The sequence below is a fragment of the Burkholderia sp. A9 genome (genome assembly GCF_000801975.1).
Map to the genome: position 1 here is coordinate 1 of NZ_JSZN01000027.1, position 54,947 is coordinate 54,947.

The window sequence follows — 54,947 nt, forward strand, 5'->3', positions numbered from 1 at the left end:
AGGCACCAAGGCACCAAGGCGCGATAGAACCAGCTTCCTCCAAGGCACCACCGCTGAGTAGAATGCCCGCATGAGCCCTTGGATCGCCGGACTGCCGATGTACAACGTGACGCCGCGCCACGCCGCACTGTGGCGCGCGTTGCTGCGTGACGCGCTCGATGCGTTCGCGCGCACCGGCGGGCCTGCCGGCGTCGCGCTGCTCGACGAGCCGTTCGGCGATCTGCACGCGCTGTGGCGGCGCGACGACCTGCTGCTGTCACAAACTTGCGGCTATCCGTACCGCATGCTCGGCTTGCGCGATACCGTGCAATTGATCGCGACGCCGGCCTTCGATGCGTCCGGTTGCGACGGTGCGCACTACCGCAGCGTGCTAGTCGTATCGGCACGCGTCCATGCGGGCGGTGCGACGACGCTGGCCGCCTGTCGCGGGCTGCGCGCCGCGTTCAACAGCAGCGATTCGCACAGCGGGATGAACGCGTTCCGGCATGCGGCCGCGCCGCATGCGCATGACGGACGATTCTTCGGTTCGGTCGTGCCGTTCGGCTCGCACCTGAACGTGCTGCGGGCGCTCGCGGCCGGCGACGCCGATTGCGCGGCAATCGACTGCGTGACGTTCGCGTACGTGCGCGATGCGCTACCCGAGCTGTTGAACGACATCCGGACCATCGGCATGACGGCGTCGGCGCCGGGGTTGCCGTTGATTGCGTCGAAGGCGCTCGACAGCAGGCTGGTGGGCGCGTTGCAGGATGCGCTCGAGCACGCGCTGGCAGCCGATGCGCAACGGGCGAACGCACTGCGGCTGAAGGGGTTCGAGCGGCTGCCGCCGGGCGCGTACGACACGATCGCCCGCTTCGCGCGAGACGCGGCCGCACACGGGTATCCCGAACTGGCGTGAGCGCACCGTTGCGCTAGAACGGCAACGTGCCGGGCGGCGCATTGCGCACCACGGCGAGCGTCGCGCCGATATGGTCCTCGAGTGCGAGCGCGGCGCGCGCATCGGCGCGGCGCATCGCGGCCTCGAACAGGCACGTGTGTTCCGCATGCACGTCGCGCTTCGAATCGCTGAGCCCGATGCACACGCGCCGGTAGCGTTCGCTTTGCTGCGACAGCATGCGCAGGATCAGATAAGTCCACGGCGTCGCGGCGGCCGAGATCAGTGCTTCGTGAAAGCGCCGGTTGCACGCTTCCCACGCGGCCCGGTTCTCGATGGACACCGGCCGCTCCCAGGCCGACAACTGGTCGAAGCTCTGGCGCACGCGCTGCGCCCACGCGTCGTCGCCGCGCCGCACGGACTCGCGCAGCGCATCGACCTCGATATGGATGCGCAGCCGCGTGATCGCTTCCAGATCGTCGACCGACATCGGCGTGACGCGGAACCCGCGCTGCCCTTCGGCCACGACCAGCGCGTCGCTGACGAGCCGCGTGAGCGCCTCGCGCAACGTACCCGCGCCGACGCCGTACACGTCCTTCAGGTGCTCGACGCGCAGCTTCGCGCCGGGCGGGTAATGCCCCTCGATGATGTGTTGCCTGAGCTGGTGATACGCGTGCTCGCTGAGCGTGCGGGCATGCGGTTCGGCCGCATCGTCGGCGGCCGGCTCGTGCGCCGGCAGCGGGTCGTCGAACGGATGCGCGGGCAGGATGGTGTTCATGTCACGCGTCCTCCTGATCCTGTTTGCGGTTGAGGCGATAGCTGAGTTGCGCGCGCGTCAGGCCGAGCAGGCGCGCGGCGGCCGACAGGTTGCCGTTCGCGCGGTCGACGGCTTCGTGCAGCAGCGCACGCTCGAGGCCGTCGAGCCCGCCGCCGCCCTGCAGCTGGTCGAGGAGGGTCCCGCAGTCGATCGACATCGCGGCCGCCGGCCGGATCAGTCCGGCCCGGTCGACCGTTGCGCCGCCGGGCGAGCCGACACCGGGGAACAGATCCTTCGCGTCGACCGGACGGTTCGGGCGCGACAGGATCACCGCGCGCTCGATCAGGTTCTCGAGCTCGCGCACGTTGCCGGGCCAGCGGTAGCAGCGCAGCGCGTCGTAGGCGTAGTCGGTGAGCGTCGGCGCCGGCTTGCCGTGCAGCGCCGCGAAGCGTTCGAGCATCGCGTCGGCGAGCGGCGCGATATCGTCCTGCCGGTCGCGCAGCGGCGGAATCAGCACCGGGTAGACGTTGATCCGGTAATAGAGGTCTGCGCGAAACGTGCCGTCGCGCACGGCCTGTTCGAGATCGCGGTTGGTCGCCGCGACGACCCGGACGTCCACCTTCCGGCCGTCGGTCGCGCCGAGCCGCTCGACCTCGCCCTCCTGCAGCACGCGCAGCAGCTTCGCCTGGACGTCGAGCGGTAACTCGCCGATCTCGTCGAGAAACAGCGTGCCGCCGTCTGCGCGCTCGAAGCGCCCGGCGCGCGCGGCCTGCGAGCCCGTGAACGCGCCTTTCTCCGCACCGAACAGTTCGGACTCGATCAACGCATGCGGAATGGCCGCGCAGTTGATCGCGACGAACGGCTTCGCCGCGCGCGGGCTGAGGCTATGCAGCGCACGTGCGAAGCGTTCCTTGCCGACCCCCGTTTCTCCGGTGAGCAGGACCGCGACCTTGGTCGGTGCGGCCGTCTCCAGCAACGCATAGGCCGTGCGAAACGCATCGGAGCGTCCGACGAGCCGGGTTCGGCCGTCGTCGGGCGTCATCTCGAAGCGCAGCGATTCGACTTCGGTCTGCAGATCGCGGATCGTGTTGATCAGCGAGTCGGCCTTGAACCACGACGAGATTTCTTCCGCGTCGGGCCATTCGTCCGCCGGCTTGCCGACGATCGTGCAGTGCGCGTCGTGCATGCCCGCGCAGGCCGTTTCCTTGAACAGGATCGTCCGGCCGATGAAGGCGCTGGTGTAGCCGGTCGCATAACCGATCAGCATCCAGCACACGGGTTCGGGCTGCGGCCCGAACGTGCGGTGGTGCACGTCGGCTTCCCATGAATGTTCCCAGCGGTATTCGCAGTAGAACGCGCCGGTCGCGGGATCGGCTTCGAAACGCAACGGGATGACCTGCGCGGCGCCTTCGAGCATGTGCAGTTGCGGGCCGACATGAAACATGTCGAACAGCGATGCGCCGCTGCGGATCTCGCGGGCCAGCGCCGCGTCTCGTTCGCCGGCGGCGAAGCCGACCCGCGTGAAGAAACGCCGCGTCTGCGCCGGTCCGACGCTTTCCATCAACTCCTGGCGCAGCGTCGCCAGCGCGCCGGCATGCAGCAGCACCATCCGCTGTCCGGCCAGCCAGATGCGACCGTCGCGCGCCGAAAAATGGATCAGCTTGCGCAGGTCGGTGTCCGGCGGCAAAGGGGGCAGGCTGGGCCGCGTCATGTCTCCTCCATCGAGATTTCTCGTGATTTTCAAATTTTTCGCCGTCGGGGTGCCGGCGGGCCGAGCGGTTTGCTCATTTCATCAAATGCGCTCGAGTAGGTTGCTCAAATGATGAAAAGGTCCGCCGGTTCTAGGGTTTGGCGTGATCGCCGGCGTACGTTTTCCGTTCTGGTTAACCGCCATTGTGGATCGCGAATTTGAACTTCGCGTCAGGGCTTTCCCTGAATTATCGAGATTTTTTGCATGCCCAGCCGAACGTGGCACGGATGCTGCATTGAAGGTCGGCATGGAGGCGACACCGATCATGAATCAGCACCCGACCGATCTTCCCCCGCTCGACCCCGGCCGCAAGTGCGTCCGCGTGACCGGCACGAACGTGCGCGGCTTCGTCGAATTCGAGTTCTCGCTCGGCGGCGCGCCGGACCTGTTCGTCGAGCTGACGTTGTCTCCTGCCGCCTTCGATGCGTTCTGCCGCGAACAGCAGGTCACGCGGCTGGACGTCGAAGCGAACCCATGACCTTGAGGAGCAAGAAGTGACCATCGAGCTGAAGACAGTCGACATCAAGCCGCTCCGGCACACCTTTGCGCATGTCGCGCAGAACATCGGCGGCGACAAGACGGCGACGCGCTACCAGGAAGGCATGATGGGCGCGCAGCCCCAGGCGAACTTCCATTACCGCCCGACCTGGGATCCGGACCACGAGATCTTCGATCCGTCGCGCTCGGCGATCCGGATGGCGAACTGGTACGCATTGAAGGATCCGCGCCAGTTCTACTACGCGTCGTGGGCGACGACGCGGGCGCGCCAGCAGGATGCGATGGAGTCGAACTTCGAGTTCGTCGAATCGCGCCGGATGATCGGCCTGATGCGCGACGACGTGGTCGCGCAGGCGCTCGACGTGCTGGTGCCGCTGCGCCATGTCGCGTGGGGCGCGAACATGAACAACGCGCAGATCTGCGCGCTCGGCTACGGCACCGCGTTCACGGCGCCCGCGATGTTCCATGCGATGGACAACCTCGGCGTCGCGCAGTACCTGACGCGTCTCGCGCTCGCGATGGCCGAGCCCGACGTGCTCGACGCCGCCAAGGCGAGCTGGACCGGCGACGCCGCATGGCAGCCGCTGCGCCGCTACGTCGAAGACACGCTGGTCGTGACCGACCCGGTCGAGCTGTTCGTCGCGCAGAACCTCGCGCTCGACGGCTTGCTGTATCCGCTCGTCTACGACCGCTTCGTCGACGAACGGATCGCGCTCGCGGGCGGCTCGGCGGTCGCGATGCTGACCGCGTTCATGCCGGAATGGCACGCCGAATCGAACCGCTGGATCGACGCGGTGGTGAAGACCATGGCCGCCGAATCCGACGACAACCGCGCGCTGCTCGCACGCTGGACTCGCGACTGGTCCGCGCGGGCCGACGCGGCGCTCGCACCGGTCGCGGCGCACGCGCTGCAGGACGCGGGCCGGGCGGCGCTCGACGAAGTGCGCGAGCAGTTCCATGCGCGCGTCGTCAAGCTCGGCATCGCACTCTGACGACGGGCAGTCACCTCCCAACCCAAGGAAAGCCAGCAATGTCCAACGTATTCATCGCCTTTCAGGCCAATGAGGAGTCCAGACCGATCGTCGACGCGATCGTCGCTGACAACCCGCGCGCGGTGGTGGTCGAATCGCCCGGGATGGTCAAGATCGACGCGCCCGACCGGCTGACGATCCGCCGCGAAACGATCGAGGAACTGACCGGCACGCGCTTCGACCTGCAGCAGCTTCAGGTGAACCTGATCACGCTGTCCGGCCGCATCGACGAGGACGACGACCAGTTCACGCTGAGCTGGTCGCACTGAACGCCGCGCAACGCGCACCGACAACACCGGAGACACGCATGGACACGCCAACGCTCAAGAAAAAGCTCGGCCTGAAGGATCGCTACGCAGCAATGACGCGCGGCCTCGGCTGGGAGACGACCTACCAGCCGATGGACAAGGTCTTCCCGTACGACCGCTACGAGGGCATCAAGATCCACGACTGGGACAAGTGGGTCGACCCGTTTCGCCTGACGATGGATGCGTACTGGAAATACCAGGGCGAGAAGGAAAAGAAGCTGTACGCGGTGATCGACGCGTTCACGCAGAACAACGCATTCCTCGGCGTGACCGACGCTCGCTACATCAACGCGCTGAAGCTGTTCATCCAGGGCGTGACGCCGCTCGAATATCTCGCGCATCGCGGCTTCGCGCACGTCGGCCGGCACTTCACCGGCGAGGGCGCGCGCATCGCGTGCCAGATGCAGTCGATCGACGAGCTGCGGCACTACCAGACCGAAACGCACGCGATGTCGACGTACAACAAGTTCTTCAACGGGTTCCATCACTCGAACCACTGGTTCGACCGCGTCTGGTACCTGTCGGTGCCGAAGTCGTTCTTTGAGGATGCGTATTCGTCGGGGCCGTTCGAGTTCCTGACCGCGGTCAGCTTCTCGTTCGAATACGTGCTGACGAACCTGCTGTTCGTGCCGTTCATGTCGGGCGCCGCCTACAACGGCGACATGTCGACCGTCACGTTCGGGTTCTCCGCGCAGTCGGACGAATCGCGCCACATGACGCTCGGCATCGAGTGCATCAAGTTCCTGCTCGAACAGGATCCGGACAACGTGCCGATCGTGCAGCGCTGGATCGACAAGTGGTTCTGGCGCGGCTACCGGCTGCTCACGCTGGTCGCGATGATGATGGACTACATGCAGCCGAAGCGCGTGATGAGCTGGCGCGAATCGTGGGAGATGTACGCGGAGCAGAACGGCGGCGCGCTGTTCAAGGACCTCGCGCGCTACGGCATTCGCGAGCCGAAGGGCTGGCAGGACGCGTGCGAAGGCAAGGACCACATCAGCCACCAGGCCTGGTCGACGTTCTACGGCTTCAACGCGGCTTCGGCGTTCCACACGTGGGTGCCGACCGAAGACGAGCTGGCGTGGCTGTCCGCGAAGTATCCCGATTCGTTCGACCGCCACTACCGTCCGCGCTTCGACTACTGGGGCGAGCAGGCGAAAGCCGGCAACCGCTTCTACATGAAGACGCTGCCGATGCTGTGCCAGACCTGCCAGATCCCGATGCTGTTCACCGAGCCCGGCAACCCGAAGAAGATCGGCGCGCGCGAGTCGAACTACCTCGGCAACAAGTTCCATTTCTGCAGCGATCACTGCAAGGAAATCTTCGATCACGAGCCGCAGAAATACGTGCAGGCGTGGCTGCCGGTGCACCAGATCCATCAGGGCAACTGTTTCCCGCCCGATGCGGACCCGAGCGCGGAAGGCTTCGATCCGCTTGCCGCGGTGCTCGACTACTACGAAGTGCAGATGGGCCGCGACAACCTCGATTTCGACGGCTCGGAAGACCAGAAGAACTTCGCGGCCTGGCGCGGCCAGGCCACCAGCAACTGACCAGCAATCGATACGCAACCTTGAACAGGACCCGCGCGCGCTACGGCGCGAACGCGGGCCGACAGGAGACAAACATGGCCGTCATCGCGCTCAAATCCTACGACTTCCCGATGAAGGATGCCGTCGAGAAGTTTCCGGCGCCGCTGCTCTACGTGTGTTGGGAAGACCACCTGATGTTCCCGGCGCCGTTCTGCCTGCCGCTGCCGCCCGATATGCCGTTCGGCGCGCTGGCCGACACGGTGCTGCCGCCCATCTATGGCTATCACCCCGACTTCGCGAAGATCGACTGGGGTCGCGTCGAGTGGTTTCGCTCCGGCGAACCGTGGACGCCCGATGCAGCGAAGAGCCTGGCCGACAACGGCCTCGGGCACAAGGACCTGATCAGCTTCCGCACGCCGGGCCTCGACGGCCTCGGCGGAGCGAGCTTCTGACCGCCACGCGGACGAGCGAACCATCATGAGCCACCAACTTACCATCGAACCGCTGGGCGTCACGATCGAGGTCGAGGAAGGACAGACGATGCTCGACGCCGCGCTGCGCCAGGGCATCTACATTCCGCACGCGTGCTGTCACGGGCTGTGCGGCACCTGCAAGGTCGCGGTGCTCGACGGCGAGACCGACCTCGGCGACGCGAACCCGTTCGCGCTGATGGATTTCGAGCGCGAGGAAGGCAAGGCGCTCGCGTGCTGCGCGACGCTGCAGGCCGACGCCGTGATCGAGGCCGACGTCGACGAGGAGCCGGACGCGGAGATCATCCCGGTCAGGGACTTCGCGGCCGACGTGACGCGCATCGAGCAGCTCACGCCGACCATCAAGTCGATCCGCCTGAAGCTGTCGCAGCCGATCCATTTCCAGGCCGGCCAGTACGTGCAGCTCGAGATCCCCGGCCTCGGGCAGAGCCGCGCGTTCTCGATCGCGAATGCGCCGGCCGACGTCGCCGCCACCGGTGAGATCGAGCTGAACGTGCGGCAGGTGCCGGGCGGGCTCGGCACCGGCTACCTGCACGAGCAGCTCGCGACGGGTGACCGCGTGCGGCTGTCGGGCCCGTACGGACGCTTCTTCGTGCGCCGCTCGGCCGCGCGGCCGATGATCTTCATGGCCGGCGGATCGGGGCTGTCGAGCCCGCGTTCGATGATCGCGGACCTGCTCGCCAGCGGCGTCACCGCGCCGATCACGCTGGTCTACGGCCAGCGCAGCGCGAAGGAACTGTATTACCACGACGAATTCCGCGCACTCGCCGAACGCCATCCGAACTTCACGTATGTGCCGGCGCTGTCCGAAGGCGGGCCGGACGGGACCGGCGGCGTCGCGCAAGGCTTCGTGCACGACGTCGCGAAGGCGCATTTCGATGGCGACTTCTCGGGGCACCAGGCGTACCTGTGCGGACCGCCCGCGATGATCGACGCCTGCATCACCACGCTGATGCAGGGCCGCCTGTTCGAACGCGACATCTATCACGAGAAGTTCATCTCGGCGGCCGACGCGCAACAGACGCGCAGCCCGCTGTTCCGGCGGGTGTGACATGGACGCGGGCCGCGTATGCGGGACGGTCAGGATCGCGCAGACCGACGAGCGCTATGCGTGCAGGTCCGGCGAGTCGTTGCTGGCCGGCATGGCGAAGCTCGGCCGGCGCGGCATTCCGGTCGGCTGCCTGAACGGCGGATGCGGCGTGTGCAAGGTGCGCGTGCTGCGTGGCGCGGTGCGCAAGCTCGGGCCGGTCAGCCGCGCACACGTCAGCGCGGAGGAAGAGAACGACGGCTATGCGCTCGCGTGCCGCGTCGTGCCGGACGGCGACGTCGAACTCGAAGTGGCCGGCCGGCTGAGAAAGCCGTTCTTCTGCGGCGCGGCCTGTGCGGGCGCGCCGGCGATCAACAAGTAACCAGGAGGAGACTCACCATGGGTGTGATGCGTATTGGTCATGTCAGTCTGAAGGTGATGGACATGGAAGCGGCGCTGCGTCATTACATACGCGTGCTCGGCATGCAGGAAACGATGCGCGACGCGGCAGGCAACGTCTACCTGAAATGCTGGGACGAATGGGACAGGTATTCGCTGATCCTGTCGCCGTCCGACCAGGCGGGGCTCAAGCATGCCGCGTACAAGGTCGAGCACGACGCCGATCTGGATACGCTGCAGCGGCGCATCGAAGCGTACGGGATCGCGACCGAGATGCTGCCCGAAGGCGCGCTGCCGGCAGTCGGCCGTCAATTGCGGTTCCTGCTGCCGAGCGGGCACGAGCTGCGACTGTTCGCGAAGAAGGAACTGGTGGGCACCGCGGTCGGCTCGCTGAACCCCGATCCGTGGCCCGACGACATTCCGGGCTCGGCCGTGCACTGGCTCGACCACTGCCTGCTGATGTGCGAACTGAACCCGGAGGCCGGCGTGAACCGCGTCGAGGAGAACACGCGCTTCATGGCCGAGTGTCTCGACTTCCATCTGGCGGAACAGGTGATGGTCGGCCCGGGCAACACGATCCAGGCCGCGACCTGGATGTTCCGCAGCACCACGCCGCACGACATCGCGTTCGTCGGCGGCCCGCGCAACGGCCTGCATCACATCGCGTTCTTCCTCGACGACTGGGCCGACGTGCTGAAGTCGGCCGACGTGATGGCGAAGAACAAGGTGAAGATCGACGTCGCGCCGACGCGGCACGGGATCACGCGCGGCACCACGATCTACTTCTTCGATCCGAGCGGCAACCGCAACGAGACGTTCGCGGGGCTCGGCTATCTCGCGCAACCTGATCGCCCGGTCACCACGTGGACCGAGGAGGAACTCGGACGCGGGATCTTCTTCCACTCCGGCGAGTTGAACGAAGCGTTCACGACCGTCTACACCTGATCCGGGAAGGAGCCCAGCGCCATGGACCGAAACGATACGAACCGGAGCATCGACCTGCGCACGATCGACTGGCCTGCCGCGTCGCGCGCCGCGCAGGCGGCGGCCGAGGCCGCCGAGCGGCTCGGCGTGCGCGTGAACGTCGCGGTCGTCGATGCGGCCGGGCTGCTCGCGGCCTTCGTGCGCATGCCCGGCGCACCGCTGCATTCGATCGACATCGCGATCGACAAGGCGTACACGGCCGCGAGCTTCGGCTTGCCGACCGGCGCGTGGCACGACGCGCTGGCGTCGCACTCGGACGCGGTGCGGCAGGGCCTCGTGCTGCGGCCGCGCTTCGTCGCCTTCGGCGGCGGGCTGCCGATCGTCGACGACGGCGCGTTGATCGGCGGCATCGGCGTGTCGGGCGGCAGCGAGGCGCAGGACGCGCAATGCGCGCAGGCGGGGCTCGACGCGGCCGGCTTTGGCGGGTCGTGACGCGCGGGACACGACACGGCAAGACAAGGCAAGACACGGCAAGACACGGCAAGGCACGGCAAGGCACGGCAAGACACGGCAAGACACGGCAAGACACGGCAAGACATCGCACGCGAACGCGCTTCACGAACCCACGGATCACGGATTCACGACTATCGGCACACACATCATGTACGACACCGAACCCATTGCCGCGACACGCGGCCCCGCCGGCGGGCAGCCGGACCTGCGGCTCGTCCGCAACTTTATCGACGGCGATTATCGCGCGGGCGAATGCTGGTTCGAAAAGCATTCGCCGCTCGACAACGCGCTGATCGCCCGGGTGGCCGAAGCGAGCCGCGCCGATGTCGACGCGGCGGTGCAGGCCGCCCGCGCGGCGCTGGCCGGCCCGTGGGGCAGCCTGACGGTCGCGCAGCGCGTCGAGCTGCTGTATGCGGTGGCCGACGGCATCACGCGCCGCTTCGACGATTTCCTCGAAGCGGAAGTGGCCGACACCGGCAAGCCGGTGAGCCTCGCGAGCCATATCGACATTCCGCGCGGCGCCGCGAACTTCAAGGTGTTCGCCGACGTCGTGAAGAACGTGCCCGGCGAAACCTTCGAGATGGCGACGCCGGACGGCGCCGGCGCGCTCAACTACGCGATCCGCCGGCCGGTCGGCGTGGTCGGCGTGATCTGCCCGTGGAACCTGCCGCTGCTGCTGATGACGTGGAAGGTCGGGCCCGCGCTCGCATGCGGCAACACGGTGGTCGTGAAGCCGTCGGAGGAGACGCCGCAGACGGCCGCGCTGCTCGGCGAAGTGATGAACGCGGCGGGCGTGCCGCGCGGCGTCTACAACGTCGTTCACGGCTTCGGGCCGGGTTCGGCCGGCGAATTCCTGACGACCCATCCGGGCGTGAACGCGATCACGTTCACCGGCGAGACGCGCACCGGCGCGGCCATCATGAAGGCCGCGGCCGACGGTGCGCGCCCCGTCAGTCTCGAGATGGGCGGCAAGAACGCGGCGATCGTGTTCGCCGACTGCGACTTCGACGCGGCCGTCGAAGGCACGTTGCGCTCGTGCTTCGCGAACGCGGGGCAGGTTTGCCTCGGCACCGAGCGCGTGTATGTCGAGCGTCCGCTGTTCGAGCGCTTCGTCGCGGCGCTGAAGGCCGGCGCCGAGCAATTGCAACCCGGCCGCCCGGAAGCGGCGTCGACCGGCCTCGGCCCGCTGATCAGCCAGGCGCACCGCGACAAGGTGCTGTCGTATTACCGCAAGGCGGCCGAACTCGGCGCGACGATCGTGACGGGCGGCGGCGTGCCCGACATGCCGGACGACCTGCGCGGCGGCGCGTGGGTGCAGCCGACGATCTGGACCGGCCTCGGCGACGATTCGCCGATCGCGCGCGACGAGATCTTCGGTCCCTGCGCGCTCGTGATGCCGTTCGATTCGGAGGCCGAAGTGATCGGCCGCGCGAACGCGAATGCGTACGGGCTGTCGACCGCGATCTGGACGACCAACCTGTCGCGCGCGCATCGCGTCGCGGCGTCGATCGACGTCGGCATCGCGTGGGTCAATTCGTGGTTCCTGCGCGACTTGCGCACTGCGTTCGGCGGCGCGAAGCAATCGGGCATCGGCCGCGAGGGCGGCGTGCATTCGCTCGAGTTCTACACGGAGCTGCGCAACGTCTGCGTGAAGCTCTGACCCAACCGTTACTGACCGGAACACTCTTATGGACTCCACGTTGATTACCACGCTGGGCGACCGGCTGTACGACGCGATGACATCGCGCGTGCCCGTCGCGCCGCTGACGTCGCAGCACGAGGACCTGTCGGTCGACGACGCGTACCGGATCCAGCAGCGCTTCGTGCAGCGCCGCCTGGACGCCGGCGAGACCGTCATCGGCAAGAAGATCGGCGTCACGTCGAAGGCGGTGATGGACATGCTCGGCGTCTACCAGCCCGACTTCGGCTACCTGCTGTCCGGCATGGTGCATGGCGAGGGCGCGTGCATCGCGCTCGACACGCTGATCCAGCCGAAGGCCGAAGGCGAGATCGCGTTCGTGCTGAAGCGCGACCTGCTCGGCCCGGGCGTGACGAACGCGATGGTGCTGGCGGCGACCGAATGCGTGATGCCGTGCTTCGAGATCGTCGATTCGCGCATTCGCGACTGGAAGATCCGGATCGGCGACACGGTGGCCGACAACGCGTCGTGCGGCGTGTTCGTGCTCGGCGACCGCGCGGTGAGCACGCGCAGCGTCGATCTGTCGACCTGCGGGATGGTGCTCGAGAAAAACGGCGACGTGATCGGCACCGGTGCCGGCGCGGCCGCGCTCGGCTCGCCGGTGAACGCGGTCGCGTGGCTCGCCAATACGCTCGGCCGTCTCGGCATTCCGCTGAAGGCCGGCGAAGTGATCCTGTCCGGCGCGCTTGCCGCGATGGCGCCGGTCGGACCCGGCGACAACTTCCGCGTGTCGATCGGCGGGATCGGCGCGTGTTCGGTGCGGTTCGCGTGAGCGCCGTCCGTTCCCATTTCCACGCAAACGAGGAATACCCCATGACCCGAAAGATCCGTTGCGCGCTGATCGGCCCCGGCAACATCGGTACCGACCTGCTCGCCAAGCTGATGCGCAGCCCCGTGCTCGAACCCGTGTGGATGGTCGGCATCGATCCCGATTCCGACGGCCTGAAGCGCGCCCGGGAACTCGGCCTCAAGACCACCGCCGACGGCGTCGACGGCCTGCTGCCGCACGTGCAGGCCGACGGCGTGCAGATTGCGTTCGACGCGACGAGCGCGTATGTCCACGCGGAGAACAGCCGCAAGCTCAACGCGCTCGGCGTGCTGATGATCGACCTGACGCCGGCCGCGATCGGCCCGTACTGCGTGCCGCCCGTCAATCTGAAGGACCACATCGGCTCCGGCGAGATGAACGTGAACATGGTCACGTGCGGCGGCCAGGCGACGATTCCGATGGTACGCGCGATTTCCCGCGTGCAGCCGGTCGCATACGGCGAGATCGTCGCGACCGTGTCGTCGCGCTCGGTCGGCCCCGGCACCCGCAAGAACATCGACGAATTCACGCGCACGACGGCCGCGGCCGTTGCGCAGGTCGGCGGCGCGAAAGAGGGCAAGGCGATCATCGTGATCAACCCTGCCGATCCGCCGCTGATCATGCGCGACACCGTGCATTGCCTGACGGAGAGCACGCCCGACGAAGCGCGCATCGTCGAATCGGTGCACGCGATGATCACCGACGTGCAGCGCTACGTGCCGGGCTACCGGCTCGTCAACGGGCCGGTGTTCGACGGCAACCGCGTGTCGGTCTATCTCGAGGTCGAGGGCCTCGGCGACTACCTGCCGAAATATGCCGGCAACCTCGACATCATGACGGCCGCCGCCGCGCGCACGGCCGAGATGTTCGCCGAGGAACTGCTGGCCGGCCGCCTCACGCTGGCGTCGGCCGCGCAGGCAGCAGCCTGATGCCCGTCGACGCGACCTCCACGACCGCACGAAAAGGAATGGCAATGAATCTCAAAGGCAAACGAATCACCGTCCACGACATGACGCTGCGTGACGGCATGCACCCGAAGCGTCACCAGATGACGCTCGACCAGATGCGCTCGATCGCGAGCGGGCTCGACGCGGCCGGCGTGCCGCTGATCGAAGTCACGCACGGGGACGGCCTCGGCGGCTCGTCGGTGAACTACGGCTTTCCCGCGCATACCGACGCGGAATACATCGGCGCGGTGATCCCGCTGCTGAAGCGCGCGAAGGTGTCGGCGCTGCTGCTGCCGGGCATCGGCACCGTCGACCACCTGAAGGAAGCGCACGCGCTCGGCGTGCATACGATCCGCGTCGCGACGCACTGCACCGAGGCGGACGTGTCCGAGCAGCACATCGCGATGGCGCGCAAGCTCGACATGGATACCGTCGGCTTCCTGATGATGAGCCACATGAACAGCCCGGAAGGACTCGTGAAGCAGGCGAAGCTGATGGAGTCGTACGGTGCGAACTGCATCTACATCACCGATTCGGCCGGCTACATGCTGCCCGACGACGTGAAGGTGTGCCTGGGCGCGGTGCGCGACGCGCTGCAGCCCGACACGGAGCTGGGCTTCCACGGTCATCACAACCTCGCGATGGGCGTCGCGAACTCGATCGCGGCGATCGAGGCCGGTGCGAACCGGATCGACGGTGCGGCGGCCGGGCTCGGCGCCGGTGCGGGCAACACGCCGCTTGAAGTGTTCGTCGCCGTCTGCGAGCGAATGGGCATCGAGACCGGCGTCGACGTGTGGAAGATCCAGGACGTCGCCGAGGATCTCGTCGTGCCGATGATGGACTTCCCGATCCGCATCGACCGCGACGCGCTGACGCTCGGCTATGCGGGCGTGTACGGCTCGTTCCTGCTGTTCGCGAAGCGCGCGGGCGAAAAGTACGGGATTCCGGCCCGTGACATCCTCGTCGAGCTCGGTCGGCGCGGCATGGTCGGCGGGCAGGAGGACATGATCGAGGACACCGCGCTGACGCTCGCGAAGGCGCGCGCGGCGCAAGCGAAGCGGGAGGCCGCATGAACCTGTCGACCGACACGATCGAGGCGCTTGCCGCGCATCTCGACGACTGCATGCGTGACGCGCGCGACACGCCGAAGATCACCGACCGTCATCCGGAGATGGACTGGGACGACGCGTACGCGGTGCAGGATGCGATCCGCCGCCGGCAGCTCGCGCGCGGCGCGCGGATCGTCGGCTACAAGGCCGGCCTGACGTCGCACGCGAAGATGCGGCAGATGGGCGTCGACACGCCCGTGTTCGGCTTCCTGACTGACATTTACGACCTGCCCGACGGCGGCGAATGCGACACGGCCGCGCTGATCCATCCGAAGGTGGAACCGGAGATCGCGTTCGTGACGAAGGCCGAACTGAAGGGGCCCGGCTGCCATATCGGCGCGGTGCTTGCGGCGACCGACTTCGTCGTCGCCGGGATCGAGGTGATCGACAGCCGCTATCGTGATTTCAAGTTCGACCTGAAGAGCGTGGTGGCCGACAACACGTCGGCCGCGCGCTTCGTCGTCGGCGGCCGCCCGCTGGCGGTCGAGGGCGTCGACCTGCGCACGCTCGGCATCGTGCTCGAGAAGAACGGGCTGCCGGTCGCGTTCGGTGCCGGCGCGGCGGTGCTCGGGCATCCGGCCGCCGCGATCGCGATGCTCGCGAATCACCTGGGCGCGCGCGGCGAATCGATTCCGGCGGGCAGCCTGATCCTGTCGGGCGGCATCACGGAAGCCGTGGCCGTCGAAGCCGGCGACAGCGTGACGCTGCGCGTGCAGGACATCGGCTCGGTCGGCCTGCGATTCATCTGAACGTTCCGAACGTAACGGGAGGCCATCGTGCCGGTAGCACATCTGTACATCCTGGAAGGCCGTGACGACGACAAGAAGGAACGCCTGATCGCCGAGGTCACCGAAGCCATCCATCGCTCGCTCGACGCACCGGTCGAATCGGTGCGCGTGATCATCACCGAGATGCCGAAAGCGCATTTCGGGATCGGCGGGCAGAGCGCGAAAAAGCGCGGGCGCTGACGCGCCGCGCGTCATCGATATCGACTGGAGGAGCGTCATGTCAACCAATCCTGAACTAGGCCGCCGGATCATCGCCGGGGGGCTCGACACCAACTATCACGACCTTGGCGACGGGCCGCCCGTGCTGCTGATCCACGGCTCGGGCCCGGGCGTCACGGCCTACGCGAACTGGCGGCTCACGATGCCCGCGCTCGCCACGCAGTTTCGCGTGATCGCGCCGGACATGGCCGGATTCGGCGAAACCGAACGGCCGCGCGGCTACGCGTATTCGATGGACAACTGGGTCGATCACGCGCTCGGCCTGCTCGATGCGCTCGGCGTCGAACGCGCGCACGTGATCGGCAATTCGTTCGGCGGCGCACTGGCGCTCGCGCTGGCGATCCGCGCACCCGAACGGGTCGGGCGGCTGGTGCTGATGGGCGCGGCGGGCACGCGCTTCACGCTGACCGAAGGGCTCGACGCCGTGTGGGGCTACACGCCGTCGATCGCGAACATGCGCGGCTTGCTGGACATCTTCGCGTTCGATCGCACGCTCGTGAACGACGATCTCGCGAAGCTGCGCTACGACGCGAGCGTGCGGCCCGGCTACCAGGAGGCGTTCGCGAACATGTTTCCCGCGCCGCGCCAGCGCTGGGTCGACGCGCTCGCGAGCGACGACGCGAAACTGCGCGCGCTGACGCACGACACGCTGATCGTCCACGGGCGCGAGGATCGCGTGATTCCGCTCGAAAGCTCGACGAAGCTGCTCGAGCTGCTGCCGAACGCGCAGCTGCACGTGTTCGGCCGCTGCGGGCACTGGACGCAGATCGAGCATGCGGCGCGCTTCAACCGGCTCGTGATCGACCACTTCAACGAGTAACGCATCAGCAGGACAGGCAGCGCAGGACAACCACAAGAAATCAAATCAGTAGAACGAAGATTGGAGACATCGATGAAACGAAAGGCTGCATTCGGACTGATCTCGCTCGCGGCTTGCGCGGGCATGGCGCTGAGCACCGGCGCCCGTGCGACGGAGGGCGGCGGCGACACGATCGGCGAGGGGGCGGAAGCGTTCTTCGCCGGTGCGCTACCGCCAGCCGGGCTGTACGCGTTGCTGTACTACACGCATTACCATGCGCCGCGCTTCAACGATTCGCACGGTAATGGCGCGGTGCCGGGTTTCAAGCTCGATGCCGACGTGCTGATTCCGCGCGTGGTCTGGATGTCGAACCTGTCGGTGCTCGGCGGGCGCTACGGCGCGTATGCGGTGCTGCCGATGGAGCACTTGGCGCTGGATGCGGGCGGCGCGTCGTTCGACCGCACCAATCTCGGCGACCTGATCGTCAGCCCCGCGCTGATCGCCTGGGGCTCGGGCGCGCTGCGCACCGTCGCGGCGATCGAGTTCGTGTTTCCGACCGGGCAGTACGACGCGCATGCCGCGCTGAACACCGGCAAGAACTACTACACCGCGCGGCCGGTGTTCGGCGTGTCGTGGCTGCCGAACGACAAGGTCGAGCTGTCCGCGAAGATGACCTACAGCTTCAATTCGCCGAACAACGACACCCATTACCACTCGGGGAACCTGTTCCACATCGACTACTCGGCGAGCTATGCGGTCACGCCCAAGGCGCGCGTCGGGCTGTCGGGCTACTTCGTCAAGCAGACCACCGACGACATGCAGAACGGGCAGCCGGCCGCGGGCGACGGTTTTCGCGGACAGGTGTTCGCGATCGGGCCCGGTTTCCGTTACCAGTTCGGCAAGGTCAGTCTGGAAGCACGCGTCGTGAAGGAGTTCTTCGTGCGCAACCGGCCGGCCGGCGAGGCCGTGTGGGCGAAGGCCGTCATCCCGTTCTGAAGGCGCGGCGCAGCGCGCATGGCCGACGGCCGGTTGCGCGCGTGACGCCGCCGTCGCGGGGCGTCACGCGGCACTTCATCGTGCGTTACCGCGCGAGTGCGGCGAGCCGCGGGAACAGCGGCAGTGCGTTCGAACGGTTGAGCGCGGTGTGGCGGTCGGCGTCCAGCGCGGCATACGCATCCTGCGCCGCGGTGAACGACGTGCTGACCGACGGCGGCGCGTACGGGAAGTCGCTGCCATACAGCACGCGATCGGGTTGCGCGAACGCCGTGAGGCTCGGCAGCGCCGACGGCGACGACAGCGCGGTATCGAAGTAGAACGAGCGCAGCAGGTCGAGCAGCCCGTCGCGATCCGGCACGTCGTTGCGCACGCCCGGCGCGAGTTCGGCGAAGCGGTACGCGGTGTACGGCAGGAAGCCGCCGGCGTGCGACAGGATGATGCGCACGTTCGGGTGGCGCGCGATCACGCCGTTGAGCACGAGCTGCAACGCGGTGCGCGTCGTATCGAACGGGTAGTCGAGCAGCGGGCCGGGCATCCCCGGCAATACGTCGATCGCGGGCTTGGCCGGATGAATGAACACCACCGCGTGGCGGCGATCGAGTGCGTCCCAGACGGGTTCGAATGCCGCATCGCCGAGATAGGTGCCGCCGTAGTTGCTGAGCAGCACGACGCCGTCGGCGTTCAGCGTGTCGAACGCGTGGTCGATTTCGGCGAGCGTGCCGTCGACGTCGGGCAGCGGCAGCGTCGCGAAGTTGCCGAAGCGGGTCGGCCATTTCGCGACGAGGCCGGCCACGTATTCGTTCACCTGACGCGCCATGTCGCGCTTCGCCTGGCCGTTCCAGCCCTGTACGCCCGGCGCGGTCAGCGACAGCACGCCGGTCTGGATCTCCAGCGAATCCATGAACGCGAGCGCGGCTTCCGGGCTCCAGGTGGGGCTACCCCAGCCGGACGGATCGCCGCCGTGCGCGGGCAGGGCGTCGGCCCAGAACGGCGGGACGACGTGCTGGTGGACATCGATGCGGTTGCGGTCGGACATGATGCGGCTCCTGTGAAAGTGCGCTGCGGTGCAGCGGATGTCCATCAGGATGCGCGTGGTTGATTTTTCATTCCAATAGATTAAATTTCAGAATTAATCGTTTTCGGTGATTAATCGACCGTATGGACCTTCGTCATTTGCGTTACTTCCTCGCGGTTGCCGAAGAGGGGCATTTCGGCCGGGCGGCGGAGCGGCTGCATATCGTGCAGCCCGCGCTGAGCGCGCAGATCCGCGCGCTCGAGGACGAACTGGGAACCGCGCTGTTCGAGCGCAGCACGCGCAAGGTGGCGCTGACCGACGCCGGCCGGCTGCTCGTGACCGAGGCGCGGCGTACGCTCGAACAGGCCGAGCGCACGAAGACGGTGGTGCAGCGCGCGGCGCGCGGCGAGACGGGCGTGGTGCGGATCGGCTTCGTCGGCAATGCAGTCGCGACCGGGCGGCTGTCCGACGACTTGATCGCGTTTCACGCGGCCTGGCCGAACGTGGCGCTCGACCTGCACGAAATGGCGCCGGCCGCGCAGCAGGACGCGATCCTCGCCGGCCGGCTCGACATTGGCTATTGCCCGGCCTTCGGCACGGACGTCGAGGCGAAGCTGGCCGTGCGGACGGTCGGTAGCTGGGCGTGGGACGTGATGATGAGCGACCGGCATCCGCTCGCGAAGCAGCGCTCGGTGAGCGTCGCGGCGCTCGCGGACGAGCCGTTCATTTTCTATGCCGCCGACGGCGACGACGAAGGGCAGCTGGCGATCCTGCGGCGGGTGCTCGGCAAGACGCCGCACATCGCGCACAAGGTGAGCAGCACGCTGTCCGTGCTGGCGTTGACGGGGGCCGGTCTCGGCGTGGCGCTGGTGCCGGCGCCGCTCAGCCGGATCGCGGCGCCGAACATCGTCTACCGGAAACTCGCCGGCAGCGTGCCGGGTTCCGAGCTCGTCGTGCTCAGCCGGATCGGCGGGGAATGGGGAGCGGTACAGCAGTATCTGGCGATGCTGGGCGGGCGCGCCGTGTAAGCGTTGCGGCGCGCCCGTCCGGCATCACGGCGTTACTCTTCGTCCATCAAGCGGACCTTGACCCGCTTGCCCTTGATCTTCCCGGCATTGAGCTTGCGCAGCGCGTCGTGTGCGACGCCGCGCTCGATCGCGACATAGGTCGAGAACTCGGTCACGTTGATCTTGCCGATCTGCTTGCCGTCGAACCCGGCGTCGCCGGTCAGTGCGCCGAGCACGTCGCCCGGGCGGATCTTGTCCTTGCGCCCGCCGAGGATCTGCAGCGTTTCCATCGGCGGCAGCAGCGTGTCGTTGCCGGCCGGCGTCAGCTCGGCGAGCGGATGCCATTCGACTTCGCGCTTCTGCGCCTGTTCGATCCCGCCGACGCGGCCCATCTCGTCCATGCTCGCGAGGCTCAGCGCCCAGCCTTCCTGGTCCGCGCGGCCGGTGCGGCCGATGCGGTGCACGTGGACTTCGGGGTCGGGCGTCACGTCGACGTTGATCACGGCTTCGAGCTGCGCGATGTCGAGCCCGCGCGCGGCGACGTCGGTCGCCACCAGCACCGAGCAACTGCGGTTCGCGAACTGGATCAGCACCTGGTCGCGCTCGCGCTGTTCGAGCTCGCCGTGCAGCGCGAGCGCGTGGAAGCCCTGCGCGTGCAGCACGTCGAGCAGGTCGCGGCACTGCTGCTTCGTGTTGCAAAACGCGATCGTGCTCACCGGCCGGAAGTGGTTCAGCAACTGGCCGACCGCATGCAGCCGCTCGTTCTCGGTCACTTCATAGAAGCGCTGGCGGATCTTGCTGTTGTCGTGGCGCTCCTCGAGCTTCACTTCCTTCGGGTTGCGCAGGAACTGCTGGCTCAGCTTCACGATGCCGTCCGGATAGGTCGCGGAGAACAGCAGCGTCTGGCGCGTCGTCGGGCACATCCGCGCGACCTTCGCGATGTCGTCGAAGAAGCCCATGTCGAGCATTCGGTCGGCTTCGTCGAGCACGAGCGTGTTCAGCGCGTCGAGCTTCAGGTTGCCGCGATCGAGGTGATCCATGATGCGGCCCGGCGTGCCGACGACGATATGCGCGCCGTGCTCGAGGCTCTGCGCCTGCGGACGCATCGGCGTGCCGCCGCACAGCGTCAGCACCTTCACGTTCTCCTCGGCGCGCGCGAGCCGGCGCACTTCCTGCGCGACCTGGTCGGCAAGCTCGCGCGTCGGGCACAGGATCATCGCCTGCACGTCGAAGCGGCGCGTGTCGAGGCGCGCCAGCAGCGCGAGCGAGAACGCGGCGGTCTTGCCGCTGCCCGTCTTCGCCTGCGCGATCAGGTCATTGCCGGCCAGCGCGATCGGCAGGCTCGCGGCCTGGATCGGCGTCATGTCGACATAGCCGAGCTGCGCGAGGTTCGCGAGCGTGGCGGGCGTCAGCGGCAGTGCGCTGAAGGGCGTGGTGGTCGGTTGGGTCATGTCAGGAGAGGTCTCCGAGGTAAGGCTTGCCTTCCATCTGTTCATAGACGACGTTGCCTTCATCGTCCTCGAAGCGCTCGAGGTAGTTGCGTGCGCCGCACAGCGGGCAACGGAACAGCAGCCCCTGGCCTTCGTCCTTGATGACGACGTCGGACGTTTCCCACTGCGTGCCGCAGCTCTGGTTTCGGCAGGTAAACACGGTTTTTCTCCAGCTGAATTCGGTTGGTGGCGCGCCCGGCGGGCGCGGCAACGAGGTGCGGCGCTCGCGCGGCTCGGGCGCGGGCCGCACCGGCGGTCGCGTGGACCGCGTCGATGCGGATGGTGGATCGGGTGGCGACAGCGTCGCGCGTGCCCGCAATTCTAGCGGATGCGGGGGCGGCAGCGGAGGACCGGTGGCGGAGGACCGGTGGCGGGTAGCCGGCTGGGGACGACCGGCAGAGCGCGGCCGACAGCGGACCAGCAGTAGCGGGCGAGTGGCCGGTGCGATCGGCTGCGGCGCGACGGCATCGGTGCGACCGGCTACGGGACGGCCGGTAGCAGGCGGCTGGTAGCGTAGGACCGGTAGCGGGGAGCCTGCTGGGGACGACCGACAGAGCGCGGCCGACAGCGGACAACCCGCAGCGGGCGAGCGGCCGGGGCGATCGGCTGCGGTGCGATGGCATCGGTCTGACCGGCAACGGGACGACCGGTAGCGAAGGACCGGCATCGCTGCGACCGGCAGTGCAGCAGCCGGCGACGCCGCCCACCGGACGACGCACACGGCGCCCCCCGCCTCCGCGATGAAAAACGGCCGCCCCGGAGGGCGGCCGTGCGATGCGGCGAAGCGGGGCCGGACGCGTTACAGCGCCATGTCGGCCGACGCCTTCGCGGGGCGTGCCGGGGCCGGGCTGGTGGCCTGCGCCGGCGTCGCCATGTCGATCTTCGGCGGCGGCGACAACTGCAGCACGTCGCTCGTGTAGGTCCATTCTTCAACGACCTTCGCCGGGCTGTCGTTCAGCTTCGTGCCGTAGCTCGGCACGATCTGGCGGATCTTCTGCTGCCACTCGGGCGTAGCGACCTTGTCCTTGAACACCTTCTGCATCAGGTTCAGCATGATCGGCGCGGCCGTCGACGCACCCGGCGATGCGCCGAGCAGGCCCGCGATGCTGCCGTCCTGCGAGCTGACGATCTCGGTGCCGAGCTTCAGCACGCCGCCCTTCTTCGGGTCGCGCTTGATGATCTGCACGCGCTGGCCGGCCTGCCACAGGCGCCAGTCTTCCTTCTTCGCGTCCGGGAAATATTCCTTCAGCGCGTTGAAGCGGTCGTCGTCGGACAGCATCAGCTGGCCGGCCAGGTACTGGACCAGCGGGAATTCGTCGACGCCCACGCGCATCATCGGCGCGACGTTGTGCAGGTTGGTGCTCTTCGCGAGGTCGAAGTACGAGCCGTTCTTCAGGAACTTGGTCGAGAACGTCGCGAACGGCCCGAACAGGATGATCTTCTTGCCGTCGATGATCCGCGTGTCGAGGTGCGGCACCGACATCGGCGGCGAGCCGACCGACGCCTTGCCGTACGCCTTCGCGAGATGCCGCTTCACGACCTCGGGGTTGTCGGTCACGAGGAACGAGCCGCCGACCGGGAACGCGCCGTAGTCCTTCGCCTCGGGGATGCCCGACGCCTGCAGCAGGTGCAGCGCGCCGCCGCCCGCGCCGATGAACACGAACTTCGCGTCGACGGCCTGCGGCGGTTCATCCGAATGCAGCTTGACCCACGACACGTGCCACGTGCCGTCCGCATTGCGCGAGATCTCGCGCACTTCGCTCGACAGCGACAGCGTGAAGTTCGGCTGGGTCTTCAGGTAGCCGACGAACTGGCGCGTGATCTCGCCGAAGTTCACGTCGGTGCCGATCGGCGTCCACGTTGCCGCCACCTTCTGGTTGCGGTCGCGGCCTTCCATCATCAGCGGCACCCACTGCTTGATCTGGTCGTAGTCTTGCGAATACTGCATCCCGCGGAACAGCGGGCTCGCCTGCAGCGCGTCGTAGCGCTTCTTCAGGAAGCGGACGTTGTCGTCGCCCCACACGAAGCTCATGTGCGGCGTCGAGTTGATGAACGAGTGCGGGTTCTTCAGCACGCCCTGCCTGACCTGCCAGGCCCAGAACTGGCGCGAGATCTGGAACGACTCGTTGATCTCGATCGCCTTCGAGATGTCGATCTTGCCGTCCGCCTTCTCCGGCGTGTAATTCAGTTCGGCGAGCGCCGAGTGGCCGGTGCCCGCGTTGTTCCAGCCGTTCGAGCTTTCCAGCGCGACGCCGTCGAGGCGCTCGACCATCGTCATCGACCAGTCAGGCTGAAGCTCGTGCAGCCAGACGCCGAGCGTCGAGCTCATGATGCCGCCGCCCACCAGCACGACGTCGACCTTCTTCGTGTCGGCGGCGTGCGCGGACGACGCGGCGACGCACAGCGCGAGCGCCGACAGTATTACCCGTAACGTTTTGATCACAGCAGATCCCTTTTTCAACTTGGATGCATCGGTTTGCCATCTCGCCCGGCCGATGCGAAATCGCACTCGGCGTGTGTATCCGGAGATCCGGACCGCGAATCCGGAATTCCGGATCGACCGCGTTCGCCGTTGCATGTGCGCACGCGAAGCCGTTGCCAAGGACACCTTCGGATCGGCTTCATGCACTCATGCAATCGCTGGCTTCACGGTCGTGCGACGAGCGCGCAGGCCCTTGCCGCAGGCCAAGCCGGACGGCGCGTCGGACCGCGTCGAAAGCGGCCGCGCGCAATGCGTTCCGCAGGGGCGGGATGGCAAGGGGCGCGTAATATAACCGAACTCGATTGCGGTGTCGCTCGCACGGAATATCCTTGTTTTCGTGGGGTTTTTTGCGTGTCCGGGTTTCCGGAATGACGGTGTGCGAAACGGGAAAAACGGCCGGCATCAGCGGGGCGAAACGCGTGCGACGGGCATGTCGCCCGTCGCGCTTGCACTTCATCGAGCCGCGGCGTTGCACCGCGACCCGGTCACATCACTTCACTTCGCTGCGCCGTTCCGGCAGAACTGCTCGTACCCCTGCGCCGAATTCGCGAAGCCACGCGCCTTCGCGAGTTCCCACGGACGCTCGCATTGCTGCGTCTGCTCGCACCATGCGTAGCCCGCCGAGCCGATGCAGCCGTGCGCGTCGCGATCGCCGCCGACCATCGGCGTGGCGGCCTGGGCAGTCTGTGCGCCTTGCGTGTCCTGCCCGGCGACATCGGGCGGGAGCGGGGTAGGCGGTTGCGTCGCGCACGCGCCCAATGCAAATACGAGAGCGATCGCGCCGGCAAGCGACGCGGAAGGAATGAAATGTTTCATACGGTAGCGCTCCATGGGATGAAGGTCGACAGTGGGTGCCCGCGCGTGGGCGCATGAACGATCACGCATCCGGCACCGGCACGCGCGACGAGAACTTGACCTCGCGCAGCGCGAGGCTCGACTGGATCGACGACACGCCGGCCTGCTTGCGCAGCACGCGTTCGACGAATTCCGCATACGCATCGAGATCTGTGGCGACGACCTGCAGGATGTAGTCGGCCGCGCCGGTGATCTTGTGGCACGACGTCACTTCGTCGTGGCGCCGCATCACGTCCTCGAAGTGATCCGAATCCTGGTCCGAGTGCATGTTGAACGTGACCTGCACGAACGCGAACACGTTCATCCCGAGCGCGCGGCGGTCGAGGTTCGCCTGGTAGCCGGTGATCACGCCTTCGTCCTCGAGCCGCTTGCGCCGCCGCCAGCACGGCGTGACGCTCAGCGACAGCCGTTCGCCGAGCGTCGCGTTGGACAGCGCGCCGTCTTCCTGCAGCAGGCGGAGCATCGCGCGATCGACGCCGTCCAGTTCCGCCGAAGCGCGATTTTTGCTCATTCCAGGGTCTCCGTAGACGGTTTTCTCAAAATTGTATGAAACGAAGAGGTGAAAAGCAAAGTTATTGCCGGCCAGCCTCAATAGACTGTTGCCACCCCTCACAGCCTTCACTGCAACGGTCAACCATGCTCACGGTCTACAGCAGCGATCACCATCTGCATCGCGGCGTCGAACTGAAGGACGGCGCGATCACTGATTCGTTCGAGAACCCCCTTCGCGCCGAAACGGTGCTCGCGCAGGTCCGCGCGGCCGGCCTCGGCGACGTAATCGCGCCGCGCGCGTTCGACCGCGCGAGCTATGCCGGCGCGCACAGCGCGCGCTATGTCGATTTCCTCGCCGGCGCATGGGACGAATGGACCGCGACCGGCCGTACCTGCCAGGCGCTGCCGCTCGTGTGGCCGGTGCGCGCGATGCCGTCGGCGGCGACGCTGCCCGACTTCATCGACGGCAAGCTCGGCTTCTTCGCGATGGACGCCGGTGCGCCGATCAACGCCGGCACGTGGGACGCGGTGAGTGCGAGCGCGAACTCGGCGCTCACCGGCGCCGACCTGCTGTCGAACGGCGGCGCGCGCGCGGCGTTCGCGCTGTGCCGCCCGCCCGGCCACCACGCGGGCCGCGAGTACATGGGCGGCTACTGCTACCTGAACAATGCGGCGATCGCCGCGCAGCACGGCATCGCGAGCGGTGCCGCGCGTGTCGCGGTGCTCGACGTCGACTTCCACCACGGCAACGGCACGCAGGACATCTTCTACGACCGCCCGGACGTGCTGTTCGCGTCGCTGCACGGCGAGCCGGCGGTGTCGTATCCGTACTTCTCCGGCTACGCGGACGAGCGCGGCACGGGCGCGGGCGAGGGCTTCAACCTGAACCTGCCGCTGCCGAAGGGTACGCAGTGGGACACCTACTCGGCGGCGCTCGGCCACGCCACGGCCGCGATCGCGAAGCACGCGCCCGACCTGCTCGTCGTGTCGCTCGGCGTCGACACGTTCGAGCACGACCCGATCAGCCATTTCAAGCTGCGCTCGCCCGACTACCTGCGGATCGGCGAAGCGCTCGCGCGCCTGAACCTGCCGACGCTGTTCGTGATGGAAGGCGGCTACATGGTCGAGGAAATCGGTATCAACGCGGTGAACGTGCTGCTTGGCTTCGAAGGGCGCGCGTGACCGCATCGCTTTGCCTGCAATCAACGACGGTCCTGATTACGAACCAAGAGCGACAAGGAAGGAGACGAACATGAATCGACATCAGAAGAAGACGGCAGGCGCGACCGCGGTGGCGCTTGCGTGCGCACTATTCGCGCTGTCCGCGCACGCGGACGAGGTCGTGCGCATCGGGCACGTCGCGCCGCTGACCGGCGCGATCGCGCACCTCGGCAAGGACAGCGAGAACGGCGCGCGGCTCGCGGTCGAGGAGATCAACGCGAAGGGGCTGGTGATCGGCGGCAAGAAGGTCACGCTGCAACTCGACGCGCAGGACGACGCGGGCGATCCGCGCACCGCGACGCAGGTCGCGCAGCGGCTCGTCGACGACAAGGTGGTCGGCGTCGTCGGCCATCACAACTCGGGCACGTCGATTCCGGCGTCGCGCGTCTATCGTGACGGCGGCGTCGTGCAGATCTCGCAGGCTGCGACCAACCCGATGTACACGCAGCAGGGTTTCAAGACGACCTACCGCGTGGTTGCGACCGATGCGCAGCAGGGGCCCGCGCTGGCGTCCTACGCGGCGAAGAACATGGGCGTGAAGACGGTTGCCGTGATCGACGATTCGACCGCGTACGGGCAGGGCCTCGCGACCGAATTCGAGAAGGCGGCGAAGGCGTCCGGGATGAAGGTCATCTCGCGCGACGCGACCAACGACAAGGCGATCGACTTCCGCGCGATCCTCACGAAGATCAAGGGCGAGAACCCCGACGCGATCATGTACGGCGGGATGGACGCGACCGGCGGCCCGCTCGCGAAGCAGGCGCGCCAGCTCGGCATGCGCGCGAAGATCCTCGCCGGCGACGGCGTGTGCTCGACCGACCTGCCGAAGCTCGCGGGCCCGGCGTCGGACAACGTCGTGTGCTCGGAAGCCGGCATCGCGCTCGAGAAGATGCCGGGCGGCGGGGCGTTCGTGAAGCGCTACGAGGCGCGCTACCACCAGCCGATGCAGGTGTATGCGCCGTTCTCGTACGACGCGGTGTACATCATCGTCGACGCGATGAAGCGCGCGAACTCGACGGACCCGGCGAAGGTGCTGGCCGCGATGCCGGCGACCGACTATCGCGGCGTGATCGGCGAAACCAGCTTCACGCCGCAGGGCGATCTGAAGCACGGCGCGATCTCGGTGTTCACGTACAAGGGCGGCAAGAAGGCGCTGCTCGACATCGTCAGGATGTGACGCAGGCGGGGCGCGCCGCGCGGCTCGCGCCGTTGCGTGCTCCGAGGTTTTACGACGCGCTTTGCGACGCCTGCACGCGGCGCGGTTCGGCGTGCCGCAGCGGCTGTTCGGCGTCGTGCACGATGTGCAGCTCGCGGGTGCGGATCGGCAGCGCGCAGTCCGCATCGGCGAGCGTCTTGCGCACCTGGCGCGCGAGGCGCCAGCGCATCGCCCAGAACTTGTCCGTGTGCGTCCACACGCGCAGGTTCGCGATCGCGGTGCTGTCGTCGAAGCGCATCACCATCACGTCCGGCGCGGGATCCTGCAGCACGTCGGGATCGGCCACTGCCAATGCACGCAGCGCGTCGAGCGCGCGGTCGATGTCGTCGTGCACGGACACTTCCACTTCGAGATCGAGGCGGCGCGTCGGATTACGCGTGTAGTTGCGGATCGCGCTGCCCCACAGCGCGCTGTTCGGCACGTATTCGCAGATGCCGTCCGGCTTCGTCAGCCGCGTCATGAAGAGCCCGACCTCGTCCACCGTCCCCGCGACACCCGTGCCGCCGTCGATGTAGTCGCCCACCTTGAACGGCCGCAGCAGCAACAGCATGATGCCGGCCGCGATGTTCTGCATCGTGCCTTGCAGCGCGAGCCCGATCGCGAGGCCGGCGGCGCCCAGCACCGCGACGATGCTGGCGGTTTCGATGCCGAGCTGCGACAGCGCGCCGACGATCGCGACGATGCGCACGCCCCACACGGCGACGTCGCAGAGAATCGGCCGCAGCGTGTCGTCGACGCGCTCCTTGTTCGAGAGCACCCGGTTCAGCCAGTTGCCGATGCGTTTCGACAGCCACCAGCCGCCGACGAGCAGCACGAGGGCCGCGCAGAGCTTGACGGAGAGTGTGGACAGCGCGTTCCACAGGAACGTCCAGCGCTCCGGATGAAGATGATCGAGCAACATGACGGGGTTCCGGTTTGAAGACACAGGGCGCGGCGCGCAGCGTGTCCGTCATCGTCGGACCGGCGTGCGCTCGCGCGTCGGCAGCCCTCGACTGTACACGGCATGCATGGTTTCGCGCGAACGCAACGGGGCGGATTCCCGGGCGTTCTTGCGGTGAAAGCGCGATTTCGTTCTCGTACTAAGCGGATCGTTTGACAAACAGGATTGGTCCTATTCAGCCATTTCGATCCCGTCGATACACTCGATTCCGAGTTGCCGGAACGTGACGATCGTTCCTCTGCGACATCCGGTTCTTTCCCGATTTTTCATTGATAGCGAGTGACGACGTCATGCGGTCATACCTGCGTTTCCGTCTCGCACGCGAACAAGGTCGATCCGCGCAAAGCGGGGCCATCCGCGCTCCGATTCGCCGCATGCTGCTGAGCAGTGTCGCCGCAGCGGCATGGCTTGCCGGCACGCAGGGCGCGGTGGCGCTGGTGTCTTCCGGCGCCGCGCCGTTCACACCCGTGACGGCGCAAGCGGCCGACCTTGTCGACGTGCCTTTCTTCAGTGCCTCCCGGACCATCTGGGGCGGCTTGCTGGCATCGACCACGGTGCCGCGTGTCGCGCTGGAACCGCGCGCGGCGAACGCCCGCGCGCACGCCGCTTCCGGCAGGTTCGCGATGCGTGCCGGCGCATGTACGCCGTACGTCGTCCTCTGCGATGCGGCGCGCGGTGCGATCGAGCGCGATTACGCGGCCCGCTTCGACTACGGCTTTGCATCACCGCTACCGGCGATCGGCGTGCCGCCGACATTCGAGCCGCATCGCACCGAGCTGGCATCCGCCGAGCCGTTCGTGTTCGCTGGACAGGAGAGCGGCACGCGCGCCGGCGCGATCACCGGCAGCCTGCGTGCGTCGCTCGCGCGGGCCGATCTGCCGGCCGGTGTCGCGGCACAGATCAACCGCTTGCTGGCCGGGCGTACCGATCCGAAGCAGCGCGGCGCGCGCGGCGATACCTTCCGCGTCGCCTTCGCCCCTGACGACAGCGCGACGCTGGCGGGCGGCGTGCGCGTGACGGCGCTCGATGTCCGCTTTCGCGGCCAGCGCGTCACCGCTGTGTGGTTCGCACCGCAGGCAGGCTCGCCGGGCGCCTACTACGATCTCGACGGCATGCCGCTCGCCGGCTCGCGGTTCGAGATGCCGGTCAGCGCGACGCGGATCAGTTCGCGGTTCGGCACGCGCGTGCATCCGGTGACCGGCGCGCGTCACGTGCATTCCGGCGTCGATCTCGCCGCGCCGACGGGCCGTGCGGTCCGTGCATCCGAGCGCGGCGTCGTGACGTTCATCGGCACCGAGCCGGGCGGCTATGGCAAGTATGTGGTGATCCGTCATGCCGGCGGTTATACGTCGTACTACGCGCACCTGTCCGCGTTCGAGCCGACGCTGCGAACCGGCGCGCGGGTACTGCGTGGCCAGCGCGTCGGCGCCGTCGGTAGCACCGGGACCGCGACCGGCCCTCATCTGCACTTCGAAGTCCGGCGACATGCCCGTCTCGTCGATCCGATCGAACTGGTGCAGGCGGCAAGGGCGGCGAAACTGAAGGGCGAGCAGCGTGTGGCGTTCAAGAGCGTGGCTCGCGCCGCGCGTACGCAACTGGCCGCGGCCACGTGGACGCAGCCGCTCGCGATGTCGCAGCGTCGCGCGCCGCGTGACGGCTGACCATCGAGCGGACGCCGGCCGGCGCGGCCGGCAGCGTTGCGCACGAACGTTGATGCGCACCGTGGTGCAGTGCCGTCGATAGCCGTCAGGATCGAGCGTGAGGGCGCGCCGATCGGTGCTGGCAACTCACGCGCAATGCTCGACAGGCAGCCATATTTCAAGCATGCCGGCGCCCGTCGCCGGATCGTAGTCGCCGCTGTAGCGCTCGAACTCGGGCGCGTCCACTGCTTTGAACCCCGACGTCGGCAGCCAGCCGTTCCAGATGCTGTACCGGACATAGCGCATCACCGGCCAACCGGTGTTCATCGAGAACAGGCGCGAAAAGCCGAAGCGCGTCATGTTGCAATCGGCGGCAATCCTGTCGAGCCAAATCGCCACGCCGGATGGCGTGGCGAAGATCGACCGGATTCTGCCGCTTAGCCGAGCGGCCAGTTCAGAATGGCGATCCCGTCGTTGTAGTCACCATCCGTCCCGTCTTCCGACCCGACGAGCCCGAAGTAGGTCTTCTTGAAGATGTCGACCTGACGCGAGCCGATCTTCGACGGCTTGCCGTTTGCCGTCACCACCACGCGCACCTTCCCCTTGCCCGAGTTCACGATCTGCGTGTTCAGGTTCGCGTCCTGTGTGCCGGCGCCCTGGAACGTCGCGGCCGGTTTTGCGTTGTCGTCGACGTACACCTCGATCGTCTGCTGCGCGGCCGAATTGACCAGTGCCGTCACGCCGAACGCGATGTTCGGCGGCAGGTTGAAGATGCCGTCGCGTTCGCCGCCGCCGGTCGTCGTGGTATCCGGATGCGTGGGCTCGGGTTGCGGCGTCGCTTTCGAGAAGTAATTGACCACTGCGCCGACGCCGAACTTCGCCGCCGCCCCGGGCAGCACGCCTGGCGCGCCGGCCCACGTCACCGTGCACGCGACCACTTGCCCCGCAGCATCGGTCTTCACCTTGTTCTGCCAGCTGCCGACGTCGAAGCTGTACGGGATGGTCGCGATGTCGACGAACACGTCGTACTGCGGCAGTTTCTCCACCAGCTGCGCGGTCATGAACTGACGCATCCGGTCGAGCACCGCCTGGTCGCCGTTCGCCTGCACGGCGGTCGCGTCGTTGCCCGCGACTTGCAGGAGTGCGTACAGATCGTCATGGGTAAAGGGTTGTGACATGTCGTCCTCGTCTTAATGGAAGGTTGCGCGTCGCACGTCCGGTGAGCGGATCTCGCCGTTGTCGCGCACGGAGCGCAGCGTGGGAATGCAAATGACTGCTCGAGTGATTCGATGCGCAATGCGTGGTTGACCCCGTCGCCATTGCGCGATTCGGCAGCGGCGCGCAACGCATGCTGCGCGCTGCCGCGCCCGGTTCACCCCAGCGGCCAGTTCAGGAACACGATCCCGTCGGTGTAGTCGCCGGCCGGCATGAATCGGTCGTCAAGCGGGCGTCAGGTCAGCCGATCGGCCATTGCAGCACGACGATGCCGTCGTTGTAGTCGCTGTCGTGACCGTCTTCCGATACGACGATCCCGAAGTTGACGGTGAACGGCGAGCCGTCAGACTTCTTGCCATTGATCGGCGCGAGGCGCGCGTCGGTGGCCGAGGTCTTGCCGTTCACCGTCACTTCGAAGCGGAGCTTGCCGTTGCCGGAATTCAGCGTGGCTTCGCGCGGGCCGTCGCGCGTGGTCAGCTTGTGATAAGCGGCGGGTTCGTTGCTGTCGCCGATGAACAGCTTGATGTGTTGCTGCTCGGCGGCATTCGCGAAGAAGATCGCGCGAAAGTCGGTGTTCGGCGGAATCGAAAACTCGCCGGCGCGATTCGAGGACGTTTGAGAGTCGGCCATGCTTTCCTCCTGAAGGTCGGTGGATAAGGCGCTTCGCTGCGTCGCGCAAACGTTTGCCGTTTCAAGCGCGACGTGGCCAGCATGGCGAAAAATAAATAAAAAAATATTCGGCCGGGAATGAAAATTGTTCAGTAAATCGCAAACCGAAACAGTTCGATTTACTGAAGCCAATTCAATGGAAAATAATTCGATATACCCATGAAATTATATCGAGGTGTGTCGCATTTTCATGAACAATGGACGGGCGCGCAGGTGTGAGTGGTGGGGAATCTGGGAAATCGGGAGAGTCGGGCTTCGGAGCAGGCGCTCCGCGTTCGCATGTGGCAGCGTATTGTTTCAACATCGTGGTTCTCTGTCGTGGCCGTGCCCACCGGCCACCACTGTACGCCTGCACCGAAGCCGGATCGCAACGGAGAGGGGTGCGGTGACCGACGAAGGTCGTTGATTGACATCATCCCGATGTAGACAGGATTCCGCCGGCACCGCACTCGACAAGCATATTGACAGCGCGCGTTGCCGCCTATCGGACTGGACTGATTTTGCGTGTTTCGTGCATGGTACGAATGGCCGGGCACTGATAGTGCTGACAGGCGTTGAATTCGTGCAATGCGCGTATCGTTCGATCGGTGCGGGCGGGCCCGTGCGCGTGCGCGCTATCGCGTAGCCTTGCCCGCGCGCCACGCCGGCGTGCGTCACCGGCATGTCGTTCGCGGCCGCCTCCTGCATCACGAGTGAACCTCGCCCGTTGCGGGCGCTTGGTTCTCCGGCGGTCATTGTCACGGAACCGGCCCGTTGCCGGCCCCTCATGAGGAATGCGTGATGACGAAACCCGATGCGCTGAAAGGCGAGATCAAGGAACAGGCCCAGGAAGCAGATCGTCACAACCTGGCGAGGCCCGCCGTGAACGGCGCGTTGTGGGCGCGCGGGCTGACGACGCAGCGCGTGGCCGACCTGTTCAGGACGCTGCCCGGATTGCCGGGGCACTGGATGCAGCTGCAGAACGAGGTCAACGCCGGGAATCGCTATTTCTACGGCATCCAGCACGGCCATCAGACGACCGACGAGGGCAAGGAACTGATCCGCTGGATCGCCGATGCGGTGGTCAGCGCCGCGCAGAAGGCGGGATTCGATTTTCCGCTGCAGCAGTTGAAGTTCACCGCCGACACAGGGTGGCTCAAGCTTCAGCGCGTGTCGGGGCGCGTGATGGTGTTGTCACGGCCGTAGGCGTAGCCGGCAGTTGTCGATGAGGCCGTGTGTCGCCGGTCGAGTCAGGCGCGGCAGCGAGAACGCGCGCTGCCGCCGATGATCGAGTGCGGCCTCGACCGCGCTGCCGACGGCATCACTGACCAAAGCGCTCCGCGACGGCGTCCTTCAACCGCGCGGCGGTCAACTCCCCCATGTGCGATTCGACGAGCTCGCCCTTCGCGTTGAAGAACAGCGTCGTGGGCAAGCCGCGCGACCCGTACGCATGCATCGCGCGCAGCGCAGGATCGAGCAGCACGTGATCGAAGCGCAGCCCCTGCTGTTCGAGGAACGCGCGCACTGCTTGCGCGTTTTCCCCCTGGTTGAGCATCAGCACCGTGATGCCCGGGTGATCGCGCTGCGCCTGTTCGAGGATCGGCATCTCGCGCCGGCAAGGCGCGCACCACGTCGCCCACAGGTTCACGACGACCGGCTTGCCGACGAAACGCTGCGGCAATACGGGCGTCGCGTCGAGCGCTTCGAGCTGCATCGACTCGAACGGCGGCGCGGTGCGTTGCAGTGTCGCCAGCGTGCCCTGCGCGATGCCCCATGCGGCGAGACCCGCGACGATGCCGGCTGTCACCGGGCGGCGCAGCGCGGGCAGCCGGCGCAGCCGCCAGACGGTGAACACGAGCGCGGCGGCCATACCGATGCGCCAGTCGAAGCCGCCGTCACCGAATGCAATGATCGAGCGCGGCGCGGCGGCGTAGTCGCGCCACCATTGCGCGACGTAGCCGATCCGTGCGGCGATCAGCCCGAGCAGCAGCACGTCGAGGATCAGGCTCGACGCGGTCTTGTGCTGGCCGTCCGGCGGACGGCGCTGGATGAAACGGGCGACGAGCCACGCCAGCAGCGCGGCGGCGGCTACCGCGACGACGCGGATCGAGAAGGGACCGATGCTCAACATGGGAAGAAAGGAGTGCGGGGACGGTGGAGCGACCGGTGACGGCGACGCCGTCGACGGTCATGATGCGTTTCGACCCTACGGGACGCACACGGGTTCCCGTCGTGCCCGCGCGATGCGGATCGTCTGACGAATGCGGATCGCATGCGGGCGCGGGCATTCAGTACGACGTCGCTTTCATGCAGGCCTCCCGAGCATCAGGCCGACTGACCATCCCGCACGTTCGGCAATTACTGCCGGTTTCGGCCCGAGCCGGAAGGCGCGCCGCCGAGCCGGTATGCGGTGAAGAACTCGGCCCACGGCGAACCGTCCGGCACCGGGATGTGCAACGCCGACGTCCGCTGCTTCAACGCCGTGAACACATCGTTGATGCGCGCGGTCTGTGCGGCATCGGTGAACGGACGAGGCCGCGCCCGGCCGGCCGCGAACGCGCCGTACGCGATCGCCAGCAGGCGCGCGCTGTCGTCGATCGAGACGATCGATCCGTTGATCGCTTCGACGAAGCGCGGCCGGTCCTCTTCACGCGACGCGGCGATGCACTGATACACGATCGCCGACACTTCGTGCAGGTCGTTCGCGCGCAGCAAGGCCGGCAGGCGCGCGGCGATCCGCTCGGCCGGTTCTTCATGCAGCGCGACGCCGAAGTCGAGCACGGCAGCCATCGGATTGCCGTCCTGCTGCACGCGATCGAGCGCCGCTGCCGGCGAAGCGGCGGCCGCTTGCGGAGCGTCGCCGGCAGCGGATCGCAGCACGTCCGCCACCGGCTGCTTCCACTCGGGAAAGATCATCCGCACGTTGCCGAACCGCTCGCCGCCTTGCGCGGCCGGATGCCACCGATAAATGATCGTGCCGCCCTGGATGAACGGCGAATACAGATGCTCGGGCGTTTGCGGCAGCGGCCGCTGGTTGATCGGCAGCCACGCGAGCGTCAGCCAGTCGTAGCGGCCCGTCGCGGGCACCGACGGGCTCGAACTGGCAACGACCTGCCACGTGCCGCGGTTCGCATAACGCCGGCGTGCATCGGGCACCGCGACGGTTTGCTGTTTCGCGGTATCGAAGTAGGTGGTGCCGGTCACGTTCGCGCCACTGTCCCTGGCTGGCGTGATGGTCGCGATGACCCACGACGCACCGTCCGCCGAACGGTATTCGGCCGGCTGCAGCGTGGCAACGTCGTGCACCATGCGGGTTTCCGCGGCCACGGGGCTCGGCGGAAGACCGGCGGGACCGGCGACGATACTCGGCATGGACTTTCCTCGGAATCGGGTGCGTATCGTCGAGCGGGGACGATACGCGGCCGCGCGGGTTGTTTCTCGTAACTGTAGAACGCCGCCGCCGGAAACGGAAACCGGCCGAAGCAACCCGGGCAACCCGGGCAGCGCAAGGCCGCGCGCACGCGCGCCGCCGCTTCGGCTTGCCATGCGCATCCTGGGCCGGAACGACGAACCGCGATCGGGAGCACATATGACCGACACGAAAGCCATTGCAAGACACTGGCCGCACGTCGCCGGCCAATGGATCGACCGGGCCGGCAGGCCCGGCCGCTGGATTGAAGCCGTCGCGGCCGCGCCGCGTACGACCTGCCGCGCGCGGCGTGATCAGCGCGGCAATACCTTCCGGTAGATCACGAATCCCGTCTTTTCCGCGACGGTGTCGTAGAGCCGCATCGCCGTGTGATTCGTTTCATGCGTCTGCCAGTACACGCGTTCGGCGCGATGCTGCTGCGCGGCGTCGTACACGGCCCCGATCAACGCGCGGCCCACGCCTTTGCCGCGCTCGCTGTCGAGCGTGAAGAGATCCTGCAGATAGCAGGTCGGCCCGACCAGCGTCGTGCTCCGGTGATACAGGAAATGCACGAGCCCGACGAGCCGGCCGCCGCGTTCCGCGACGCGCGCATGCACGGGCTCGTAGCCGTCGAAGAAGCGCGACCACGTGAGCTGCGTGATCTCGCGCGGTAGCGCGGTGTCGCCGAAGCGGCCGTAGAAGCGGTTGTAGCCGTCCCACAGCGGCAGCCAGTGGTCGTAGTCGTCTTCCCGCACAGGGCGTACGGTCAGGCCGGCGTCGGTAGCGTTCATGTTCGCGAATCTCTCGAGGATGGAGTGAAGCGTTGCCGGCGCGGCCGGAAACGGGAGCAGGCATCTACGATAGAAAGATCGTGGCACCATGTGTAGATCCATGACATACCCCATTTCTGGAGCCACGATGGATTACGCCGTCCTGCGGTCGACCTTCGAGCGCGATGCGGGGCCGCACGCGGCCGCGCGGATGTCGCAGCAGCAGCGGCTGTACGCGTGCCTGCGCGACGCGATCCTGAACGGCCGGGTTGCCGAAGGCGCGCGGCTTGCCGCGTCGCGCACGCTGGCCGACGAGCTCGGCATCGCACGCAACTCGGTGCTCTACGCGTACGAGCGGCTCGCGTCGGAAGGCTTCGTGATCGGCACGCGGCAGGGCACGGTGGTCGCGCAGATGGGCTTGCGCGGGCCGCAGGTTGCCGCTGCGGCGCCCGTCGCCGATACGGTGGTGCTGTCGCGGCGCGTCGTGCAGGCCGAGCGTGCGACGAGCGGCCTCGACGAATCGCTGCCGTTCATGCCGGGCGTGCCGGCCGTCGACGAATTCCCGCTCGCGGCATGGCGACGTTGCATCGAGCGCGCATGGCGCGCAGCCGGGCCGGCGCAGCTCGGCTACCAGTCGGCGGAAGGCGATGCGATGCTGCGCGACGCGATCGCCGGCTATTTGCGTGCGTCACGCGGCGTGCGCTGCGACGCCGCGCAGGTGATCGTCACCGACGGCACGCAGGGCGCGCTCGACCTGTGCGCCCGCGCGCTGGCCGACGCGGGCGACGTCGCGTGGATCGAGAACCCCGGCTACCACGGCGCGCGCAATGCGTTTCTCGCGGCCGACCTGCGCGTCGAGCCGATCGGCGTCGACGCGCAGGGGCTGGCGCCGCATTCGCACGACTGGCGCGATCGTCCGCCGAAGCTCGTCTACATCACGCCGTCGCACCAGTATCCGCTCGGCGCGGTGATGAGCCTCGAACGGCGGCTCGCGCTCGTCGCGCACGCGCGGGCGGCCGGCGCATGGATCGTGGAGGACGACTACGACAGCGAGTTCCGGCACCACGGCACGCCGCACGCAGCCGTGCAGGGGCTCGCCGACGATGCGCCGGTGATCTATCTCGGCACCTTCAGCAAGGTGATGTTTCCCGCGTTGCGGCTCGGCTTCATGGTCGTGCCGGCCGCGCTCGCCCAGCCGCTGCGCGACGCGGCGGGCGCGCTGCTGCTGCAGGGCCGCGCGGTCGAGCAGCGCGCGCTTGCGGAGTTCATCGACGCCGGGCATTTCACGCGGCATCTGCGGCGTATGCGCCGCGTGTACGCGGAGCGGCGCGATGCGTTGCACGACGCACTGGAGCGGCGCCTGCGCACGCGCCTGACGGTGTCGGGCGGCGCGGGCGGCATGCATCTGTCCGCGCGGCTCGACGTGCCCGTCGCCGATACGGAACTGAGCCGCGTCGCGCAGGCGCACGGGCTGATCCTGCGGCCACTGTCGTCGTTCTGCCTGCCGGGCACCGCGCACGGCTACAACGGGCTCGTGCTCGGCTACGGCAGCGTGCCGGCCGAGCGGATGGACGCGCTCGCGCTGTGGATCGGCGAGATGATCGACCGCGTGCTCGCCGCGCGGTGACGACCGTCGCGTCGCGTTGGGGCGCGACGGCCCGCAGATCCGCCTACCCGCGCATCGGCGGATTGATCGCACCGGATCGCGCCACGCTCGACGCGGCTCCGTGCCAGCCATCGACGCGATGACGTCGAATCCGGTGCAGTAGCGGACGAGCCCGCTTCCAGCGCGACGGCGAGCGCAAAAAAACTCGCCAATCCAGTTGTCCACGTTTCGTCATTTGGCTAATATTCAAAACGTTAAACGAGACCGAACCCATGGACGACGTCACCCGCATCAGCGCACTGGCCAACGAGAGCCGTCTGGCCGTGATGCGCTGGCTCAAGCAGCCGCGCAGGCATTTCCCGCCGCAGCCGCACGGCGACTTCGACGAACTCGGCGTGTGCTGCACCTATATCACCGAGAAGCTCGGCATCGCGCCGGCCACGACCACGCGCCACATGCGCATCCTCGCGGATGCCGGGCTCGTGCAGGCGACGCGTGTCGGCAAGTTCACGTACTACAAGCGGATCGACGATGCGCTGCATCAGTTGGGCCGCGATCTCCTGCAACTCTGATCTCCGCCGAGGCAACCGAATGGACGAACTCGCCCTGCTGGCCGACGCCGACCGGCGCGCGCATGCCTACCTCGCCGCCACGAACGACCGGCGCGCGTACCCTGACGCGGCTGCGCTCGCGGGCCTCGCCGCGTTCGACGAGCCGCTGCCTGACGAGGGCCGCCCTGCCGACGACGTGCTGCGCCTGCTCGACGAGCAGGGCACGCCCGCGACCGTCGCGTCGAACGGCCCGAACTACTTCGGCTTCGTGATCGGCGCGACGCTGCCGGCGGCGGCCGCGGCCGAGCGGCTGATGCTCGCGTGGGACCAGTGCGCGTCGTCGTTCGCGAACTCGCCGGTGGCGGCGACGATCGAGCGGCAGGCCGCGCGCTGGGTCGTCGAGGTGCTCGGGCTGCCCGCAGGCAGCGCGGTCGGCTTCGGCACGAGCGCGACGGCCTGCACGCTGGTCGCGCTGGTCGCCGCGCGGCGCGCGCTGCTCGCGCGCAAGGGCTGGGACGTCGACGAGGACGGCCTGACCGGCGCGCCCGAGGTGAAGGTCGTGATCTCCGAGTTCGCACACGTCACGGTGAAGAAGGCGCTGCGCGTGCTCGGCTTCGGGATGAAGCGTCTCGTCGTCGCGCCGGTCGACGCGCACGGCCGCATCGACCCCGCGGAATTGCCGCCGCTCGACGACCTGACGATCCTCTGCGTGCAGGCCGGCGAAGTCAACACCGGCGAGTTCGATCCGTTCGCTGCGTTGATTCCGCCGGCGAAGGCCGCCGGCGCATGGGTGCACGTGGACGGCGCGTTCGGGTTGTGGGCGCGCGCGTCGGCAAAGCGGGCGCTGACCGACGGCATCGACGGCGCGGACAGCTGGACGACCGACGGCCACAAGTGGCTCAACACGCCGTACGACGGCGCGATGGTGATCTGCCGCGACGCGGCCGCGCTCGCGACCGCGATGAACAGCGACGCGGTCTACCTGAGCGGCGCGCAGGATGCGCAGAAGAACCTGAACCTGGAATTCTCGCGGCGGGCACGCGGCATTCCCGTGTGGGCCGCGCTGCGTGCGCTCGGCCGCGCGGGCGTAGCGACGATGATCGAGCGGCATTGCGCGCAGGCACAGCGCGTCGCGGACGGCCTGCGCGCGGCCGGCTACGACGTGCTGAACCGTGTCGTGCTGAACCAGGTGCTGGTGCGCGCCGGCACCGACGACGAGACGATCGCGATCCTTCAGGCCGCGCAGGATTCGGGCGACGTATGGTTCGGGCAGACCGTGTGGCAGGGGCGGCCGGCGTTCCGGATCAGCGTGTCGTCGTGGCGCACGGAGGACGAACACATCGATCGTCTCGTCGCGTTGCTGACCAAGCTGCGCGGCGTGCACGTGGGCTGAACGGCGGCGGCGCCTGCGTTTCGGGCGCGGCGCTTGCGTCTTGCTTGCGTCACGCTTAGTTGGTCACGTGCCGTCGTCATCCTTCGCCAGCACGTTCGCCGAGGCCGCCTTCAGGCATTCGATCAGATGCAGCGCGGCCGGCGTCAGCAGTGCATGCCGCCGCATCACGATCACGACGGTCAACGCCGGCAGCGGCTCGGCGAGATCGAGCACGACGATCCCGCGCGACTTGCGTTCGACGTCCGCGAGCGGCCGCGCGAACACGCCGAGCGCGTCCGTCTGCGACACGAGCCCGAGCGTCGCGGCAAACGACGGACAGTGCAGCACCCGCTTCGGTATCTCGAGACCGGACGGCGTGAAGATCGAATGCACCAGATCGTTACCACCCTCCCCATAACGTGGCACACACCATTGCGCGTCGCCTAGCTCGCGCAGCGAGCGCGCACGCGCGAGCCGATGCCGGCTTCTCGCGACGACCACGAACGCCGTGCGGAACAGCGCAATGCTCGCGAATTCGTCGGGGTCGGGCAGCGCGTTCGACAATTGGTGCGTGACGATGAAATCGAGCGAACCGTCGCGCAGCCGCGCGAGATCGGTCGCGGTCAGCGCATCGTCGACGTTCACGGTCGCGCCGGGCAGCTTGCGCGTGAACGCATCGAATGCACGCGGCAGGATCGTGAGCGCGACGGTCGGGCTGACCGCAATCGACACCGATCCGCTCGTGCCGAGCCGCAACTGCTCGATTTCGTCGCGCGTGCGCTGGAGTTCCTCGACGATCAGCCGCGCGCGAATCGCGAACGCGCTGCCGTAGTCGGTCAGCGCGACGCCCTTGACGCTGCGCATCACGAGCGGCACGCCCAGCTCGGCTTCGAGCTCGCGCACGATGCTGCTGACGGCCGGTTGCGTGACGCCGAGCGCGCGGGCCGCACCGCGGATGGTGCGGTGCTCGGCGACCGCGAGAAACGCATTGAGCTGCTTGAGCTTCATGGGTGACAAGGAAAAGTTATCGCACGAATCGAAATCTTGGATTTTTCTTATCGGATCGAGTGTATATGCTCGGAGCTTTTCAGGAGCTGCCGCAATGATTCCGGTCAACCAGCAACGGCTGTGGGATTCGCTGATGGAGATGGCGACGATCGGCGCGACCGCGCGCGGCGGCAGCTGCCGGCTTGCACTGAGTGCCGACGAGGTGCTCGGCCGGCAACGTTTCATCCGCTGGTGCGAGGACGCCGGCTGCGAGGTACGCATCGATCCGATCGGTAACGTGTTCGCGCGCCGGCCCGGCACGCAGCCCGACGTGCCGGCCGTGATGTGCGGCAGCCATCTCGACACGCAGCCGCTCGGCGGCCGCCTCGACGGCGTCTACGGCGTGCTCGCCGGCCTCGAGGCGATTCGCGCGCTGAACGAGCACGGTGTCGTCACGCGCCATCCGATCGACGTCGTCGCGTGGACCAACGAAGAGGGCTCGCGCTTCACGCCCGGCATGATGGGCTCGGCCGTCTATGCGGGCACGCTGGATCTCGACTACGCGCTGGCCCGGCCGTGCATGCAGACGGGCGTGCGGCTCGGCGACGAGCTCGAGCGCACCGGCTTCGCCGGCCGCGAGCGCGAGCGACAGATGCCGAAAGCCTATTTCGAAGCGCATATCGAGCAAGGCCCGGTGCTGGAGAACGCCGGTCTGCCGATCGGCGTGGTGTCCGGCGTGCAGGGCATCTACGAACTCGACGTCACGGTGACCGGCTTCGAGTCGCACGCGGGCACGACGCCGATGAGTGTGCGCAAGGATGCGATGGGCGTGGCCGCCGCGATGATCGCCGCGATCGTCGACCATGGGCATGCGTTCGATGCCGATGCGCGCGTGACCGTCGGCCATGTCGCGTGCCAGCCGAATTCGCCGAGCACGATCCCCGGCCTGGTCCGCTTCAGCGTGGACGTGCGTCACCCGTCGCGGCCGGCGCTGCAGCGGCTCGTCGCCGATATCGAAGCGATCTGCGTGCAGCGCATCCCGCTGCGCGGCACGCAGGTGCAGGTGCAGACCATCGCCGAGTACGAGCCGGTGGTGTTCGATGCCGAATGCGTCGCGCGCGTGCGGCAGGTGACGGCTGCCGCCGGCTATCCGTATCTGGAGATGTGCAGCGGCGCCGGGCACGACGCGGTGAACCTGTCGTACGTCGCGCCGAGTGCGATGGTGTTCGTCCCGTGCAAGGCCGGACTGAGCCACAACGAGGCCGAGGATGCCGATCCGCAGCACCTCGCGCAGGGCGCGTCGGTGCTCGCGAACCTGCTGGCCGATTGCGCGCGATAGTGCTGCGCGGCGGCGCGTGCGCGCCGCGACCTCGCCTGCGTGGAAATGTTGGACAATAGCGTGGCATGCGCGCCGCGCCGGCCCGGGCGGCTCGTTCAACCGATCCATTCACGCTGACGAAATCCCCATGTCCACGACATCTCCCCGGGAACTGCTGAAGGCCGCCGATATCGCAAAGATGGAGCCGACGCGCGCGGTGCATTCGCTGAATCCCACCGCCGTTCGCCTCAAACGGCAGCTCAGCGACCTGACCGGCCTCACGCAAATCGGCGCCCATTTGCTCACGCTGATGCCCGGTCACGAATCGGCCGAGTATCACCGTCACCTGTACGAGGAAGAATGCGTGTACGTGCTGTCTGGTACCGGCACGGCCACGATCGGTGAACGCACGTGGGAAATCGGGCCGGGCGATTTCCTCGGCTTTCCGCGCGGCGGCGATGCGCACACGTTGCAGAACACCGGCGAGGCGCCGCTGCAGCTGTTCATCGTCGGCCAGCGTCTCGAACACGATGTGTGCGAATACCCGAGAATCGGCAAGCGGCTTTACGTTGCCGGAGAACTCGAGGATTTCGTCGACCTGCCGAAGCAGCCGTAACCGGCCGGTCGGCGCATCACTCGGCGGTGTCGGTCACGACGGCGAGGCCGGCCGCCTTCCACTCCGGAAAGCCGTCCTCCAGCCGCGCGGCCTTGAAGCCGCGCGCGCGCAATGCGGCGACGGCTTCGAACGCGAGCACGCGGTACGGGCCGCGACAGTACGCGACGATTTCGGTGTCGACCGGCAATTCGCCGAGGCGCGCTTCAAGGCTCGCGAGCGGAATGTTCCGCGCGCCCGGCAGATGCCCGAGCGCGATCGCGAGCCGCGACGGGCTGCAGCCGACGCCGATCTACGTCGGCGTGTTCTACGCGGTCGCGGGCCTGCTGCCGTCGCTCCTCGTCGTGCGCGATACGCGCGATCTCGGCTATGCGATCGGCGCATTGTCGGCCGGCCTGATGGCCGACCGCTTCGGGTTTGCCGACGCGATTCTGGTGGTGGCGGCCGTCACGTTCGCGTCCGGGTGCGTCGTCGCGCTTATGATGCGGGAACGCCACTGACAGGATTGCACGCCATGGACACGCCGCACCCGCCGATGAATGTCCCGACTGCCGAAACGGAGCCTGAAACCGAAACCGTCGCCGAGCCGCGTGCGGCGCGCATGCATCGGCCCGTCGCGCTCGTCACCGGATCGACGTCGGGCATCGGCGCGGCCATCGCACGACGCCTGGCGGCGGACGGCTACGCGGTGATCCTGCATTCGCGCAGCTCCGCCGACACGGGCCGCGCGATGGCACGCGAACTCGGCGCGGTCTACGTGCAGGCCGATCTCGCGGACGATGCGGAGCGCGCGCGGCTGATCCGCGACGCGCTCGCCGTGCACGGGCGGCTCGACGTGCTGGTCAATAATGCGGGCGTCAGTCGCGTGATTCCGCACGACGATCTCGCCGCCGCGACGCCCGACGTGTGGCGCGAGATGCACGAGATCAACGTGATCGCGCCGTTCCGGCTGGTCGCCGAAGCGCAGCCCGCGCTGCTCGAAGCCGCGTCGAGCGGGCGCGCCGGTTGCGTCATCAACGTCAGCTCGCACGCGGGCGCACGGCCGAAGGGTGCGTCGATTCCGTATGCGGCGGCGAAGGCTGCGCTCAATCACACCACGCGTTTGCTCGCGCGCACGCTCGCGCCGGCGATTCGCGTCAATGCAGTGGCGCCGGGGCTGGTCGATACGCCGCTGACCGCCGACTGGAGCGACGCGCAGCAGCTCTGGCGCGAGCGCGCGCCGATGCGCCGTGCGGCGACGCCGGACGACGTCGCGCAGACGGTCGCGATGCTCGTCGCGTCCGATTACGTGACGGGCGAGATCGTGATGCTCGACGGGGGATTGAACCTGACGTGACGGGGGCCGCCGATGAGGGCGGCGCTGCGGAACGTCACGGCAGCCCCGTGCCGGCGTCATGCGCCGGCGGCGAAGCTGCCTGCCGATCCCGCCGGTCAGCCGAGGTTCGACCGCAGCTGCGCCAGCGCGCCGTCGTGCGTGCGTTCGAACTTCAGCGGCGTGACCGCGATGTAGCCTTCGCCGAGCGCGACCGTTTCCGAATCCGCATCGTCGTCGCGCGGCGCGCGCGCCAGTTTCAGCCAGTGGTATTCGATGTCGCGCGGATCGCGCCCCGACACGATTTCCACGCCCTGCAGCGTGCCGGCGCCCTGGTTCGTTGCCTTCAGCCCGCGCACGTCGTCGGCCGGGCGCGGCGGGAAATTCACGTTGAGGCACGCGTCGCTGTCCCAGCCGGCCGCGACGAGCCGGCGAATCACGTCCGGCGCGTGCGTGAGCGCCGTATTCCACGGCACCGCGTTGCGGTCGCTGAACGCCTGGCTCAGCGCGATCGCCGGCACGCCGACCAGCATGCTCGTCATCGCGGCGCCGACGGTGCCGGAGAACACTGTCTCCGTGCCGAGGTTTGCACCGCGGTTCACGCCGGACAGCACGATATCGGGCCGCGCGTCCTTCATCAGGTGGCTGACCGCGATCGCGACGCAATCGCCCGGCGTGCCGCGCACGGCGAAGCGGCGCTCGCCCTTGCGATGCACGCGCAGCGGCTCGTGCAGGCTCAGCGAATGCGACGTGCCGCTCTGGTCTTCCGCCGGCGCGACGATCCACACTTCGCGCGCCAGTTGGGTGGCGACCTGTTCGAGCACTTCAAGGCCGGGGGCGTCGAATCCGTCGTCGTTGGTGAGCAGGACGCGGTCGAACAGCGGGCGGGTTTCTTGCATCGGGACGATCCTCGCAGGTAGGCAATGACAGGGGAAGGCATCGCGGGTACAGCCGCAAGGCTAGCATCCCGTCGCGACGTATGTCGTGCCACGCAGTGCCGCGCGCAGTGTGTAGATGCAAAAACGGGCGCATGGCGCGCCCGTTCTCCGGTTGACGTGCCGCCCGCGCAGCGGGCCGGAATCGCGTTACCCGAGCAGGTGCCGCAGCAGGCCGGCCGACGCGACGCCGACGATGACGGTCGGCAGGATCGACAGGCGGGTCGCCGCGATCAGCGTGACGGCGAGCGCGAGCAGGTCGGCCGGACGCGTCGACACGAAGGCCGGCGCGATCACCGAGATCAGCACGCAACCGGGCACGTTCTCCATCACCGACGCCATCCGCGGGCTGAGCGTGCGGTTGCGCAGCAGCACGTAGCCGAGCACGCGCGACAGGTAGGTCGTCGATGCCATCAGCACGATGGTCGCGACCGTCGCGAAATCAGGCAGCATCGCGCGGCTCCCACAGCAGCGCGGCGATCAGCCCCGCGCATGCGCCGGCCGCGACGTACCACGCGCCGGGCACGGCCAGGTGCGTGGCCGCCGCGACGACGAGGCTCACGAACCACGGGCGGCTCGCACGCATGCCCTTCCACATCCCGCGCAACAGCACCAGAAACACGGCCGTGAAGGCCATGTCGAAGCCGTATTGCTCCACGTTGCCGATAATCGGGCCGACCGCCGCGCCGAGCGTGGTCATCGAGATCCACGTCAGGTAGAGCCCGGAGCACACGCCCGCGTAATAGGGGACGCTGATGTGCTTGGCCGAGCGCGAACGCGCGTCGGCGAGCGACATCGCCCAGCTCTCGTCGCACATGAAGAACAACGCGGCGAACGCGCGGCGGCGCGGCAGGCGCCGGATGTACGGCTCGAACGTTGCGCCCATCAGGATGTGGCGCGAATTCACGAGGAACGACATCGCGACGATCAGCGCGATGTGCGGCGGCGATGTCCACAGATGGATCGCCGCGAATTCGGAGCCGCCGCCGAAATTCAGGCCCGTCATCATCGGGACCTCGAACAGGTTCAGCCCTTTTTGCGCGGCCTGTGCGCCAAGCACCAGCGCGAACGGCACGAAACCCAGCATGACGGGCAGCGCCGCGCGCAATCCGCGACCCATCTCGGCGATATAGGCGGGCTTGTCGCGAAGCCCGGACGACGTTGAAACGCTACTGCTCATTACTCCTCCTTCGGGACGAGGATTGTCTGCTTTTTTGACTCGAATCGGGTTGCGTTGCGGCCCGATCTTCCGGAGAATTTGGCATTGAACGAGCAATTTGCGATTTTTTTGGAATTCGATGCCAATGAAGCTGGATGCTATCGACCGGCGGATCCTGAGCGCGCTGCAGCGCGACGGCCGCATGCAGAACGTGGAACTCGCGCAGGAAGTCGGGCTGTCGCCGTCGCCGTGCCTGCGGCGCGTGCGGCTCCTCGAGGAAGCGGGCGTGATCGAGAAATACGTGGCCGTGCTGAACCCGGCGAAGGTCGGCAAGGGGCTGACGATCTTCACGCGCGTGTGGCTGAAGGGGCAGGACGCGGAATCCGTGAACCGCTTCGCCGAAGCCGTCCAGCAGATGCCGGAAGTCGTCGAGTGCCACCTGATGGCCGGCGACTGCGATTTCCTGCTGCGCGTGGTGGCGGCCGACATCGACGACTACCGGCGCTTCCAGATGGAATATCTGACGCGCATTCCGGGCGTGCTGAGCGTGAAGACCGACATCCCGATGCAGAAGGTCAAGCTCACGTCGGCGCTGCCGACGTAACGCTGAGCGGGTGGGCGAGGCCGAATGGAACGACGGTCATCGGCCGGTGACAATGGCTCGATAAACTGGCGGGACAAGCCGCTTCGCCGCACACCGGATGCACCGCCATCCGGGATTCGATGCGCAAGCAACTAACGGTCAACCGTGAAGCGACCGGACGGGCACGCGCGGATGCGCGCAGCGCCCGGCGCCGGACGGTGCGTCTTTCTTGTCGGGTCATTCATGCAGCCATTCAACACGCCGTGGAATTCGCTGGAAATCGTCAAGCTCGTGCTCGGCGTGCTGACACCGCTGTCGGTCGCGTGCCTCGGCTGGCTCGTCGCGCGCCGGCTGAAGCGGCTCGAGCTCGTGCAGTGGACCAACCAGCGGCTGATCGAGAAGCGGCTCACGCTGTATGACACGGTCGCGCCGCAGCTCAATGCGCTGCTGTGCTTCTACACGTGGATCGGCTACTGGAAGGACATCTCGCCGGACGACGTGATCCGCGCGAAGCGCGAACTGGACCGCACCTTCCACATCTACCGCTACCTGTTCGACGAGGACGTGTACGCCGCGTATCACACGTTCATCCACGCGCTGTTCGAGGTGCACACGGGGCCCGGCCGCGATGCGCGGATCCGTTCGCTGATCCACGCGCCCGACGGCGACCGCAGCGTGCACGGCACGTACGAATGGAAGCCGGCCTGGGGCGAGCGGTTCTCGACCGCGAACGTGACGGACAAGGCCGACGTGCTGCAGCACTACACGCGGCTGATGGAGCGGCTGCGCGTGGCGCTGGGCGCGAATCGCTGAAGGTTGCGCGGGCTCGCCGCCGGGTATCGAAATTCGCTACCCGGCGGCGCGGATCGGGCCTCTGACGCACGAGGCGGATGCGTGATGTGGCCGAGGCTGACATGCTGGCAGCCATGTCCACTCGCGCGAGGTCCGCATGCTTGTCGACACGGGGGGCCGGCCACCGATCACCCGCCGGCCGGGCGGACGCCGGCGGCGTCCAGGCTTCGTCGGCGCGGCCGATCCGAACCAGCTGCCGTTGCCGGTCGAACCCGAGATCGGCGACATCGTGTTCATCCGCGTGACGGTGCGGCCGTTTCTCGAAGTGGCGCGTGCGACGCGAGCGTGGACCAATCACGTCGGGATCGTCGTCGGCGAGCGCGGCGGCGAGCCGCTCGTCGCGGAGAGCACGTTTCCGCTGTCGCGCGTGACGCTGATGTCGCGATTTCTCGCGCGCTCGGATCGCGGCGCGTGCGTGATCGCGCGGCTGAAGCAGCCGCTCGACGCCGCGCAGCGGCGCCGGCTCGTCGACGCGGCGATGCGCCGGATCGGCGTGGTCTACGACACGGGTTTCAATCTCGCATCGCGCCGGCAGTTCTGCTCGCGCTTCGTGCGCGAAGTGGTGCGCGATGCGACGCGGATCGTGCTCGGCGACGTCGAAACCTTCGACACGTTGCTGCGGCGGAACCCCGATCATCCGCTCGGCTTCTGGAAGATCTGGTATTTCGGCCGGATTCCGTGGCAGCGCCGCACGGTGACGCCGGCGAGCTTGTTCGAGAGCAGCGAGGTGCGCGTGGTCGCGGATACCCGCGACGCTGCCGCCGGTCGCGTCGATTGATGCGCGGACGACGCCTTTCCCCAGCCCTCAATGCCGGCCCGCGACCGCAAGCCGCGCGGCCAACCCCACGAACACCGTGCCGAGCAGATACTGCGGCAGCTTCGACGGCCGGCGGCGCGCGCCGATCCGCTGGCTCAGCCGGCTGGCGGACAGGATCACCGCGCCGTTGACGACGAGCCCGATCAGGTTGAGCACCGTCGCGAGCACGAGAATCTGTACGGCGATCGAGCCGTGCCCGGGGCGCACGAACTGCGGAAACAGTGCGAGTACGAACAGCGCCATCTTCGGATTCAGCAGGTTCGTCGTCAGGCCCTGGCGGAAGATCGCGGCGCTCGAGTGGCGGCGCTGCGACGCGACGGGCGATAGCGCGGTCGCATCCGAGCGGAACGTCTTCCACGCGAGATAGAGCAGATACGCGGCGCCGGCGAAGCGCACGGCATCGTAAGCGACCGGTACCGCGACGAAGAGCTGCGACAGCCCGAGCGCGGCCGCGAGCGCATGACAGTAAGTGCCGGCCTGAATGCCCGCGAGCGTGGCGAACCCCGCGCGCCGGCCCTGGCTCACGCTGCGCGACGCGATCAGCAGCATGTCGGGGCCGGGCGTGGCGGTCAGCGCAAGACACGCGCCGGAGAACAGCGCGAGCGTGGAGAGGTCGATCATGGAAGTCCCTTTTTGCCGGAGAGGCGTGAAAGGGAGGTCAGTGTAGGAAGGCCGCCGCGGGCGGTCAACTCGCGAGTCCGCGAGGTGGCCCGGACGGCGGCTCCGCGGTCGCGACTGAACCGGCCGCTACGACACGACCGCTTCGGCGCTCATCCGCCGCAGCTCGGGCACGCACGAGCCGCACTGCGTGCCGCATTTGAGCTGGGTCTGCAAGCCTGCGAACCGCTCTGCCGGTGTCGCGGTCGCGGGACATGCCGACAGGACCGCACGAATCTCGTGCTCGCTGATCCCCACGCAATTGCAGACCGCGCGGCCGCGTGCGGGCGCCGCCTGCAACGGCACGCGCCCCGCGAACAACAGCATCCGGCCGATCGCGCCGACGCCGGTGCCGCTGTCCACGTAGTCGCGCAGCACGGCGGCACTGTCCTCGGTTGCGCCCGCTGCGCCCGACACCGAGAACGCGGTCAACACGCCGTCGACCACGCGCACGCGGCGGGCGGTGCCAGGCTGCAGCGCGAGTTGCGCCGATTCGTTCACCGCGGATGGTGCGCGGCAATCCCGCGGACGTGGACGAGCGCGGAAGTGACGTGCGGCCGGCGAGCGCGTGGCGATCGGACCACGTGCGTCTGCAGCCGCCGCAGCGCGACGGCTGCGACGGCCCGCCGGCCATCCGGCGCGTCGCTCAGTCCTTCGCGACCACGTCGATGCGCAGCGCTTCGCCGCCGGCGACGATCGCCAGCAGACGATCGACGTTCGGGTGCGCGCCCGGGCGGTTGCGTGCGTCGGCGGTGTGCTCCGCGAACACGGCGAGACCATGCTCGGCCGCCTTCGCATCGAGCGTGCCGAATGCCTGCTTCAGGTAGTTGTACACCGCGAGCGAGCCTTGCTTGCCCGGCTGGTTCTCGATGCTGGCGACCACGTCGCCGTTCGCGCCGACGAGATCGATGCGGGCGACGCCGTCGATGGCCGGCAGTTGCGCGAGGTTGTCCTTGAATACTGGGGTCGGTTGAATCACTGAAAATACTCCGTCGGTTCGGTCATGGGCCAATCGGCGTGGCCGGCCGTATCTTATCCGATCGGCCTGGGTGCGTCGGCCCGCGCGGTCAGCCGAACTCGCGGCAATTCCATTCATGTGACGATTGCGGGGGCGCGATGCGGCGATGCAGCTTCGGGCACCCGCGCATTGCGTAACGCGGCATCATGAAATACCGTGGACGACAACCATCGACAACGTCGAACTCCTGACTAATGCGCGTAACAGGCGCGAAGCGATTCGCTTGACTGCTGCGGGCGCAGGGCGTGATCGAGCCCGGCTGCACCCGCTGCGACTGGTCTGCAAGAACCCGGAGGGCGCGCGGGTGCGGCGGGACCGAACCGGGCCATCGGTGACAGGGAGGCATGCGATGACGCTGCCGGATGATGCGACCGTACTGGAGCGTTTTATCGCGTGGGAGACGGCGCGTCGCCACCACACCTATCTGACGCAGCCCGGTCCCGACGGTTCGGTCGTCGATTACTCGTGGGGCGAGGTCGGCGACCAGGCGCGTCGCGCGGCCGCGTATCTCGTCTCGCTGGGTTTGCCGAGGGGAAGCCGCATCGCGCTGCTGGGCCGCAACAGCGCGCACTGGATCGTCGCCGATCTGGCCATCATGATGGCCGGCATGGTCAGCGTGCCGCTCTATCCGGCATTCAGCGCCGAGTCGGTGCGCTACGTGCTCGGGCACAGCGAAGCGAAGCTGCTGCTGCTCGGCAAGCTCGACGGCATCCACGACAACTGGGCCAACATTCGCGAGAGCGTGCCGGCGGATTTGCCGCAGGCGGCGCTGCCGCTGTCACCGCGTCGGGACCTCCTCCAGTGGAGCGAGATCCTGGCCGCGCATGCGCCGCTCGCCGACGTGCAGTTGCCGGCGCTCGACGAGCCGGCCACGATCGTCTATACGTCGGGCACGACCGGGCAGCCCAAGGGCGTGGTGCTGTCGCACGGCAGTCTCGCTGCCGCGTACCTCTCGATGCTGCGCAGCGGTCACTGGGACACCCGGCAGACCGCGCGCGGCTTTTCGTATCTGCCGCTCGCCCACGCGGCCGAGCGCGCGGCGGTGGAAGTCGCGTCGCTCGCGTTCGGTTACCGCGTGTTTTTCGCCGACTCGCTGGCGACCTTCGTCGACGACCTCAAGCGCGCGCGCCCGACCGTCTTCTTCTCGGTGCCGCGGCTCTGGACGAAGTTCCATCTCGGCATCAACGAGAAGATCGCCCCGCGCACGCAGCGCTGGCTGTTCGCGGTGCCGGTGGTGGGACGGATCGTCAAACGAAGGATCCTGCGCGAACTCGGGCTCGACCAGGTGCGTCTTGCCTTCACGTCGTCCGCGCCATTGCCGGACAGTCTGATGCGCTGGTATCGCGACCTCGGTCTCGAATTGCTCGATGTCTACGGGATGACCGAAAACTTCGCGATCTCGCATGCCAATCTTCCCGGCTGCCCGCGTCTGGGCAGCGTCGGCCGGCCGCAGGTCGGGGTCGCCGCCCGCATCGGCGCGGGCGGCGAGATCGAGGTGAAAAGTCCGACCCAGATGCTGGGGTACTACAAGGAACCCGAGCTGACCGCGCGGCTGATGACGGCAGACGGCTATTTCCGGACGGGGGACTGCGGCGAAATCGATGCGGACGGTTTCCTCAGGATCACCGGGCGCATCAAGGATGCGTTCAAGACGCTCAAGGGCGAATATGTCGCGCCTGCGCCGATCGAGCAACAGCTCGCGACGCATCCGCTGCTCGAAGCCGTCTGCGTCGCGGGCGCGGGGCTGGCCATGCCGTTCGCGCTGCTGATGCTTTCGGTCGACACGCGCATGGCGGTCGCGGCCGGCCGGCTCGACCGGGCGGTGTTGACGCGCGAGTTCGCGGTGCTGCGCGAGCGCGTCAACGCCGGCGCGTCCGCGCACGAGCGGTTGCAGTTCCTCGTCATCGTCAAGGACACCTGGACGGCCGAGAATGCGCTGCTGACGCCGACGCTGAAGATCCGGCGGGGTGCGATCGAGGGGCGTTACGCACAGTGCGCGGGTGAGTGGGCCGCGCTCGGGCAGCCGGTCGTCTGGGAAACCTGACCGTCGCGCGAGCGATCGTCGATAGAGGATGTTGGTTCGGTGACGCGATGCAGAGCGTTGATGGTCGGGCCTTCGTTGCCGGGATCCGTACGCACGCTGATCCCGTCGCGACCGTGCGGCGCCCCGCATCTTGTCGTGTCATTCGAATGAAGCGGGGCGGGCCACCGGCCTGGCGGCCATCGGCATCGTGCGGCCTTTTCCGCTACAGTGGGAGATTGCAGGCCATGCACGCCGCCCACGCCGGCACGACGCGGCCGTTCCGCAATCGCACACGAGGGCCCCGATGGACACTGAGCAACGCTACACCGCCAACGCGCCGACACGCGCGGAAGTCGACGCACTGGCCGGTACCACCGTCATCGAGTTCGGCGCGAACTGGTGCGGGATTTGCGCGGGTGCGCAGCCCGCGATCGTCGCGTCGTTCTCCGCGCATCCGGCCGTGCGGCATCTGAAGATCGAGGACGGCCCGGGCCGGCCGCTCGGTCGCTCGTTCGGCGTGAAGCTGTGGCCGACGCTGGTGTTCCTGCGCGACGGCGTCGAAGTCGCGCGCGTCGTGCGCCCCGCCGATGCGAAGCAGATCGAAGCCGACGGCTTCGCCGCGCTCGCCTGAGGTCGTCATCATGCAACAGGCCATCACGCACATCGGCGTCGACGCGCGCGGGAGCGGCCTCGTCGAGTTCACGCCGCAGGTACGGGCATTCGTCGACCAGCAGGCGATCCGTACCGGCCTGCTGACCGTGTTCTGCCGCCACACGTCTGCGTCGCTGCTGATCCAGGAGAACGCCGACCCGTCGGTGCAGCGCGATCTCGAACGCTACTTCGCGGCGCTCGCGCCCGAGGACGACACGCGCTACGAACACGACACCGAAGGGCCCGACGACATGCCGGCGCACCTGCGCACCGCGCTCACGCAAGTGCAGCTGTCGATTCCGGTCGAGCACGGACGCATGGTGCTCGGCACCTGGCAGGGCATCTACCTGTTCGAGCATCGTCGCGCGGCGCACCGCCGCGATATCGTGCTGCACCTGATCGGCGAGTAAGCGAGTAAGCGAGTAAGCGAGTAAGCGAGTAAGTGAGTAAGTGAGTAAGCGAGGGTACGCGATGGAAAGCGCGGGAACGCAAGCACGCGAGCCCGTGACGGATGGCCGCCGCGTTCAGCCGAGCAGCTTCTCGACGAGCGCGCCGAGTTCGCGCAGGTGAACGGGCTTCGGCAGGAATTCGTCGAACACCTGCTGGTTCTCGCGCAACTCGGCCGATTCGTACGCGCTGACGCCGAGGATCGACGGGAACCGGCCGTCGTCGTCCGGTTGCGCGACCATCCGGATGCGGTGCGCGACTTCGAAGCCGCTCAGGTCCGGCAGCTCGAGATCGAGCACGACGAGGTCGTAATGCGCGTCGCCGAAGCGCGCAACGCCTTCGTGCCCGGTGCCGCACAGATCGGCGTCGAGACCGAGCGCCGACAGCATCGCGCCGAGCGTTTCGCGCGCGTTGTCGTTGTCGTCGACCACGAGCGCGCGGCGGTTGCGTTGCGCGGCGGCGGCTAGCCACGCGGGCGCGTCGCCGGCCGTTTCGCCGGTATCGGGCACCTCGGCCGGCAGCGTGACGACGAACTCGCTGCCTTCGCCGACGACGCTGCGCACGTCCACATGGCCGCGCAGCGTCGTGACGATTTCGCGCACGACGGCGAGCCCCATGCCGATCCCGTCCACATGCAGGCCGACGGCGTCGTTCGCGCGGTAGAACGGCTCGAAGATCTTCGACAGATGCGGCTTCGCGATGCCGGCGCCCGTGTCGCGCACGGCGAGCTTCAGCTGCCGGCCGGCCGGTGCGTCGACGAGCGTGATCGCGATGTCGATCGATCCGTCGGCCGTGTACTTCACCGAGTTTTCGATCAGGTTCGACAGCACCTGCCGCAACAGCTTGCGATCGGAGCGGATCGCGAGATCGTGCGGCTCGACCTGTTGCGCGACGTCGATCCGCTTGGCCGTGATCTTCGCACGCAACGGATCGAGCACCTCGGCGAGCAGCGACGCCATGCCGACGGTCTCGGATTCGGCGAGGCGCTTGGTCGAGCGCAGCTTGATGTAGTCGGTCAGGTCCTTGACCAGCGCTTCGAGCGACGACGCGGAGTTCTGCAGCCGCCGGATCGTCTTCAGGTTCGCGTCGGACTGCGGCCGCGCGAGCAGGATCTCGATCGACCCACAGATGGCCTGCAGCGGTGTGCGCAGTTCATGGCTGACCATCCCGAGGAACGCGTTCTTCGCCTCGATCATCTCGAACGCGCGGTCGGACGCCTTGCGTTCCGCGTCGAGCGCCGCGTCCTGCCGCTCGAGCAGGTCGTCGCGCGTGCGCATCGTATAGAACAGCAGCAGGAACAGCGCGCACAGGATCACGCCGAGAATGATGCCGAGCGCGAGGATCGCCCGCTGTTTTTCCTTCAGCTGGTGGAACGTGAAATCGCGCTGCGCCATCTCGATCGCGCGGAAGTCGTTCGCGAGGCCGTTGACCTTCGGCCAGTACGTAGTGACCTCGTCGATCACGCGTGGCGCGTCCATCGGTGCGGCGCGCAGCAACGGCACGTCCTGCTTCAGGCGCGCCATGAATTCGCCGAGCGCCGCGATCTGGGCGCGTGCGCGCGGGATGCGCAGCCAGTATTCGGACACCTCGGACGGCCGCTGCAGGAACCCGAACGACACCGACAGGCTGTCGAGCTGCATCTGCACGTGATCGTAGTCGTCGTCCACGTGGGTCGCGTAGAGAATCAGCTGGCGGTCGAAGCGCGTATAGGCATTGCGATATTGCGCGGCGGTCCAGAACACGCCTTCACGCGGCCCTTCGAGCACGCCCTCGTTGACCGACGTCGCGAGCAGGTCCCACAGCAGGAACGCCCACGCGGCGAATCCCAGGATCCACAGCGATCCCAGGACCACGATGACTTTTCGGTTCTTCCATCGGCCACGTGTCATGTCGCATGCTTACTTCACGGTCAGGCCGATGATCTGCCATGCGAACTTGGCTTCGCCGAGCGGCGTCTTCAGTTCGTCGGGATACTGGTCGCGCGGATACATGACCCACAGCGGGCCGTAGTTGTCGTTGCCGAGCACCTTGCCGTTCATCGTGCGCGCGAGGATCACGCCGTACTTGTCGGCATCCGACACAGGGATGGTGAACGTGTATTCGTCGATGCAGCGGAACTCGATCTGCGTGCCGTGCGCATCGACGGTCTTCAGCACGTCGGACAGGCGCGGGCCGGTGAAGGT

Annotated in this window: 58 protein-coding genes and 3 pseudogenes (1 of these 61 running past the window's edge); 36 read left to right on the forward strand and 25 right to left on the reverse strand. The window is 67.6% G+C overall.

What is annotated here, in order from left to right; translation table 11 throughout:
• Positions 1–70: 70 nt before the first annotated feature.
• On the forward strand, positions 71–895 hold the full coding sequence (locus PI86_RS12300) for a phosphate/phosphite/phosphonate ABC transporter substrate-binding protein (protein ID WP_039322596.1): 825 nt from the start codon (positions 71–73) through the stop codon (positions 893–895).
• A 13-nt stretch (positions 896–908) separates the two neighbouring features.
• On the opposite strand, the gene PI86_RS12305 is transcribed toward PI86_RS12300, so the two are convergent.
• Positions 909–1,649, reverse strand: a complete 741-nt coding sequence (locus PI86_RS12305) for a GntR family transcriptional regulator (RefSeq protein ID WP_014900554.1) — start codon at positions 1,647–1,649, stop codon at positions 909–911.
• 1 nt (position 1,650) lies between these two features.
• Positions 1,651–3,339: a sigma-54-dependent Fis family transcriptional regulator gene (locus tag PI86_RS12310; protein WP_014900553.1), complete on the reverse strand. Its 1,689-nt coding sequence runs from the start codon at positions 3,337–3,339 to the stop codon at positions 1,651–1,653.
• Positions 3,340–3,481: 142 nt separating this feature from the next.
• On the opposite strand from PI86_RS12310, the gene PI86_RS17745 reads away from it, so the two are divergent.
• The 17 genes from PI86_RS17745 to PI86_RS12395 all read left to right on the forward strand — a co-directional run bounded on the left by PI86_RS17745 (position 3,482) and on the right by PI86_RS12395 (position 17,463).
• On the forward strand, positions 3,482–3,856 hold the full coding sequence (locus PI86_RS17745) for a phenol hydroxylase subunit (RefSeq protein WP_235362751.1): 375 nt from the start codon (positions 3,482–3,484) through the stop codon (positions 3,854–3,856).
• A 16-nt stretch (positions 3,857–3,872) separates the two neighbouring features.
• Positions 3,873–4,868, forward strand: a complete 996-nt coding sequence (locus PI86_RS12320; protein ID WP_039322600.1) for a phenol hydroxylase — start codon at positions 3,873–3,875, stop codon at positions 4,866–4,868.
• A gap of 38 nt (positions 4,869–4,906) precedes the next feature.
• Positions 4,907–5,176, forward strand: a complete 270-nt coding sequence (locus PI86_RS12325) for an MmoB/DmpM family protein (protein WP_014900550.1) — start codon at positions 4,907–4,909, stop codon at positions 5,174–5,176.
• 38 nt (positions 5,177–5,214) lie between these two features.
• Positions 5,215–6,765: an aromatic/alkene/methane monooxygenase hydroxylase/oxygenase subunit alpha gene (locus tag PI86_RS12330; protein ID WP_039322604.1), complete on the forward strand. Its 1,551-nt coding sequence runs from the start codon at positions 5,215–5,217 to the stop codon at positions 6,763–6,765.
• Positions 6,766–6,839: 74 nt separating this feature from the next.
• On the forward strand, positions 6,840–7,196 hold the full coding sequence (locus tag PI86_RS12335; protein WP_039322608.1) for a phenol hydroxylase subunit P4: 357 nt from the start codon (positions 6,840–6,842) through the stop codon (positions 7,194–7,196).
• A 25-nt stretch (positions 7,197–7,221) separates the two neighbouring features.
• Complete coding sequence (locus PI86_RS12340) at positions 7,222–8,286, forward strand: NADH:ubiquinone reductase (Na(+)-transporting) subunit F (protein ID WP_039322611.1); 1,065 nt, start codon at positions 7,222–7,224, stop codon at positions 8,284–8,286.
• Between the two features lies 1 nt (position 8,287).
• The gene (locus PI86_RS12345; protein WP_039322614.1) at positions 8,288–8,644 is read left to right on the forward strand and encodes a 2Fe-2S iron-sulfur cluster-binding protein; all 357 of its coding nucleotides are present in this window, start codon (positions 8,288–8,290) and stop codon (positions 8,642–8,644) included.
• A gap of 17 nt (positions 8,645–8,661) precedes the next feature.
• Positions 8,662–9,606, forward strand: a complete 945-nt coding sequence (locus PI86_RS12350) for a catechol 2,3-dioxygenase (RefSeq protein ID WP_014900545.1) — start codon at positions 8,662–8,664, stop codon at positions 9,604–9,606.
• A 21-nt stretch (positions 9,607–9,627) separates the two neighbouring features.
• A complete protein-coding gene (locus tag PI86_RS12355; protein WP_052319440.1) occupies positions 9,628–10,077 on the forward strand; it encodes a GlcG/HbpS family heme-binding protein in 450 nt (149 codons plus the stop codon).
• 169 nt (positions 10,078–10,246) lie between these two features.
• The gene (locus PI86_RS12360) at positions 10,247–11,758 is read left to right on the forward strand and encodes a 2-hydroxymuconic semialdehyde dehydrogenase (protein WP_200885197.1); all 1,512 of its coding nucleotides are present in this window, start codon (positions 10,247–10,249) and stop codon (positions 11,756–11,758) included.
• Positions 11,759–11,786: 28 nt separating this feature from the next.
• Positions 11,787–12,569 (forward strand): 2-oxopent-4-enoate hydratase, encoded by a 783-nt coding sequence (gene dmpE / locus PI86_RS12365; protein ID WP_039322617.1) that lies wholly within the window; start codon positions 11,787–11,789, stop codon positions 12,567–12,569.
• A 41-nt stretch (positions 12,570–12,610) separates the two neighbouring features.
• Positions 12,611–13,534, forward strand: a complete 924-nt coding sequence (locus PI86_RS12370; RefSeq protein WP_039322621.1) for an acetaldehyde dehydrogenase (acetylating) — start codon at positions 12,611–12,613, stop codon at positions 13,532–13,534.
• Between the two features lie 44 nt (positions 13,535–13,578).
• Entirely contained in the window at positions 13,579–14,625 is a 1,047-nt protein-coding gene (gene dmpG, locus PI86_RS12375; RefSeq protein ID WP_039322624.1) for a 4-hydroxy-2-oxovalerate aldolase, read from the forward strand.
• Complete coding sequence (gene dmpH / locus PI86_RS12380; RefSeq protein ID WP_039322627.1) at positions 14,622–15,410, forward strand: 2-oxo-3-hexenedioate decarboxylase; 789 nt, start codon at positions 14,622–14,624, stop codon at positions 15,408–15,410. Before dmpG ends, dmpH begins: the two co-directional genes overlap by 4 nt.
• A 27-nt stretch (positions 15,411–15,437) precedes the next feature.
• A complete protein-coding gene (locus PI86_RS12385; protein WP_014900538.1) occupies positions 15,438–15,629 on the forward strand; it encodes a 2-hydroxymuconate tautomerase in 192 nt (63 codons plus the stop codon).
• A gap of 37 nt (positions 15,630–15,666) precedes the next feature.
• Positions 15,667–16,488 carry an alpha/beta fold hydrolase gene (locus PI86_RS12390; protein ID WP_039322631.1) on the forward strand — a complete coding sequence of 274 codons (822 nt, stop codon included), beginning with the start codon at positions 15,667–15,669 and terminating at the stop codon, positions 16,486–16,488.
• A 72-nt stretch (positions 16,489–16,560) separates the two neighbouring features.
• Entirely contained in the window at positions 16,561–17,463 is a 903-nt protein-coding gene (locus tag PI86_RS12395) for a SphA family protein (RefSeq protein WP_039322634.1), read from the forward strand.
• 85 nt (positions 17,464–17,548) lie between these two features.
• Here the strand turns inward: PI86_RS12395 and hndA are convergent, their stop codons facing one another.
• On the reverse strand, positions 17,549–18,499 hold the full coding sequence (gene hndA, locus PI86_RS12400; protein ID WP_039322637.1) for a 2-hydroxy-1-naphthoic acid nonoxidative decarboxylase: 951 nt from the start codon (positions 18,497–18,499) through the stop codon (positions 17,549–17,551).
• A gap of 122 nt (positions 18,500–18,621) precedes the next feature.
• On the opposite strand from hndA, the gene PI86_RS12405 reads away from it, so the two are divergent.
• Positions 18,622–19,506, forward strand: coding sequence for a LysR substrate-binding domain-containing protein (locus PI86_RS12405; protein ID WP_039322640.1), 885 nt, complete (start codon positions 18,622–18,624; stop codon positions 19,504–19,506).
• A gap of 32 nt (positions 19,507–19,538) precedes the next feature.
• Here PI86_RS12405 and dbpA read toward each other — a convergent pair whose 3' ends face one another.
• From dbpA to PI86_RS12430, 5 genes are all read right to left on the reverse strand, one after another.
• Positions 19,539–20,936, reverse strand: coding sequence for an ATP-dependent RNA helicase DbpA (dbpA, locus tag PI86_RS12410; RefSeq protein WP_039322643.1), 1,398 nt, complete (start codon positions 20,934–20,936; stop codon positions 19,539–19,541).
• A gap of 1 nt (position 20,937) precedes the next feature.
• Positions 20,938–21,135 carry a hypothetical protein gene (locus tag PI86_RS12415; protein ID WP_039322646.1) on the reverse strand — a complete coding sequence of 66 codons (198 nt, stop codon included), beginning with the start codon at positions 21,133–21,135 and terminating at the stop codon, positions 20,938–20,940.
• Between the two features lie 639 nt (positions 21,136–21,774).
• A complete protein-coding gene (mqo, locus tag PI86_RS12420) occupies positions 21,775–23,436 on the reverse strand; it encodes a malate dehydrogenase (quinone) (protein WP_187293260.1) in 1,662 nt (553 codons plus the stop codon).
• A 516-nt stretch (positions 23,437–23,952) separates the two neighbouring features.
• Entirely contained in the window at positions 23,953–24,273 is a 321-nt protein-coding gene (locus PI86_RS12425) for a hypothetical protein (protein WP_039322651.1), read from the reverse strand.
• Positions 24,274–24,334: 61 nt separating this feature from the next.
• Positions 24,335–24,823, reverse strand: coding sequence for an Lrp/AsnC family transcriptional regulator (locus tag PI86_RS12430; RefSeq protein WP_039322654.1), 489 nt, complete (start codon positions 24,821–24,823; stop codon positions 24,335–24,337).
• A gap of 125 nt (positions 24,824–24,948) precedes the next feature.
• On the opposite strand from PI86_RS12430, the gene PI86_RS12435 reads away from it, so the two are divergent.
• Positions 24,949–25,986, forward strand: a complete 1,038-nt coding sequence (locus PI86_RS12435; protein ID WP_039322658.1) for a histone deacetylase family protein — start codon at positions 24,949–24,951, stop codon at positions 25,984–25,986.
• Between the two features lie 70 nt (positions 25,987–26,056).
• Positions 26,057–27,202 (forward strand): branched-chain amino acid ABC transporter substrate-binding protein, encoded by a 1,146-nt coding sequence (locus PI86_RS12440; protein ID WP_039322661.1) that lies wholly within the window; start codon positions 26,057–26,059, stop codon positions 27,200–27,202.
• Between the two features lie 49 nt (positions 27,203–27,251).
• Here the strand turns inward: PI86_RS12440 and PI86_RS12445 are convergent, their stop codons facing one another.
• On the reverse strand, positions 27,252–28,142 hold the full coding sequence (locus PI86_RS12445) for a mechanosensitive ion channel family protein (RefSeq protein ID WP_039322664.1): 891 nt from the start codon (positions 28,140–28,142) through the stop codon (positions 27,252–27,254).
• A 329-nt stretch (positions 28,143–28,471) separates the two neighbouring features.
• Between PI86_RS12445 and PI86_RS12450 the strand changes: the two genes are divergently transcribed.
• Positions 28,472–29,842: a M23 family metallopeptidase gene (locus PI86_RS12450; protein WP_039322668.1), complete on the forward strand. Its 1,371-nt coding sequence runs from the start codon at positions 28,472–28,474 to the stop codon at positions 29,840–29,842.
• A 126-nt stretch (positions 29,843–29,968) separates the two neighbouring features.
• Here the strand turns inward: PI86_RS12450 and PI86_RS12455 are convergent, their stop codons facing one another.
• The 3 genes from PI86_RS12455 to PI86_RS12465 all read right to left on the reverse strand — a co-directional run bounded on the left by PI86_RS12455 (position 29,969) and on the right by PI86_RS12465 (position 31,666).
• Positions 29,969–30,181 carry a GyrI-like domain-containing protein gene (locus PI86_RS12455; protein WP_039322671.1) on the reverse strand — a complete coding sequence of 71 codons (213 nt, stop codon included), beginning with the start codon at positions 30,179–30,181 and terminating at the stop codon, positions 29,969–29,971.
• 77 nt (positions 30,182–30,258) lie between these two features.
• Positions 30,259–30,999, reverse strand: coding sequence for a fucose-binding lectin II (locus PI86_RS12460; protein ID WP_014900523.1), 741 nt, complete (start codon positions 30,997–30,999; stop codon positions 30,259–30,261).
• Positions 31,000–31,276: 277 nt separating this feature from the next.
• Positions 31,277–31,666, reverse strand: coding sequence for a fucose-binding lectin II (locus PI86_RS12465; RefSeq protein WP_014900522.1), 390 nt, complete (start codon positions 31,664–31,666; stop codon positions 31,277–31,279).
• Positions 31,667–32,485: 819 nt separating this feature from the next.
• Here PI86_RS12465 and PI86_RS12470 point away from each other — a divergent pair.
• Positions 32,486–32,890, forward strand: a complete 405-nt coding sequence (locus PI86_RS12470; RefSeq protein WP_039322675.1) for a hypothetical protein — start codon at positions 32,486–32,488, stop codon at positions 32,888–32,890.
• Between the two features lie 115 nt (positions 32,891–33,005).
• Here PI86_RS12470 and PI86_RS12475 read toward each other — a convergent pair whose 3' ends face one another.
• From PI86_RS12475 to PI86_RS12485, 3 genes are all read right to left on the reverse strand, one after another.
• Positions 33,006–33,815, reverse strand: a complete 810-nt coding sequence (locus PI86_RS12475; protein ID WP_039322678.1) for a TlpA family protein disulfide reductase — start codon at positions 33,813–33,815, stop codon at positions 33,006–33,008.
• A gap of 227 nt (positions 33,816–34,042) precedes the next feature.
• Positions 34,043–35,056 carry a hypothetical protein gene (locus PI86_RS12480; RefSeq protein WP_039322681.1) on the reverse strand — a complete coding sequence of 338 codons (1,014 nt, stop codon included), beginning with the start codon at positions 35,054–35,056 and terminating at the stop codon, positions 34,043–34,045.
• A 351-nt stretch (positions 35,057–35,407) separates the two neighbouring features.
• Positions 35,408–35,884, reverse strand: coding sequence for a GNAT family N-acetyltransferase (locus PI86_RS12485; RefSeq protein WP_039322685.1), 477 nt, complete (start codon positions 35,882–35,884; stop codon positions 35,408–35,410).
• Positions 35,885–36,011: 127 nt separating this feature from the next.
• On the opposite strand from PI86_RS12485, the gene pdxR reads away from it, so the two are divergent.
• The 3 genes from pdxR to PI86_RS12500 all read left to right on the forward strand — a co-directional run bounded on the left by pdxR (position 36,012) and on the right by PI86_RS12500 (position 39,413).
• Entirely contained in the window at positions 36,012–37,490 is a 1,479-nt protein-coding gene (gene pdxR / locus PI86_RS12490) for a MocR-like pyridoxine biosynthesis transcription factor PdxR (protein ID WP_039322688.1), read from the forward strand.
• 251 nt (positions 37,491–37,741) lie between these two features.
• The gene (locus PI86_RS12495; RefSeq protein WP_014900516.1) at positions 37,742–38,041 is read left to right on the forward strand and encodes an ArsR/SmtB family transcription factor; all 300 of its coding nucleotides are present in this window, start codon (positions 37,742–37,744) and stop codon (positions 38,039–38,041) included.
• 19 nt (positions 38,042–38,060) lie between these two features.
• Positions 38,061–39,413: a pyridoxal phosphate-dependent decarboxylase family protein gene (locus tag PI86_RS12500; protein ID WP_039322692.1), complete on the forward strand. Its 1,353-nt coding sequence runs from the start codon at positions 38,061–38,063 to the stop codon at positions 39,411–39,413.
• 63 nt (positions 39,414–39,476) lie between these two features.
• On the opposite strand, the gene PI86_RS12505 is transcribed toward PI86_RS12500, so the two are convergent.
• Entirely contained in the window at positions 39,477–40,400 is a 924-nt protein-coding gene (locus PI86_RS12505; RefSeq protein ID WP_039322695.1) for a LysR substrate-binding domain-containing protein, read from the reverse strand.
• A 94-nt stretch (positions 40,401–40,494) separates the two neighbouring features.
• Here PI86_RS12505 and PI86_RS12510 point away from each other — a divergent pair, with 94 nt between their 5' ends.
• Both PI86_RS12510 and PI86_RS12515 read left to right on the forward strand, forming a co-directional pair.
• Positions 40,495–41,718 carry a Zn-dependent hydrolase gene (locus tag PI86_RS12510; protein ID WP_039322698.1) on the forward strand — a complete coding sequence of 408 codons (1,224 nt, stop codon included), beginning with the start codon at positions 40,495–40,497 and terminating at the stop codon, positions 41,716–41,718.
• Between the two features lie 127 nt (positions 41,719–41,845).
• The gene (locus PI86_RS12515) at positions 41,846–42,313 is read left to right on the forward strand and encodes a cupin domain-containing protein (RefSeq protein ID WP_039322702.1); all 468 of its coding nucleotides are present in this window, start codon (positions 41,846–41,848) and stop codon (positions 42,311–42,313) included.
• A 16-nt stretch (positions 42,314–42,329) separates the two neighbouring features.
• Here the strand turns inward: PI86_RS12515 and PI86_RS12520 are convergent.
• Positions 42,330–42,566, reverse strand: a pseudogene (locus PI86_RS12520) (rhodanese-like domain-containing protein); the annotation flags it as partial.
• Between the two features lie 76 nt (positions 42,567–42,642).
• On the opposite strand from PI86_RS12520, the pseudogene PI86_RS17145 reads away from it, so the two are divergent.
• Together PI86_RS17145 and PI86_RS12530 are read left to right on the forward strand one after the other, a co-directional pair.
• Positions 42,643–42,810 (forward strand): annotated as a pseudogene (locus PI86_RS17145) (MFS transporter); the annotation flags it as partial.
• Between the two features lie 14 nt (positions 42,811–42,824).
• Positions 42,825–43,646, forward strand: a complete 822-nt coding sequence (locus PI86_RS12530; protein ID WP_014900509.1) for an SDR family NAD(P)-dependent oxidoreductase — start codon at positions 42,825–42,827, stop codon at positions 43,644–43,646.
• Between the two features lie 95 nt (positions 43,647–43,741).
• Here the strand turns inward: PI86_RS12530 and surE are convergent, their stop codons facing one another.
• The 3 genes from surE to PI86_RS12545 all read right to left on the reverse strand — a co-directional run bounded on the left by surE (position 43,742) and on the right by PI86_RS12545 (position 45,737).
• Positions 43,742–44,521: a 5'/3'-nucleotidase SurE gene (gene surE, locus PI86_RS12535; protein WP_039322708.1), complete on the reverse strand. Its 780-nt coding sequence runs from the start codon at positions 44,519–44,521 to the stop codon at positions 43,742–43,744.
• Between the two features lie 186 nt (positions 44,522–44,707).
• On the reverse strand, positions 44,708–45,010 hold the full coding sequence (locus PI86_RS12540; RefSeq protein ID WP_014900507.1) for an AzlD family protein: 303 nt from the start codon (positions 45,008–45,010) through the stop codon (positions 44,708–44,710).
• Positions 45,000–45,737, reverse strand: coding sequence for an AzlC family ABC transporter permease (locus PI86_RS12545; RefSeq protein ID WP_039322711.1), 738 nt, complete (start codon positions 45,735–45,737; stop codon positions 45,000–45,002). Before PI86_RS12545 ends, PI86_RS12540 begins: the two co-directional genes overlap by 11 nt.
• A 124-nt stretch (positions 45,738–45,861) precedes the next feature.
• Between PI86_RS12545 and PI86_RS12550 the strand changes: the two genes are divergently transcribed.
• The 3 genes from PI86_RS12550 to PI86_RS12560 all read left to right on the forward strand — a co-directional run bounded on the left by PI86_RS12550 (position 45,862) and on the right by PI86_RS12560 (position 47,929).
• Positions 45,862–46,320, forward strand: a complete 459-nt coding sequence (locus tag PI86_RS12550) for an Lrp/AsnC family transcriptional regulator (RefSeq protein ID WP_039322714.1) — start codon at positions 45,862–45,864, stop codon at positions 46,318–46,320.
• A gap of 222 nt (positions 46,321–46,542) precedes the next feature.
• Positions 46,543–47,112: a hypothetical protein gene (locus tag PI86_RS12555; RefSeq protein ID WP_014900504.1), complete on the forward strand. Its 570-nt coding sequence runs from the start codon at positions 46,543–46,545 to the stop codon at positions 47,110–47,112.
• A 136-nt stretch (positions 47,113–47,248) separates the two neighbouring features.
• Complete coding sequence (locus PI86_RS12560) at positions 47,249–47,929, forward strand: YebB family permuted papain-like enzyme (RefSeq protein ID WP_039322717.1); 681 nt, start codon at positions 47,249–47,251, stop codon at positions 47,927–47,929.
• A gap of 27 nt (positions 47,930–47,956) precedes the next feature.
• Here PI86_RS12560 and PI86_RS12565 read toward each other — a convergent pair whose 3' ends face one another.
• The 3 genes and pseudogenes from PI86_RS12565 to PI86_RS12575 all read right to left on the reverse strand — a co-directional run bounded on the left by PI86_RS12565 (position 47,957) and on the right by PI86_RS12575 (position 49,604).
• Entirely contained in the window at positions 47,957–48,589 is a 633-nt protein-coding gene (locus tag PI86_RS12565) for a LysE family translocator (RefSeq protein WP_039322721.1), read from the reverse strand.
• A gap of 126 nt (positions 48,590–48,715) precedes the next feature.
• A pseudogene (locus PI86_RS12570) lies at positions 48,716–49,093 on the reverse strand ((2Fe-2S)-binding protein); the annotation flags it as partial.
• Between the two features lie 178 nt (positions 49,094–49,271).
• The gene (locus tag PI86_RS12575) at positions 49,272–49,604 is read right to left on the reverse strand and encodes a DUF2322 family protein (RefSeq protein ID WP_039322727.1); all 333 of its coding nucleotides are present in this window, start codon (positions 49,602–49,604) and stop codon (positions 49,272–49,274) included.
• Between the two features lie 388 nt (positions 49,605–49,992).
• Between PI86_RS12575 and PI86_RS12580 the strand changes: the two genes are divergently transcribed.
• The 3 genes from PI86_RS12580 to PI86_RS12590 all read left to right on the forward strand — a co-directional run bounded on the left by PI86_RS12580 (position 49,993) and on the right by PI86_RS12590 (position 52,727).
• Positions 49,993–51,687: an AMP-binding protein gene (locus PI86_RS12580; RefSeq protein ID WP_039322730.1), complete on the forward strand. Its 1,695-nt coding sequence runs from the start codon at positions 49,993–49,995 to the stop codon at positions 51,685–51,687.
• A 283-nt stretch (positions 51,688–51,970) separates the two neighbouring features.
• Entirely contained in the window at positions 51,971–52,297 is a 327-nt protein-coding gene (locus tag PI86_RS12585; protein WP_014900495.1) for a thioredoxin family protein, read from the forward strand.
• A gap of 10 nt (positions 52,298–52,307) precedes the next feature.
• Positions 52,308–52,727 carry a secondary thiamine-phosphate synthase enzyme YjbQ gene (locus tag PI86_RS12590; protein ID WP_039322733.1) on the forward strand — a complete coding sequence of 140 codons (420 nt, stop codon included), beginning with the start codon at positions 52,308–52,310 and terminating at the stop codon, positions 52,725–52,727.
• Between the two features lie 114 nt (positions 52,728–52,841).
• Here PI86_RS12590 and atsR read toward each other — a convergent pair whose 3' ends face one another.
• Positions 52,842–54,653: a hybrid sensor histidine kinase/response regulator AtsR gene (atsR, locus tag PI86_RS12595; RefSeq protein WP_039322738.1), complete on the reverse strand. Its 1,812-nt coding sequence runs from the start codon at positions 54,651–54,653 to the stop codon at positions 52,842–52,844.
• A 9-nt stretch (positions 54,654–54,662) separates the two neighbouring features.
• Positions 54,663–54,947: the 3' portion of a molybdopterin-dependent oxidoreductase gene (locus PI86_RS12600; RefSeq protein ID WP_039322740.1), read on the reverse strand. 216 nt of this gene lie beyond the right edge of the window; only the last 285 of its 501 coding nucleotides appear in the window; its start codon lies off the right edge, out of view — the gene reads right to left on this strand; the stop codon is at positions 54,663–54,665.

Coding starts and splice junctions, on each gene's coding strand:
- PI86_RS12500 (WP_039322692.1), top strand. CDS start 38,061: ATGGACGAACTCGCCCTGCTGGCCGACGCCGACCGGCGCGCGCATGCC.
- PI86_RS12335 (WP_039322608.1), top strand. CDS start 6,840: ATGGCCGTCATCGCGCTCAAATCCTACGACTTCCCGATGAAGGATGCC.
- PI86_RS12580 (WP_039322730.1), top strand. CDS start 49,993: ATGACGCTGCCGGATGATGCGACCGTACTGGAGCGTTTTATCGCGTGG.
- PI86_RS12510 (WP_039322698.1), top strand. CDS start 40,495: ATGATTCCGGTCAACCAGCAACGGCTGTGGGATTCGCTGATGGAGATG.
- PI86_RS12450 (WP_039322668.1), top strand. CDS start 28,472: ATGCGGTCATACCTGCGTTTCCGTCTCGCACGCGAACAAGGTCGATCC.
- PI86_RS12440 (WP_039322661.1), top strand. CDS start 26,057: ATGAATCGACATCAGAAGAAGACGGCAGGCGCGACCGCGGTGGCGCTT.
- PI86_RS12300 (WP_039322596.1), top strand. CDS start 71: ATGAGCCCTTGGATCGCCGGACTGCCGATGTACAACGTGACGCCGCGC.
- PI86_RS12395 (WP_039322634.1), top strand. CDS start 16,561: ATGAAACGAAAGGCTGCATTCGGACTGATCTCGCTCGCGGCTTGCGCG.
- PI86_RS12430 (WP_039322654.1), bottom strand. CDS start 24,823: ATGAGCAAAAATCGCGCTTCGGCGGAACTGGACGGCGTCGATCGCGCG.
- hndA (WP_039322637.1), bottom strand. CDS start 18,499: ATGTCCGACCGCAACCGCATCGATGTCCACCAGCACGTCGTCCCGCCG.
- PI86_RS12405 (WP_039322640.1), top strand. CDS start 18,622: ATGGACCTTCGTCATTTGCGTTACTTCCTCGCGGTTGCCGAAGAGGGG.
- PI86_RS12475 (WP_039322678.1), bottom strand. CDS start 33,815: ATGTTGAGCATCGGTCCCTTCTCGATCCGCGTCGTCGCGGTAGCCGCC.
- pdxR (WP_039322688.1), top strand. CDS start 36,012: ATGGATTACGCCGTCCTGCGGTCGACCTTCGAGCGCGATGCGGGGCCG.
- PI86_RS12370 (WP_039322621.1), top strand. CDS start 12,611: ATGACCCGAAAGATCCGTTGCGCGCTGATCGGCCCCGGCAACATCGGT.
- PI86_RS12425 (WP_039322651.1), bottom strand. CDS start 24,273: ATGAAACATTTCATTCCTTCCGCGTCGCTTGCCGGCGCGATCGCTCTC.
- PI86_RS12530 (WP_014900509.1), top strand. CDS start 42,825: ATGGACACGCCGCACCCGCCGATGAATGTCCCGACTGCCGAAACGGAG.
- PI86_RS12330 (WP_039322604.1), top strand. CDS start 5,215: ATGGACACGCCAACGCTCAAGAAAAAGCTCGGCCTGAAGGATCGCTAC.
- PI86_RS12390 (WP_039322631.1), top strand. CDS start 15,667: ATGTCAACCAATCCTGAACTAGGCCGCCGGATCATCGCCGGGGGGCTC.
- PI86_RS12460 (WP_014900523.1), bottom strand. CDS start 30,999: ATGTCACAACCCTTTACCCATGACGATCTGTACGCACTCCTGCAAGTC.
- surE (WP_039322708.1), bottom strand. CDS start 44,521: ATGCAAGAAACCCGCCCGCTGTTCGACCGCGTCCTGCTCACCAACGAC.
- PI86_RS12545 (WP_039322711.1), bottom strand. CDS start 45,737: ATGAGCAGTAGCGTTTCAACGTCGTCCGGGCTTCGCGACAAGCCCGCC.
- PI86_RS12445 (WP_039322664.1), bottom strand. CDS start 28,142: ATGTTGCTCGATCATCTTCATCCGGAGCGCTGGACGTTCCTGTGGAAC.
- PI86_RS12480 (WP_039322681.1), bottom strand. CDS start 35,056: ATGCCGAGTATCGTCGCCGGTCCCGCCGGTCTTCCGCCGAGCCCCGTG.
- PI86_RS12360 (WP_200885197.1), top strand. CDS start 10,247: ATGTACGACACCGAACCCATTGCCGCGACACGCGGCCCCGCCGGCGGG.
- PI86_RS12505 (WP_039322695.1), bottom strand. CDS start 40,400: ATGAAGCTCAAGCAGCTCAATGCGTTTCTCGCGGTCGCCGAGCACCGC.
- PI86_RS12305 (WP_014900554.1), bottom strand. CDS start 1,649: ATGAACACCATCCTGCCCGCGCATCCGTTCGACGACCCGCTGCCGGCG.
- dmpH (WP_039322627.1), top strand. CDS start 14,622: ATGAACCTGTCGACCGACACGATCGAGGCGCTTGCCGCGCATCTCGAC.
- PI86_RS12560 (WP_039322717.1), top strand. CDS start 47,249: ATGCTTGTCGACACGGGGGGCCGGCCACCGATCACCCGCCGGCCGGGC.
- PI86_RS12470 (WP_039322675.1), top strand. CDS start 32,486: ATGACGAAACCCGATGCGCTGAAAGGCGAGATCAAGGAACAGGCCCAG.
- PI86_RS12435 (WP_039322658.1), top strand. CDS start 24,949: ATGCTCACGGTCTACAGCAGCGATCACCATCTGCATCGCGGCGTCGAA.
- PI86_RS12495 (WP_014900516.1), top strand. CDS start 37,742: ATGGACGACGTCACCCGCATCAGCGCACTGGCCAACGAGAGCCGTCTG.
- PI86_RS12515 (WP_039322702.1), top strand. CDS start 41,846: ATGTCCACGACATCTCCCCGGGAACTGCTGAAGGCCGCCGATATCGCA.
- PI86_RS12355 (WP_052319440.1), top strand. CDS start 9,628: ATGGACCGAAACGATACGAACCGGAGCATCGACCTGCGCACGATCGAC.
- dmpG (WP_039322624.1), top strand. CDS start 13,579: ATGAATCTCAAAGGCAAACGAATCACCGTCCACGACATGACGCTGCGT.
- PI86_RS12345 (WP_039322614.1), top strand. CDS start 8,288: ATGGACGCGGGCCGCGTATGCGGGACGGTCAGGATCGCGCAGACCGAC.
- PI86_RS12465 (WP_014900522.1), bottom strand. CDS start 31,666: ATGGCCGACTCTCAAACGTCCTCGAATCGCGCCGGCGAGTTTTCGATT.
- PI86_RS12540 (WP_014900507.1), bottom strand. CDS start 45,010: ATGCTGCCTGATTTCGCGACGGTCGCGACCATCGTGCTGATGGCATCG.
- PI86_RS12485 (WP_039322685.1), bottom strand. CDS start 35,884: ATGAACGCTACCGACGCCGGCCTGACCGTACGCCCTGTGCGGGAAGAC.
- PI86_RS12325 (WP_014900550.1), top strand. CDS start 4,907: ATGTCCAACGTATTCATCGCCTTTCAGGCCAATGAGGAGTCCAGACCG.
- dmpE (WP_039322617.1), top strand. CDS start 11,787: ATGGACTCCACGTTGATTACCACGCTGGGCGACCGGCTGTACGACGCG.
- PI86_RS12590 (WP_039322733.1), top strand. CDS start 52,308: ATGCAACAGGCCATCACGCACATCGGCGTCGACGCGCGCGGGAGCGGC.
- PI86_RS12310 (WP_014900553.1), bottom strand. CDS start 3,339: ATGACGCGGCCCAGCCTGCCCCCTTTGCCGCCGGACACCGACCTGCGC.
- PI86_RS12340 (WP_039322611.1), top strand. CDS start 7,222: ATGAGCCACCAACTTACCATCGAACCGCTGGGCGTCACGATCGAGGTC.
- PI86_RS12350 (WP_014900545.1), top strand. CDS start 8,662: ATGGGTGTGATGCGTATTGGTCATGTCAGTCTGAAGGTGATGGACATG.
- PI86_RS12550 (WP_039322714.1), top strand. CDS start 45,862: ATGAAGCTGGATGCTATCGACCGGCGGATCCTGAGCGCGCTGCAGCGC.
- PI86_RS12585 (WP_014900495.1), top strand. CDS start 51,971: ATGGACACTGAGCAACGCTACACCGCCAACGCGCCGACACGCGCGGAA.
- PI86_RS12555 (WP_014900504.1), top strand. CDS start 46,543: ATGCAGCCATTCAACACGCCGTGGAATTCGCTGGAAATCGTCAAGCTC.
- PI86_RS12565 (WP_039322721.1), bottom strand. CDS start 48,589: ATGATCGACCTCTCCACGCTCGCGCTGTTCTCCGGCGCGTGTCTTGCG.
- atsR (WP_039322738.1), bottom strand. CDS start 54,653: ATGACACGTGGCCGATGGAAGAACCGAAAAGTCATCGTGGTCCTGGGA.
- PI86_RS12455 (WP_039322671.1), bottom strand. CDS start 30,181: ATGACGCGCTTCGGCTTTTCGCGCCTGTTCTCGATGAACACCGGTTGG.
- dbpA (WP_039322643.1), bottom strand. CDS start 20,936: ATGACCCAACCGACCACCACGCCCTTCAGCGCACTGCCGCTGACGCCC.